General features: G+C 64.3%; 48 protein-coding genes and 2 tRNA genes (1 of these 50 cut by a window edge). 27 read left to right on the forward strand and 23 right to left on the reverse strand.

All coding sequences use genetic code 11. From position 1 onward, the window contains the following. A partial coding sequence (locus ACMZ6R_RS06885; protein WP_416110176.1) for a hypothetical protein occupies nucleotides 1-189 on the forward strand: 189 nt, incomplete at its 5' end. An 84-nt stretch (nucleotides 190-273) separates the two neighbouring features. On the opposite strand, the gene tkt is transcribed toward ACMZ6R_RS06885, so the two are convergent. From tkt to ACMZ6R_RS06910, 5 genes are all read right to left on the reverse strand, one after another. Beyond that, nucleotides 274-2271: a transketolase gene (gene tkt, locus ACMZ6R_RS06890; RefSeq protein WP_416110177.1), complete on the reverse strand. Its 1998-nt coding sequence runs from the start codon at nucleotides 2269-2271 to the stop codon at nucleotides 274-276. Between the two features lie 75 nt (nucleotides 2272-2346). After that, entirely contained in the window at nucleotides 2347-2802 is a 456-nt protein-coding gene (gene rpiB, locus ACMZ6R_RS06895) for a ribose 5-phosphate isomerase B (protein ID WP_416110178.1), read from the reverse strand. Between the two features lie 52 nt (nucleotides 2803-2854). After that, nucleotides 2855-3679, reverse strand: a complete 825-nt coding sequence (locus tag ACMZ6R_RS06900) for a hypothetical protein (RefSeq protein ID WP_416110179.1) — start codon at nucleotides 3677-3679, stop codon at nucleotides 2855-2857. Next, complete coding sequence (locus ACMZ6R_RS06905; protein WP_416110180.1) at nucleotides 3679-5382, reverse strand: tetratricopeptide repeat protein; 1704 nt, start codon at nucleotides 5380-5382, stop codon at nucleotides 3679-3681. Before ACMZ6R_RS06905 ends, ACMZ6R_RS06900 begins: the two co-directional genes overlap by 1 nt. A gap of 69 nt (nucleotides 5383-5451) precedes the next feature. After that, a complete protein-coding gene (locus ACMZ6R_RS06910; protein ID WP_416110181.1) occupies nucleotides 5452-6480 on the reverse strand; it encodes a sigma-70 family RNA polymerase sigma factor in 1029 nt (342 codons plus the stop codon). Between the two features lie 201 nt (nucleotides 6481-6681). On the opposite strand from ACMZ6R_RS06910, the gene ACMZ6R_RS06915 reads away from it, so the two are divergent. From ACMZ6R_RS06915 to treY, 9 genes are all read left to right on the forward strand, one after another. Further along, on the forward strand, nucleotides 6682-9087 hold the full coding sequence (locus tag ACMZ6R_RS06915) for a homocysteine S-methyltransferase family protein (protein WP_416110182.1): 2406 nt from the start codon (nucleotides 6682-6684) through the stop codon (nucleotides 9085-9087). A 265-nt stretch (nucleotides 9088-9352) separates the two neighbouring features. Next, a complete protein-coding gene (locus ACMZ6R_RS06920) occupies nucleotides 9353-9829 on the forward strand; it encodes a TlpA family protein disulfide reductase (protein ID WP_416110183.1) in 477 nt (158 codons plus the stop codon). Further along, nucleotides 9826-10293, forward strand: a complete 468-nt coding sequence (locus ACMZ6R_RS06925; RefSeq protein ID WP_416110184.1) for an N-acetyltransferase — start codon at nucleotides 9826-9828, stop codon at nucleotides 10291-10293. Before ACMZ6R_RS06920 ends, ACMZ6R_RS06925 begins: the two co-directional genes overlap by 4 nt. A 32-nt stretch (nucleotides 10294-10325) precedes the next feature. After that, entirely contained in the window at nucleotides 10326-10844 is a 519-nt protein-coding gene (gene hpt, locus ACMZ6R_RS06930; protein WP_416110185.1) for a hypoxanthine phosphoribosyltransferase, read from the forward strand. A gap of 60 nt (nucleotides 10845-10904) precedes the next feature. Beyond that, complete coding sequence (locus ACMZ6R_RS06935; RefSeq protein WP_416110186.1) at nucleotides 10905-11960, forward strand: DUF3426 domain-containing protein; 1056 nt, start codon at nucleotides 10905-10907, stop codon at nucleotides 11958-11960. A 14-nt stretch (nucleotides 11961-11974) separates the two neighbouring features. Next, a complete protein-coding gene (radA, locus tag ACMZ6R_RS06940; RefSeq protein WP_416110187.1) occupies nucleotides 11975-13315 on the forward strand; it encodes a DNA repair protein RadA in 1341 nt (446 codons plus the stop codon). A 67-nt stretch (nucleotides 13316-13382) separates the two neighbouring features. Next, nucleotides 13383-15245 carry a malto-oligosyltrehalose trehalohydrolase gene (gene treZ / locus ACMZ6R_RS06945; RefSeq protein ID WP_416110188.1) on the forward strand — a complete coding sequence of 621 codons (1863 nt, stop codon included), beginning with the start codon at nucleotides 13383-13385 and terminating at the stop codon, nucleotides 15243-15245. Continuing rightward, complete coding sequence (locus ACMZ6R_RS06950; RefSeq protein ID WP_416110189.1) at nucleotides 15242-17668, forward strand: DUF3536 domain-containing protein; 2427 nt, start codon at nucleotides 15242-15244, stop codon at nucleotides 17666-17668. The genes treZ and ACMZ6R_RS06950 overlap by 4 nt, the downstream gene beginning before the upstream one ends. Next, nucleotides 17665-20484 (forward strand): malto-oligosyltrehalose synthase, encoded by a 2820-nt coding sequence (treY, locus tag ACMZ6R_RS06955; protein ID WP_416110190.1) that lies wholly within the window; start codon nucleotides 17665-17667, stop codon nucleotides 20482-20484. Before ACMZ6R_RS06950 ends, treY begins: the two co-directional genes overlap by 4 nt. A 185-nt stretch (nucleotides 20485-20669) precedes the next feature. Here treY and ACMZ6R_RS06960 read toward each other — a convergent pair whose 3' ends face one another. From ACMZ6R_RS06960 to ACMZ6R_RS06970, 3 genes are all read right to left on the reverse strand, one after another. Next, entirely contained in the window at nucleotides 20670-21383 is a 714-nt protein-coding gene (locus ACMZ6R_RS06960) for an MBL fold metallo-hydrolase (protein ID WP_416110191.1), read from the reverse strand. Nucleotides 21384-21403: 20 nt separating this feature from the next. Continuing rightward, nucleotides 21404-22861: a cysteine--tRNA ligase gene (gene cysS, locus ACMZ6R_RS06965; protein ID WP_416110192.1), complete on the reverse strand. Its 1458-nt coding sequence runs from the start codon at nucleotides 22859-22861 to the stop codon at nucleotides 21404-21406. An 84-nt stretch (nucleotides 22862-22945) separates the two neighbouring features. Beyond that, a complete protein-coding gene (locus ACMZ6R_RS06970; RefSeq protein ID WP_416110193.1) occupies nucleotides 22946-23680 on the reverse strand; it encodes a Smr/MutS family protein in 735 nt (244 codons plus the stop codon). Between the two features lie 313 nt (nucleotides 23681-23993). Between ACMZ6R_RS06970 and ACMZ6R_RS06975 the strand changes: the two genes are divergently transcribed. The 5 genes from ACMZ6R_RS06975 (at nucleotide 23994) to thiE (ending at nucleotide 29951) form a co-directional block, all read left to right on the forward strand. Further along, on the forward strand, nucleotides 23994-25013 hold the full coding sequence (locus tag ACMZ6R_RS06975; protein WP_416110194.1) for a DnaJ C-terminal domain-containing protein: 1020 nt from the start codon (nucleotides 23994-23996) through the stop codon (nucleotides 25011-25013). 18 nt (nucleotides 25014-25031) lie between these two features. Then, nucleotides 25032-25346 (forward strand): chaperone modulator CbpM, encoded by a 315-nt coding sequence (locus ACMZ6R_RS06980; RefSeq protein ID WP_416110195.1) that lies wholly within the window; start codon nucleotides 25032-25034, stop codon nucleotides 25344-25346. Nucleotides 25347-25537: 191 nt separating this feature from the next. Continuing rightward, nucleotides 25538-28138 (forward strand): ATP-dependent chaperone ClpB, encoded by a 2601-nt coding sequence (gene clpB, locus ACMZ6R_RS06985; RefSeq protein ID WP_416110196.1) that lies wholly within the window; start codon nucleotides 25538-25540, stop codon nucleotides 28136-28138. A gap of 371 nt (nucleotides 28139-28509) precedes the next feature. Further along, entirely contained in the window at nucleotides 28510-29310 is an 801-nt protein-coding gene (gene thiM, locus ACMZ6R_RS06990; RefSeq protein ID WP_416110197.1) for a hydroxyethylthiazole kinase, read from the forward strand. Beyond that, nucleotides 29307-29951, forward strand: a complete 645-nt coding sequence (thiE, locus tag ACMZ6R_RS06995) for a thiamine phosphate synthase (protein ID WP_416110198.1) — start codon at nucleotides 29307-29309, stop codon at nucleotides 29949-29951. The genes thiM and thiE overlap by 4 nt, the downstream gene beginning before the upstream one ends. A gap of 462 nt (nucleotides 29952-30413) precedes the next feature. Here the strand turns inward: thiE and ACMZ6R_RS07000 are convergent, their stop codons facing one another. Then, nucleotides 30414-32183, reverse strand: a complete 1770-nt coding sequence (locus tag ACMZ6R_RS07000) for a motility associated factor glycosyltransferase family protein (RefSeq protein ID WP_416110199.1) — start codon at nucleotides 32181-32183, stop codon at nucleotides 30414-30416. A 122-nt stretch (nucleotides 32184-32305) separates the two neighbouring features. Between ACMZ6R_RS07000 and ACMZ6R_RS07005 the strand changes: the two genes are divergently transcribed. Continuing rightward, nucleotides 32306-34609, forward strand: a complete 2304-nt coding sequence (locus ACMZ6R_RS07005) for a cysteine synthase (RefSeq protein ID WP_416110200.1) — start codon at nucleotides 32306-32308, stop codon at nucleotides 34607-34609. Here the strand turns inward: ACMZ6R_RS07005 and ACMZ6R_RS07010 are convergent, their stop codons facing one another. Beyond that, nucleotides 34610-35332 (reverse strand): hypothetical protein, encoded by a 723-nt coding sequence (locus ACMZ6R_RS07010; protein WP_416110201.1) that lies wholly within the window; start codon nucleotides 35330-35332, stop codon nucleotides 34610-34612. A gap of 118 nt (nucleotides 35333-35450) precedes the next feature. Between ACMZ6R_RS07010 and ACMZ6R_RS07015 the strand changes: the two genes are divergently transcribed. Further along, nucleotides 35451-36008 (forward strand): hypothetical protein, encoded by a 558-nt coding sequence (locus ACMZ6R_RS07015; protein WP_416110202.1) that lies wholly within the window; start codon nucleotides 35451-35453, stop codon nucleotides 36006-36008. A 205-nt stretch (nucleotides 36009-36213) separates the two neighbouring features. Here ACMZ6R_RS07015 and ACMZ6R_RS07020 read toward each other — a convergent pair whose 3' ends face one another. Next, complete coding sequence (locus ACMZ6R_RS07020) at nucleotides 36214-36384, reverse strand: hypothetical protein (RefSeq protein ID WP_416110203.1); 171 nt, start codon at nucleotides 36382-36384, stop codon at nucleotides 36214-36216. Nucleotides 36385-36521: 137 nt separating this feature from the next. Beyond that, a complete protein-coding gene (locus ACMZ6R_RS07025; protein ID WP_416110204.1) occupies nucleotides 36522-37004 on the reverse strand; it encodes a PilZ domain-containing protein in 483 nt (160 codons plus the stop codon). A gap of 112 nt (nucleotides 37005-37116) precedes the next feature. On the opposite strand from ACMZ6R_RS07025, the gene ACMZ6R_RS07030 reads away from it, so the two are divergent. Next, complete coding sequence (locus ACMZ6R_RS07030; protein ID WP_416110205.1) at nucleotides 37117-37521, forward strand: ImmA/IrrE family metallo-endopeptidase; 405 nt, start codon at nucleotides 37117-37119, stop codon at nucleotides 37519-37521. On the opposite strand, the gene ACMZ6R_RS07035 is transcribed toward ACMZ6R_RS07030, so the two are convergent. Beyond that, on the reverse strand, nucleotides 37485-38156 hold the full coding sequence (locus tag ACMZ6R_RS07035; RefSeq protein ID WP_416110206.1) for an EcsC family protein: 672 nt from the start codon (nucleotides 38154-38156) through the stop codon (nucleotides 37485-37487). The genes ACMZ6R_RS07030 and ACMZ6R_RS07035 overlap by 37 nt on opposite strands. A gap of 144 nt (nucleotides 38157-38300) precedes the next feature. Here ACMZ6R_RS07035 and ACMZ6R_RS07040 point away from each other — a divergent pair, with 144 nt between their 5' ends. The 7 genes from ACMZ6R_RS07040 (at nucleotide 38301) to ACMZ6R_RS07070 (ending at nucleotide 44736) form a co-directional block, all read left to right on the forward strand. After that, nucleotides 38301-38969: an RlmE family RNA methyltransferase gene (locus ACMZ6R_RS07040; RefSeq protein WP_416110207.1), complete on the forward strand. Its 669-nt coding sequence runs from the start codon at nucleotides 38301-38303 to the stop codon at nucleotides 38967-38969. Nucleotides 38970-39029: 60 nt separating this feature from the next. After that, the gene (locus ACMZ6R_RS07045) at nucleotides 39030-39767 is read left to right on the forward strand and encodes a YebC/PmpR family DNA-binding transcriptional regulator (protein WP_416110208.1); all 738 of its coding nucleotides are present in this window, start codon (nucleotides 39030-39032) and stop codon (nucleotides 39765-39767) included. Between the two features lie 249 nt (nucleotides 39768-40016). Then, a complete protein-coding gene (gene ruvC / locus ACMZ6R_RS07050) occupies nucleotides 40017-40526 on the forward strand; it encodes a crossover junction endodeoxyribonuclease RuvC (RefSeq protein ID WP_416110209.1) in 510 nt (169 codons plus the stop codon). Then, complete coding sequence (gene ruvA, locus ACMZ6R_RS07055; protein WP_416110210.1) at nucleotides 40523-41128, forward strand: Holliday junction branch migration protein RuvA; 606 nt, start codon at nucleotides 40523-40525, stop codon at nucleotides 41126-41128. Before ruvC ends, ruvA begins: the two co-directional genes overlap by 4 nt. Next, the gene (ruvB, locus tag ACMZ6R_RS07060) at nucleotides 41125-42123 is read left to right on the forward strand and encodes a Holliday junction branch migration DNA helicase RuvB (protein ID WP_416110211.1); all 999 of its coding nucleotides are present in this window, start codon (nucleotides 41125-41127) and stop codon (nucleotides 42121-42123) included. The genes ruvA and ruvB overlap by 4 nt, the downstream gene beginning before the upstream one ends. A gap of 1 nt (nucleotide 42124) precedes the next feature. Beyond that, complete coding sequence (thyX, locus tag ACMZ6R_RS07065; RefSeq protein WP_416110212.1) at nucleotides 42125-42871, forward strand: FAD-dependent thymidylate synthase; 747 nt, start codon at nucleotides 42125-42127, stop codon at nucleotides 42869-42871. 503 nt (nucleotides 42872-43374) lie between these two features. Next, nucleotides 43375-44736, forward strand: a complete 1362-nt coding sequence (locus ACMZ6R_RS07070) for a chromosomal replication initiator protein DnaA (protein ID WP_416110213.1) — start codon at nucleotides 43375-43377, stop codon at nucleotides 44734-44736. A 332-nt stretch (nucleotides 44737-45068) separates the two neighbouring features. Here the strand turns inward: ACMZ6R_RS07070 and ACMZ6R_RS07075 are convergent, their stop codons facing one another. Beyond that, the gene (locus ACMZ6R_RS07075) at nucleotides 45069-45818 is read right to left on the reverse strand and encodes a UPF0280 family protein (protein WP_416110214.1); all 750 of its coding nucleotides are present in this window, start codon (nucleotides 45816-45818) and stop codon (nucleotides 45069-45071) included. Between the two features lie 93 nt (nucleotides 45819-45911). Here ACMZ6R_RS07075 and ACMZ6R_RS07080 point away from each other — a divergent pair, with 93 nt between their 5' ends. Continuing rightward, nucleotides 45912-46778: a glycosyltransferase family 2 protein gene (locus ACMZ6R_RS07080; RefSeq protein WP_416110215.1), complete on the forward strand. Its 867-nt coding sequence runs from the start codon at nucleotides 45912-45914 to the stop codon at nucleotides 46776-46778. Between the two features lie 156 nt (nucleotides 46779-46934). Here ACMZ6R_RS07080 and ACMZ6R_RS07085 read toward each other — a convergent pair whose 3' ends face one another. Further along, a complete protein-coding gene (locus ACMZ6R_RS07085; RefSeq protein WP_416110216.1) occupies nucleotides 46935-47294 on the reverse strand; it encodes a molybdenum cofactor biosynthesis protein MoaE in 360 nt (119 codons plus the stop codon). 28 nt (nucleotides 47295-47322) lie between these two features. On the opposite strand from ACMZ6R_RS07085, the gene ACMZ6R_RS07090 reads away from it, so the two are divergent. After that, nucleotides 47323-50034, forward strand: a complete 2712-nt coding sequence (locus tag ACMZ6R_RS07090; RefSeq protein WP_416110217.1) for a tetratricopeptide repeat protein — start codon at nucleotides 47323-47325, stop codon at nucleotides 50032-50034. Nucleotides 50035-50439: 405 nt separating this feature from the next. Here ACMZ6R_RS07090 and ACMZ6R_RS07095 read toward each other — a convergent pair whose 3' ends face one another. The 8 genes from ACMZ6R_RS07095 to ACMZ6R_RS07130 form a co-directional block, all read right to left on the reverse strand. Continuing rightward, on the reverse strand, nucleotides 50440-50757 hold the full coding sequence (locus ACMZ6R_RS07095; protein ID WP_416110218.1) for a TusE/DsrC/DsvC family sulfur relay protein: 318 nt from the start codon (nucleotides 50755-50757) through the stop codon (nucleotides 50440-50442). 272 nt (nucleotides 50758-51029) lie between these two features. Then, the gene (locus ACMZ6R_RS07100; RefSeq protein WP_416110219.1) at nucleotides 51030-52799 is read right to left on the reverse strand and encodes a YcaO-like family protein; all 1770 of its coding nucleotides are present in this window, start codon (nucleotides 52797-52799) and stop codon (nucleotides 51030-51032) included. 30 nt (nucleotides 52800-52829) lie between these two features. Next, on the reverse strand, nucleotides 52830-53561 hold the full coding sequence (locus tag ACMZ6R_RS07105; RefSeq protein WP_416110220.1) for a class I SAM-dependent methyltransferase: 732 nt from the start codon (nucleotides 53559-53561) through the stop codon (nucleotides 52830-52832). A 100-nt stretch (nucleotides 53562-53661) separates the two neighbouring features. Beyond that, nucleotides 53662-53736, reverse strand: a tRNA-Gly gene (locus ACMZ6R_RS07110). A gap of 13 nt (nucleotides 53737-53749) precedes the next feature. Next, nucleotides 53750-53824 (reverse strand) — tRNA-Cys (locus ACMZ6R_RS07115). 459 nt (nucleotides 53825-54283) lie between these two features. Then, the gene (locus tag ACMZ6R_RS07120) at nucleotides 54284-54739 is read right to left on the reverse strand and encodes an Hsp20/alpha crystallin family protein (protein WP_416110221.1); all 456 of its coding nucleotides are present in this window, start codon (nucleotides 54737-54739) and stop codon (nucleotides 54284-54286) included. A gap of 113 nt (nucleotides 54740-54852) precedes the next feature. Continuing rightward, nucleotides 54853-56466 carry a glycosyltransferase gene (locus tag ACMZ6R_RS07125; protein ID WP_416110222.1) on the reverse strand — a complete coding sequence of 538 codons (1614 nt, stop codon included), beginning with the start codon at nucleotides 56464-56466 and terminating at the stop codon, nucleotides 54853-54855. Nucleotides 56467-56581: 115 nt separating this feature from the next. Next, nucleotides 56582-57007 carry the final stretch of a serine hydrolase domain-containing protein gene (locus ACMZ6R_RS07130; RefSeq protein WP_416110223.1) on the reverse strand. Its footprint extends 681 nt past the window's final position, so the window shows 426 of its 1107 coding nt (coding positions 682-1107); its start codon lies beyond the right edge, outside the window — the gene reads right to left on this strand; its stop codon occupies nucleotides 56582-56584.

Below are 57007 nucleotides of genomic sequence, written 5' to 3' on the forward strand. Positions count from 1 at the left end.
GAAAAAAAGGGTCCCCTCCCCGCGCCCCTCCCCCCCCAAAAACTTTTCAAGGGGGATACTGGAAACGAGGTGGAAAGTCTAAACTTTCGAGATGGAGAAGATGAAGAGGGAAAAGAAATGGGAAGAAAAAAGGGCGTCTTCTTCAAAACGCCCTGTCGGGAAAGCCTATTGGGAAATTTTCCCCGTTAAGAAGTTTAGGAAAGGGAGAGCGCGAGAGGGGAGAACCCTTTTCAAAGGGTTTCCTCTCTCGCATCTTCCTGTCTTCTTCCCTTCTTACTTCGCCGCGTAGGCGGCTTTGATCTTGGCGGCGAGGTGTTCGGGGGTAAAGCCGTAGGCTTCGGCCAGCTTGCCGGCCGGGGACGAGGCGCCGAAGTGGGAGATGCCATGCACGCGGTCGAGGCGGCCGGTGTACTGGCACCACAGTTCGGGCCGTCCGGCCTCGGTGGCGTAGCGGAAGGGCACATCCGGCGGCAGCACTGCGTTCCTGTAGTCTTCGGGCTGCTCGTTGAAGAGTTCCATGCAGGGCATGCTGACGATGCGGATGGAGATTTCCGGCAGCAGCTTGGCCGCGGCCATGGCCAGCGAGACTTCCGAACCCGAGGCCATGAGGATCATGTCCGGCTTGGCCGAAGCCGCTTCGACCAGCACGTAACCGCCGCGTTTCACCCCTTCCTTCAGGGACGGGTACGCGGCCGAGTCGATGATGGGCAGGTTCTGGCGCGTCAGGAGCAGGCAGGTCGGCCGGCTGGTCTGGGACAGGGCCGTATCCAGGCAGGCCGCTGTTTCGTTGGCGTCGGCCGGACGCATGACCAGCATGTTGGGAATGAGCCGAAGCGAGCTGGTCTGCTCGATGGGTTCGTGGGTCGGGCCGTCCTCGCCCACGTAGAAGGAATCGTGGGTGTAGACGTGCAGGGCGGGCGTACGCTGGAGCGCCGCCATGCGCAGGGCATTTCGGGCGTAGTCGGAAAAGATGAGGAACGTGGCGCTAAAGGGGGTCAGGCCGCCGTGGAGGCTTATGCCGTTTATGATGGCGGTCATGGGAAACTCGCGCACGCCGAAGCAAAGCGCCCGACCCGCGCGGTTGGCCTTGCCGAAGATGCCGGTGATGTCGCGGAACTTCTCGGTCTGGTTGGAGGGGTCCAGGTCGGCCGAGCCGCCGACGAAAAGCGGCATCTGGTCGATGAGCCCGCCCAGGCAGGCGCCCCAGGCGGAACGGGTGGCCACGGCCTTGCTCGGCTCGAACACCGGCCAGGCCAGATCGCGGTTGCCCGGCGCGCGCTTGAGCTGCCGCCAGAGGTCCTCGAAGACGGGATCGCTGTTCAAGCGGTCTTCCAGGGCCTTGTTCCAGTCCTTGGCGGCTGTCTCCAGCTCGGGGAAGCGGACGCGGAAATGATCGGCCACGTCGGCCGGCATGTAAAACGTCTTGTCCAGGGGCAGTTCCAGGAGCTTTTTGGTCTCCTCGATCTCCTTGTCGGAAAACGGCGCGCCGTGGGCGGCGCTTTTGCCTTCCATGGAAAAGGAGCCCTTGGCGATGATGGTGTGCCCGATGATGATGCTCGGCTTTTGGGTCTCGGCCCGGGCCGCGTCCAGGGCCTGATGGATGGCGGCGTGGTCGTGGCCGTTTATTTCGACGACGTGCCAGCCCAGGGCCTCGAACAGCTTCTTGTGGTCGGTGTCGTCGCAGACGCTGGTGGGGCTGGCCAGCTGGACGCTGTTTTTGTCGAACAGCACGATGAGGCGTCCCAGGCCCCACAGGCCGGCCAACGCGGCGGCGCCCTGGAACACCGGGGCCTGCACGTCGCCGTCGGAGGACAGCACGTAGGTGTAGTGGGAGGCGATATCCTCGCCCAGGCGTTGGCGCAGCATTTCCTCGGCCACGGCCATGCCCACGGACATGGAAAAGCCCTGGCCGAGCGGCCCGGTGGTGCATTCCACGCCGGGGGTGTCGAAATTCTCCGGATGGCCCGGGGTCCTGCTGCCGAACTGCCGGAAATGCATGAGGTCGTCCAGGGTCAGAATGCCGCGCAGGTAGAGCAGGGCATATTGCAGCATGGATTCGTGTCCGGCCGAGAGCACGAACCGGTCGCGGTTGAACCATTTCGGATCGGTCGGGTCGAAGCGCAGGTAGTCCTTGAACAGCACATACGCCATGTCGGCCGAGGACATGGCCCCGCCCGGGTGGCCGGAGGAGGCCTTGCGGGTGGCGTCCATGATCAGGCCCTTGATGGCGCGCACGGCTTTGATGTCGATGGCGGATGCGTTGGCGGTCATGGCAGGATCCTCTGAGGGGCTTGTGGGTTGAAAAATCAAATCATGACTGAGTGATGATTTAAAATATCCGCGGCATTACAGGGAGGCGGCCAGACCGCAGGATTCGATGAGGTCCACGCGCCGCTGATGGCGTCCGCCCTCGAAGTCGGTGGCGAGAAAGACATCGGCGATGGAGGCGGCCAAGCCGGTCCCGATGACGCGCTCGCCCAGGCACAGGACGTTGGCGTCGTTGTGGAGCCGGGTCATGCGGGCCAGGTATTCGTTGACGCAAAGCGCGGCCCGGATGCCGGGCATGCGGTTGGCGGCCATGGACATGCCGATGCCCGTGCCGCAGACGAGGATGCCGGCGCAGCCCGGGGTCTCGAGGACCTTGGCGCAGACGGCCTTGGCGTAGTCGGGGTAGTCGACGCTTTTGGCGTCGGACGGGCCGAGGTCGGTCACGTCATGGCCGGCGGCGCGCAGATGCTCGACCAGGGCGGCCTTGAGGATCACGCCGGCATGATCGGAGCCGATGAAGACGGTTTTGGACATGGTTTCTCCGCGGTTGGCGGTTGGCGACAGGGCATTGTTGCGCGGGCGGCGCTCACAATTCCGGCAGGGGCGAATGGCCTGAGGCGTCGTCGAGCCCGCGCACTACGGCGCTTGGCGGAACGGGCAGTTCCAGGTCGGCGGCCGGATAGGGCGACTGGCGCGCCTGTAGGCTTTTGACGCGAAGGATCAAAGAAGTGCCGCCGGGCGTGGTCAGAACCAGCTTGCGGGCCACCGGCACGGCCATACCCGGCGCGGCTTCGTCATTGTCGAAGGCCACGCGCCAGGGTTCCACGCCTACCCCGGTGAGATGTCGCGGATTGCCCGCGAAGTCAAGGGTCAGCGAAGAAAGGCGCGGGTCTCCGGAAAAGTGGTATTCGTAGCCGTCGGCGGTCTTTTTGGCCGAAGCGTACCGGGCCGGGACCAGCTCCCCGAATCGGCCCGAAACCAGGGCGGCCATTTCGCGCAGGGTAAAGGGCAGCGGCATGCCGAGCCGGGTCGCGCCTTCCCGCGTCCCTTCGTGACGATAGAGGGTGTCGCGGCCGGGCACGAAGGCGGAAAATTCCGCGCCGTCCTCGCGCAGATGGGCGTAGGCCCCGCCGATGGGCGTGGTCAGGTCCAGGCGCACGGGGTCGACGTAGTTGCCGTAAAAGCGGAAGTTGAGGCGACCGGAACGGGAGCCCCTGGAAAAGCTCATGGACCCGGCCAGGGAAAAGGCCGGCGCCGGGGTGTTCTTCGCCTGGTTGGCCACAAAGGCCGCATACACGGCCTTGGCCTCGCCCGAACCCAGCTGGCCGGGACGTGGCGCGGCGCAGCCCGTGGCGAGCAGGGCCAGGGAAATCCATACAAGGATGCGTGGCGGCAGGGGGAAGCGTCGCATCACAGGGCTCCGAGCTTCTTCTTGACGTCTTTGGGGTTATCCGAGCCCAGTTCCAGGGCGGTGCGGTAGGCCTTTTGCGCCTCGGCCTTGTGTCCGGTCGCGGCGGCGATGTCGCCGTAATGCTCCCAGACGATGGCGTCCTTGACCCTGGGCACGGCGGCCGAGCGGATGGTGGCCAGGGCTTCGTCGGCGCGCCCGAGCTTGAATTGGGCCCAGGCCAGGGAATCCAGGAAGAAGGGGTTGTCCGGCTCCTTGGACAGGGCCAGCCGGATCATGTCGATGGCCTTGTCCAGGTCGCGTCCCTCCTCGGCCAGGGAATAGCCAAGGTAGTTGAGGGCATCGGGATTGACCGGGTCCTTGGCCACGATTTTTTCCATCACGGCCTTGGCCTCGTCGCGGCGCTTGAGTTTTTCCAGCGCCACGCCGTAGCGGTACAAGAGGTCCAGGTCGTCGGGGGAGGCGGCCAGGGCCTTTTCCAGCACCGTTGCCGCCTGGGCCGTGTCGCCGCGCTTGTCGAGCAGGGCGGCCTCCACGGCGATGAATTCCTTGCGGTCGGGATAGCGGGTCCTGGCCTCGCGCACGAGTCCCTCGGCCTTGGCGTAGTCGCCAAGCTCCGTGGCGATCTGGATGCGAAAGCTCAGGCTCTTGTCGTAATTGGGGGTGTCCGGCGCGACTTCGGCCAGGATTTCCAGGGCCTTCTTGGGATTCTTGTCCCCTTCGTAGGCCAGGATCGCCTTGTAAAACGGCAGGTCCGGGCTCCCCGGATCGGCGGCCACGAGCATGTCCAGGGCCTGCCGGGCCTGCTTCGGATAGCCGGCCTCGACAAAGGCCGACATGGCGTCCAGAAGATGCGGCTTGTCCGGCGTCTCGTCGCGCAAAAGCTTCATGGCCTGATCCGGCTTTTTGCGCTTGAGCAGTATCCGCAGGAGCCTGGCCTGGACTTCCGGGGAACCGGCGTCCTGGGACAGCATCTTGCGGTAGGCGTCCTCGGCTCCGGTCAGGTCGCCCTGGTTCTCGAGCAGGCCGCCGAGGTCGAGCCAGGCGGGCAGCAGCGTCTGATCCTTGTCCACGGCCTGGCGCAGCAGGGCGACGGCCTTGGCGTTTTGCCCGAGCCCGGCCATGGCCTTGGCCATGAGGTAGCAGGTCGCGGCGTCGCGATCAGCCTCGGGGATGCGCGAGAGGACTTGCAAGGCTTCCTTGTGCTTGCCCGCGTCTTCCAAAAGCGAGGCCAGTTCACGTCTGGCCGCGGCGTCGGCGGGGTGGGCCGCAAGGAATTTCCCGAGGGTGGCCACGGCCTTATCGCCCATGCGGCGCATCTGGTAGGCGTTGGCCAGGTAGAGCGTCAGCTGTCGGGAGGCGGGAAAAGCGGCTGCGGCCGCTTCCAGGGTGGCGGTGGCCTTTTCGCGCTGGTTTTGTCCCCACTGGAGATTGGCCAGTTCCACGGCCAGCTCCGGCGAGGGGTATTTCTTGACCAGCGCCTCCAGCTCCGCCATGGCCTCGTCCTTTTTCCCCTGGCGCATGAGGTCCTGGTAGACGAGGAAGCGGTAGGCACTGTCCGCGTTGGCCGAAAGGCTCTTGGCGGCATAGGCCGACCGGGCCGGCCGGCTGGAAGCGCAGGAGTTGGACAGCAGGCACGGCAACAGCACCAGCACCAGGAATACGGGCAGGCGCTTGGAAAAGCGGGGTTTCGTCTCGTCAGGCATATCCGGCATCCGATGCGGCGTTCACGGACCGTCCGCCATCGGCCTTGCGGCCGGCGGTGGTCCGCGCCGCTATTCTTCCCTGTGTATCCAATCCGAGGAAAAGTCCTCGATGCGTTTGGACAGGTGTTCCTTGAGTTTTTCCAGGAGACGGGCCTCGATTTGCCGCACGCGCTCCCGGGTGATGCCGTATTTGGCCCCGATCTCCCGTAAGGTCACCGGGGAGTCGGACAGGATGCGGTTATCGAGCAGATCGAGTTCCTTTTCATTGAGCGAGGGCCGGATGGTCTGGATGTGTTTCTCGAGCTGGTGCGATATTTCGTCGCCGGCAAGAATCTCCTCGATGCCGGGGGTGAGCGCCGGCAGAAAATCCAGGCGGGTGGACGTGGAGTCCTCGCCAAGCGACACGTCGAGGGACAGGTCGTTGCCGCTTAAGCGTTGGTCCATTTCCACGATGTCGGACTCGGTGACGTTTAGGGCCTCGGAGAGCTGGGAGTTGCTCGGGTCGAACCCCAGGTTCTGGAGCCGGTGGCGTTCCTTGTTGAGATTGTAGAACAACTTGCGTTGGGCCTGGGTGGTCCCGATTTTCACCATGCGCCAGTTGTCCATGATGTATTTGAGGATATAGGCCTTGATCCAGTAGGCGGCGTAATAGGAGAACTTGATGCCCTTGTCGGGGTCGAACTTGGTCACCGCGCGCATAAGGCCGACATTGCCTTCCTGGATGAGGTCGAGCACGTTTTGCATCCAGCGGCGCTGAAAGTCCATGGCGATTTTGACCACCAGTCGCAGATGGGAGGAGATGAGGCGGAAGGCCGCCTTCTCGTCGCCCGAGTCGCGCACGCGACGGGCCAGCTCCTGCTCCTCCTCGGGCTTGAGCATCGGGAATTTGCCGATCTCGCGCAAATAGAGCTGGAGCGGGTCGCGGGTGGAAAGCGAACCGGAAGAGCCGGCCCGGGGGGCAGGCAGCCGAAAATCGTCAACAGGTTCGGCGTCGAGGATCTTCTCTTCGGCGTCATCCGGGGCCTCTTGCTGCTCCGTGTCGTCGATGTCGATGTCGGCGTCGTCTGGCGAAATATCTTGATCGTCTCGATGTTCCATCGGATAAAGGCCGGGTTAGATGGTGCGGGCGGGCGCGCGGTCGGCCGCGGACAAGGCGTGGCGCTCCCGCCTGGAAGCGCCGTCTCGCATGCCTATCTTGTACTGTAAAGTTTTGATTTGTCCTTTTCAACGATTTTCAGTAGACCGGCCGCGTTTCCTGCCGCCGCGCGGCCGGTTGAACAAGACTTTCAAGGAGATGCCGTGGGTGATTTCAGAAAAGCGCTGACGGATGCAGGCCTCCTCGTTTTCGACGGGGCCATGGGCACGCTGCTGCAGGGACGGGGACTCGCTCCGGGGCAGTCGCCGGAACTTTTCGGACTGGCCCATCCCGAGGCCATCGTGGCCACCCACCGGGAATACATCGAAGCCGGGTCCCGTGTCATCACCGCCAACACCTTCGGCGGTTCCCGGTTCAAGCTGCCCGCCGGCACGGACGTGGTCGCGCTGAACCGGGAGATGGCGCGTCTGGCCCGGCAGGCGGCCGGAGACGCGGCCTTTGTCGCCGGATCGGTCGGCCCGACGGGCCAGTTTGTCGCGCCCTTGGGCAAGGTGACGCTGCGCGAGCTCGTGGCCGTCTTTGCCGAGCAGATTCGCGGTCTGGCTGCGGGCGGCTGCGACCTGATCGTCGGCGAGACCCATTTCGACGTGGCCGAGGCCAAGGCCTTGGTGCTGGCCTGCCGCGAGGTCTGCGACCTGCCCGTGGCCGTGTGCATGACCTACGAGGGCGCGGCCAGCCTCACCGGTTCCGCGCCGGAAGTCTTCGCCGACGCCATGGAGAATCTGGGCGTCGACCTCATCGGCGTCAACTGCGGCGCCGGCCCGGACGACATGCGCCTTGTGGGCGAAGTCTATTCCCGGCGCCTGTCCACGCCCTTTTTCGTCAAGCCCAACGCCGGCATGCCGCGTCTGGAAAACGGCAAGACCGTCTTTCCCATGGGCCCGGAGGAATTCGCCGAGAAAACGGCCCGCTTCGCCGATCTCGGGGCCAAGGCCCTCTCCGGCTGCTGCGGCACCACCCCGGCCCACATCGCGGCCCTGGCCAAGGCGCTTTCCGGGCGCTCCTGGACGCGGCCCGAGGCCCCGGACCGGCCGGTTCTGGCCGTCACCTCCCGGGCCCTGACTGTCACCCTCGGCGGCAAAAGCCCCTGCGCCGTCATCGGCGAGCGCATCAATCCCACCGGCAAGGCGGAGCTGGCCGCCGAACTCGTGGCCGGGGAATACGCCAAGGCCCTGGCCTTTGCCGAGGAGCAGGCGGTCGCCGGCGCGTCCATTCTCGACGTCAACGTGGGCGCGCCCATGGTCGACGAGACCAGGACGCTTCCCGGGCTGGCCCTGGAACTGACCAAGCGCCAGCGCCTGCCGCTGTGCCTCGATTCCAACAACGCCGAGGCGCTGACCAACGCGCTTTGGGCCTCGCCGGCCACGCCGCTCGTCAATTCCATCAGCGGCGAGCCCGGCCGCATGGAGCTTTTGGGACCCCTCTGCCGCGATCACGGCGCGCCGTTTATTCTGCTGCCGCTTAAAGGACGCAAGCTGCCGGTCACGGCCGCCGAGCGCCTCGCCATCATCGAGGAACTGCTTGCCCAGGCCGAGTCCCTGCGCATCCCCAGAAGGCTGATCCTGGTCGACGCCCTGGCGCTCACCGTTTCCTCCAAGGCCGAGGCGGCCCTCGCCTGCCTGGAGACCATCCGTCACTGCCGCGACGCCTGGGGCCTGCCCACGGTCCTTGGCCTGTCCAACATTTCCTTCGGCCTGCCGGCCCGGGAGCTGGTCAACGCCGCCTTTTTCGCCATGTGCCTGGGGGCCGGGCTTTCGGCCGCCATCGCCAACCCCAACGTGGCCCGGCTCATGGAGACCGGCGCGGCCTGCGAAGTGTTGCTGGCCCGCGATCCCCAGGCCGGCCGGTTCATCGAGCGTTACGCCGGCTGGAAATCGTCCCCCGGCGGCGGGTCCGCTCCGGCGGCCGCGACGAAAGACGAGGAGGGCGGCAGCCCCCTGCGCCAGGCCGTCATCAAGGGCCGCCGGGCCGAGCTCGACGGGCTCATCGATGCCGCCCTGGCCGAGGGCCGTGACCCGGCCGCCATTTTGAGCGAGGAACTCATCCCCGGGATCATGGAGGTGGGCGAGCGCTATGAGCGCAAGGAATTCTTCCTGCCCCAACTGCTCGTCGCCGCCGAGACCATGCGCGCCGGGTTCACCCGCCTCGAGCCGCTTTTGGCCGAAACGTCCGGAGCCGAGAAGGCCCGCATCGTCATGGCCACGGTCGAGGGCGACATTCACGACATCGGCAAGAACATCGTGTGCCTGATGCTTAAAAACCACGGCTTCGAGGTCATCGACCTGGGCAAGGACGTGCCCGCCGCGCGTATCGTGGACGAGGCCCAGGCCTGCAAGGCCGACATCATCGGTCTCTCGGCGCTTATGACCACCACCATGGTGCGCATGGAAGACACCGTGCGTCTGGTCAGGGAGCGGGGGCTTACGGCCAAGGTCATGGTCGGCGGGGCCGTGGTGACCGCCGCCTTCGCCAAGTCCATCGGCGCCGACGCCCACGCCGCGGACGCCGTGGACGCCGTGCGCCAGGCCAAGGCCCTCATCGGCGGGTAAGTGTGTGAGGAGAGGAAGAGAATGCGAGAGGGGAAACCCTTTCAAGAAAGGGTTCTCCCCTCTCGCGCTCTCCCCTTCCTCAAGTTTTCAAAGGGGCGCTTTTTTCACCAACACTCTAGTTTTATTAAAAGTCTTTGGAAAGGGGGCCTGGGGGGAGAACCTTTCTTCAAGAAAGGTTTCCCCCCAGGTGCATTTATCCTAAAAGCATCTGGCACGGGGCGGGCGCGCGCGTCCGAGCCGGAGTCGTTATTTCGGAGGATTATCCTTGCGCAAACGCATAGTTTTTTTCATGCTGGCCTTGCTGCTTGCGACGGTATCGCGCGGGCTGGCCCAGGATGCCGGCCCGATCAAGGGGCAGGGCGTGCTCGACGCCGTCGTTGCCGCCCAGGGCAAGGTCGTGGTGGTGGACTTTTTCGCCTCCTGGTGTCGTCCCTGCCTGATGGAGATTCCGGACTTCATCGAGGCCCGCAAGCACTATCCGGCCGACAAGGTCGTTTTTATCGGCATCTCTCTCGACCAGGACAAGGGGGAGTATTTCCGCTTCGTCAAGCAGACGCCGTTCAATTTCCCGGTGCATCTGGCCGACCCGGACGTGCTGTCCACCTTCGGGGTCAAGATGATCCCCAAGACGCTCATTTACGACGGCAAGGGGCAACAGGCGGTCAACCATGCCGGGTACATGCCCGGCGACATGCTGCGGCAGTCCATAGAGACCCTGCTTAAAAAAGACACCGGTTCATGAGCAATTTTTTTATCCGCAAGGCGAGAATCCAGGACGTCAAGCAGATCCACGCGCTGCTGATGCACTGCGCCAAGAAGGAATTCCTGCTGCCGCGCTCGTTCAATCAGCTTTACAGCCATCTGCGCGACTTCTTCGTCCTGGCCGGCCACGACATCCCGGGCATCCTCGGCTGTTGCGCCCTGTCCATCACCTGGGAGGATATCGCCGAGATACGCTCCCTGGCCGTGAACGAGGAAATCCAGAAGCATGGCTGGGGCGGCAAGCTGGTGGAGGCCTGCCTGTCCGACGCGGTCACGCTTGGCATTTACAGGGTTTTCACCCTGACCTATCGGCCGCATTTCTTCGAGCGCCTGGGGTTCGCCCCGGCGGAGAAGGAGCAGCTGCCCCAAAAGGTCTGGGCCGATTGCATCAACTGCCCGAAATTTCCCGAGTGCGACGAACACGCGCTGATCATGGAAATGTAGGCGCGAAACGGAAAAGGCGATTTCAAAGAGACATGGCGGAGACATTGCGCGAGGTGTTCGGCGAAGCGGCCATTGCGGCGCGGGTGGCCGAACTTGGTCGGGAGGTGTCGGCCCACTACGCCGGCAAGGACGTGGTCATGGTCGGCGTGCTCAAGGGCGCGCTGCCCTTCATGGCCGATCTGCTGCGGGCCCTGGATTTCTGCCCGGTGCTCGATTTCATCCGGGTGGCCAGCTACGGCGCGGACACCGCGCCCGGGCAGCTCCGGTTTCTCATGGACCTGCAAAGCGATATTGCCGGCCGACATGTCCTCCTGGTGGAGGATATCGTGGACACCGGCCGCAGCCTGTCCTATCTCTTGGACATCCTGTCGCAGCGCAATCCGGCCAGCATCAAGATATGCACCTTCTTGGACAAGGCCTATCGCCGCGAGGTGGACGTGACTGCGGATTTTGTGGGCTTTCCGGCGCCCCCTGTCTATCTTGTGGGCTACGGTATGGACATCGGGGAACGGTTGCGCCGACTGCGCGGTGTGTACGAGTTGATCGGGTAGCGTGCGGCCTTATAATTGCATAGCGTGACCCAAACCGTAACCGGCATGGGATAGACCGTCATGATAGTACAGTGCCCGAATTGCCAGTCCAAGTTCAATCTGCCCGATGACCGGCTTGGTCCGGACGGCGCCAAGCTGCGCTGCGGCAAATGCCGCCAGGTGTTCCATGTCGATCCTCCGGCCCCGGCCGCTTCGCCTGTTTCGGAGGACCTGTCGGATTTCGATTTTCCCGACGACATGGCCGAAACACCGGCCGCCGCTGCCGGGACGGAGAAGGCCGCCGCGCCCGGTGCCCGGGCCGACCAGGCCGCTTCCGACGACGCGCCGCCCGATCTCTTTCATTCCGAGTCCTACGAAGCCCCGGCCGAGGAAGAGGCAGCCGAGGAAGATCTCGACACCGGCCCGGTCAAGCCGGGATTCAGCCTCGACGACGTGGCCGATATCCCACTGCCCGGCAGCACGGTGTCAAAAGACCGACGCCGTCGCATCGGCATCATCCTTGGCGCCATCGTGCTGGTGCTCGCGGCCACGCTGACCGCCATCTATTTCCTGGACCTGATGCCGGGGGCGAAGTCCGTCAAGCCGGGCGCGACGCCGCCGGCGGCCGAGGCCCCGGCCACGCCGGAAAAAGGTGCGACGGCCGAAAAGGCCGAGAAGGCCGCGACGGAGAAGCCTGCTGCCGCCGAGGGCGAGGGTGCGAAAAAGCCCGAGGAGACGGCCAAGGTCAAGGACGTCATGCTGCAAAACGTCCGCCAGTACTATGTGTCCAACGAGAAGGCGGGGCAGCTTTTCGTGATCGAGGGCAAGGCGGTCAACAATTTCAAGACGCCCAAGGAAATGATCAAGCTCGAGGCCACGCTGTTCGACGAGAAGGGCGATTCGCTGGCCTCCCAGCAGGAGTTGGCCGGCAACACGGTGTCGCTTTTCCAGCTGCAGGTCATGACCCGCGACGAGCTTAAAAACGCCCTGGCTTCCCAGGTCGGCGTGCTCACCAACAACACCAACATCGCCCCGGGCGGCGAAGCGCCTTTTATGATCGTCTTTTTCGATCCGCCCGAAGCGGTCAAGGAATTCGGCGTCAAGGTCATCGACGCCAAGGACCCGCCCCGCCAGTAGCGGCGGCAACGCGCATGGCGGCCAAGGCCAAGAAGATCTTCACCTGTTCGGCCTGCGGCGGGGTGTCCCCCACCTGGCGGGGGCAGTGTCCCCGCTGCGGGGCCTGGAATACCCTCGTCGAAGGCGTGGCCGGTCCGGGTGGTTCCCGGGCTCTGGCCGCGCCGTCCGCCACGCCCGTGCCGCTTGACAGCCACCCGGGCGAGGATTTCACCCCCGCGTCGACCGGCATCGACGGCCTGGACCGGGTGCTCGGCGGCGGGCTGACCCCGGGCGGGGCCGTGCTGCTCGGCGGCGAGCCGGGCATCGGCAAATCCACTTTATTGCTGCAACTCGCGGGCCTTGCCGCTGCCGCCGGCCGGCGCGTGGTCTACGTTTCGGGCGAGGAATCCCTGCCGCAGCTGAAGGCCCGGGCCGAACGCCTGGGCGTGCTGCACGAGGGGCTCCTCGCCGCCGCCACCACCGATGCCGGCGCGGCCGTGGACATCCTCGGCGCGACGCCGGCTCCGGATCTTGTCATCGTCGATTCCGTCCAGACCATGCATGTTTCCGGCGTGGAGGGCTCACCCGGTTCCGTTTCCCAGGTGCGCGGCGTCGCGTCATCCTGCGTGGAGGCGGCCAAGCGCGGCCAGGCCTGCCTCATGCTCGTCGGCCACGTGACCAAGGACGGCCAGATCGCCGGGCCCAAGCTCCTGGAGCACATGGTCGACACGGTGCTCTACCTCGAAGGCGAGCGCCGCCATCTTTTCCGTATCCTGCGCGTGCTCAAAAACCGCTACGGCCCCACCGACGAGCTGCTGGTCATGGAGATGCGCGAGCGGGGGCTTTCGGAAGTTCCCGATCCGTCCACGTTTTTCCTGGGCGACCGCGATCCGGCCGTGTCCGGCTCGGCCGTGGTCATGGCTGTGGAAGGCCGCCGGCCCTTTGCCGTGGAAGTCCAGGCGCTCGCCGCCAAGTCCTTTTTGTCCATGCCCCGCCGGGCGGCGCTGGGGCTCGACGTCGGCCGGCTGCATCTGCTGCTGGCGGTTTTGGAGAAGCGCCTGCGCCTGAACCTCGGCCAGGTGGACCTGTACGCCAAGATCGGGGGCGGACTCAAAATTCCCGACCCGGGCCTGGATCTCGGCATCGCCGCCGCCGTGCTGTCCTCGTTTTACGACCGGCCGTTGCCGGCCGGGGCGGTTTTCTGGGGCGAGGTGGACCTGTCCGGCCGTATCCGGCCCGTGGCCGGTCATGACACGCGGCTTAAGCAGGCCGAGCGCCTGGGCTACGGTCCCATCCTGTGCCCGAACGCCGCCGGGCTTGGACACAAGGTCGAAACCCTGCCCGATCTGGCGCGCCTGCTTTTCGCCAAGGCGTAAGACGCTTGGCGCGTTTGGTTGTCGTACCGATTTGACCCTTCCTTGAGATTGGTGCATACAAATATGTATGCAGCGAATCTTCTCCGGGTCGTTGCCGGTCGGCCCGCAAAAAACCGGCTCCGCTTCCTGGCGCTTCACCGTCTGGGCGCCCAAACGCAAAAGACTTGCCCTGATCCTGCCCGATACGGCGCAATCCTTCCCCATGGAGCCGCTCCCCGGCGGCTACTTCACGGTCGAAACGGCCGGCCTCGTTTCGGGCACACGCTACCTTTTCGAGCTTGATGGAGAGGTCCGTCGGGCCGATCCCGCCTCGCCCCACCAGCCGGACGATGTCCACGGCCCCTCGGCCCTGGTCGATACCGGCGCTTTCGCCTGGACCGACGCCGGGTTCGCTGCGCCAGCGCCGCAGGCGCGCGTCACCTACGAAATCCATGTCGGCACCTTCACCCCGGAAGGGACGTTCGATGCGGTGATCACGCGCCTGCCGCACCTGCGCGAGCTTGGCGTCACCTGTCTGGAACTCATGCCCGTGGCCCAGTTTCCCGGCGGTCGCAACTGGGGTTACGACGGCGTCTATCCCTACGCCCCGGCCGCGGCCTACGGCGGCCCGGAAGGACTCGCCCGGCTCGTCGACGCCTGCCACGCCGCCGGGATCGCCGTTATTCTCGACGTCGTCTACAATCACCTTGGGCCCGAGGGGAATTACCTGCGCGATTTCGGACCCTATTTCACCGACCGCTACCACACGCCCTGGGGCGAGGCCGTCAACTTCGACGGCCCGGGCAGCGGCCCGGTGCGGGACTTTTTCATCGGCAACGCGCTCTACTGGCTGCGGGAGTATCATATCGACGGCCTGCGCCTCGACGCCGTGCACGCCATCTACGATCAGAGCCCGGTCCACGTGGCCGCCGAACTGGCCGACAGGGTGGCGGCCTGGGCGGCCGGAGCCGGCCGGCGCGTCTTCGTCGTGGCCGAGACGCACCTCAACGATCCGGCCGTCATTACCGAAAAGGCCGCCGGCGGCATGGGCCTCGACGGCGTCTGGAACGACGATTTCCACCACGCCGTCCATGCCATGCTTACCGGCGAAAAACGCGGCTACTACGCCGATTACGGCAGCCGCGACGACCTGATTGCGGCCGTGACCGAAGGTTTTGTCTACGCCGGCCGCCATTCCCCGTTTTTTAACCATCGGCGGGGGGGCGACGCCGCCCATCTGCCGGCCGACCGCTTCGTCGACTGCATCCAGAACCACGACCAGGTCGGCAACCGGGCCTTGGGCGAGCGGCTGATTTCACTCATCGGTCCCGAAGCGGCCAGGCTGGCCGCCGCGTTGCTCATTTTGTCCCCGGGTTCGCCGCTTTTGTTTATGGGCGAGGAGTGGGGCGAGGACCGGCCGTTTCTCTATTTTATCAGCCATCTGGACGCCGGACTCGTCGATGCGGTGCGCAAGGGGCGAAAGCGTGAGTTCGCCTCGTTTCGCTGGCGCGGCGAGCCGCCGGACCCCTTTACCCAGGCGACCTTCGAGGCCAGCCGTCCGGATTGGGACAAGCTCGATTCGCCCGACCACGCCGCCATGTTCGCCTGGTACCGGGAGCTGTTGCGCCTTCGCGCCGCAAGCCCGGCGCTGTCCGACACGCGCCGCCGCCTGACCCGGGTCTGGCCCCTGGACGCCTCCCGCGCCCTGGCCATGGAGCGTCGGGGGGCCGACGGCCGCTCCCTTTGCCTTTTCAACGCCGGCAAGCGCCCGGCCCGGGTCAAGGTCGGCACGGCCGGCCGGCCCGGCGACTACGTCCGGCTCCTGGACGCCGCCGAGACCCGTTTCGGCGGCTCGGGCGACACCTTGCCCGAGCGTCTGCCCACAGGCCTTTTTTCCCTGCCGGCGCATTGCGCCTGCGTCTACAGATTTTCGGAGAACATGCCCACATGAGCCGCTACATCTGCATTCACGGCCATTTTTACCAGCCGCCGCGGGAAAACCCCTGGCTGGAGGAAGTCGAAGTCCAGGACTCGGCCCATCCGTATCACGACTGGAACGAGCGCATCACGGCCGAGTGCTACGGACCCAACGCCGCCTCCCGCATCCTGGACGGGGAAGGGCGTATCATCGACATCATCAACAACTATTCCAAGATCAGCTTCAACTTCGGCCCCACCTTGCTCTCCTGGATGCACCGCCACCACCCCAAACTCCATCAGGCCATCGTGGACGCGGACAGGCTGTCCATGGAGCGCTTCGACGGGCATGGCTCGGCCATGGCCCAGGCATTTTCCCATATGATCATGCCCCTGGCCACCCGGCGCGACAAGATCACCCAGGTCCGCTGGGGAATCGCCGATTTCCGCTCCCGTTTCGGCCGCGAGCCCGAGGGCATGTGGCTGCCGGAAACGGCCGTGGACCTGGAAACCCTGACCATCCTGGCCGACGCCGGCATCCGCTTCACCCTCCTGGCCCCCAGGCAGGCGGCCAGGGTGCGGCCCCTTGGCGGCGGGACGTGGCAGGACGTTTCCGACAGCCGGGTGGACCCGACCACGCCGTATGTCGTGAAGCTCCCCCGGGGGAAATCCATCAGCGTCTTTTTCTACGACGGCCCCATCTCCCAGGATCTGGCCTTTGGCGACATGCTGGCCACGGGCGAGGCCTTCCACGCCCGGCTCATGGCCGCTTTTACCGACGCCGGCCGCGACTGGCCGCAGATCGTGCACATCGCCACCGACGGCGAGACCTACGGTCACCACCACAGCTCCGGCGAGATGGCGCTGACCTACTGCCTGTCGCTGATCGAATCCGATCCCTCGGTGGAGCTCATAAACTACGCCGCCTATCTCGACCGCCATCCGCCCCGGTTCGAGGCCGCGATTTTCGAGAATTCCTCCTGGAGCTGCATCCACGGCGTGGAGCGCTGGCGCGCCGACTGCGGCTGCAATTCCGGCATGCACGGCGGCTGGAACCAACAGTGGCGCGCGCCGCTTCGGGAGGCCATGGACTGGCTGCGCGACAAGTGCGTCGAGATCCACGAACGCCTGGCCCCGGCCTATTTCAAGGGCATCTGGAAGGCCCGCGACGCCTACATCGAGGTCATGCTCGACCGTTCCCCCGAGCGGGTGTCCGCCTTTCTCGCCGCCCACTCCAGAAAGCGTCTTTCGCCGCAAAATATGGTCACGGCGCTCAAGCTCATGGAACTACAGCGCTACGCCATGCTCATTTTCACGAGTTGCGGCTGGTTCTTCGACGAGGTGTCCGGCATCGAAACGGTGCAGATCCTGCAATACGCCGCCCGGGCCATCCAGCTCGCGTTGGAACTCGACGGCGTCTCCCTGGAAAGCGCCTTTGCCGAGAAGCTGCGACAGGCCCCGAGCAATGTGCTGCAAAGCGGGCTTACGGCCTACGAGAAATACGCCAAGCCGGCCGCCGTGACCCTGCCCCGGGTCGGCGCGCACTACGCCATCTCCTCGTTGTTCGAGGACTATCCCGAAGAGTATGCCTTCGGCTGCTATACGGTAAACGGCACCATCTCGCTTCGCGAGCGGGCCGGCCGGTCGCGGCTGGTGACGGGCCGGGCGTCGATCGCCTCGGTGGTCACCCTGGAGCACCTCGACGTGCAGTTCGCCGTCATCCATGCCGGCGACCATAACCTGACCTGCGGCATCGCCGCCCTTGGCGACCCCGAGGCCATGCGCGGCATGGAGAGCGCCTTGCGCCAAGCCTTCGAGCGCGGCGACCTGCCCGAGACCATCCGCACCCTCGACGCCCACTTCGGACAAAACATCTATTCCATCTGGCACCTGTTCCGCGACGAGCAGCGCAAGGTGGTGGCCGAGGTGCTTTCCCCGGCCTATCAGGAGGCCGAGTCCACCTATCGCCAGGTTTTCGAGAACAACTACCCCGTGCTGCGTTTCCTGCAATGGCTGTCCGTGCCGCCGCCGCGCCATTTCCTGGACGCCGCCGCCTTTGTCGTGGAAACCGACCTCAAGCAGATGCTCGGCGGCGAGGATATGGACCTCGATCGCCTGGACGACCGCATCAAGGATGCCAGGGAGTTCGGGCTGACCCTTGACTACGACGCCCTGGGGCTTCTGGCCGCCCAGTGGGTCAACCGGCGGCTGGCGGTCTTTGGCGAGACGCCCCGGGACATCCTGGCCCTCGACAACGTCAAGGAGGCCCTGGCGCGCCTGGGTGACCTGCCCATGGGACTGAACCTGTGGAAGGCTCAGAACATCATCTTTGAACTTTCGCGCAGCCACTACCCGGACAAGGCCGCCGCCGCCGCCAGGGGCGACAGCGCCGCCGATCGCTGGCGGGCCGCCTTCGAGGCCGTGGCCGACGCGTTGCATGTGAGGGTGCCGGCATGAGCGCGCCGCTTGCCACCTATCGGTTGCAGTTTTCCCCGACCTTCACCTTCGAGGACTGCCGGGCCGTCCTCGACTACCTGGTTGCCCTTGGCGTCTCCCATATCTACGCCTCGCCCATTTTCCGGGCCCGGCCGGGGTCGACCCACGGCTACGACGTGTGCGACCACAAGGAGATCAACCCTGAACTCGGCGGCGAGGAAGGCTTCCGCGCCCTGGCCGTCGAGGTCAAAAAACGCGGCCTCGGCTGGATTCAGGACATCGTGCCCAACCATATGGCCGTCTCCGGCGACAACCGCATGCTGGTCGACGTCCTGGAAAACGGCCCGTCGTCGCGCTACTACCACTATTTCGACATCGACTGGGACCATCCCTACGAAAGCATCAAGGGCCGGATGCTGGCCCCGTTTCTCGGCAATTTTTACGGCCGGACCCTGGAAAACGGCGAGATCGCCATCGGGTTCGACCATGACGGCTTTTTCGTGCGCTATTATGCCCTGCGCTTTCCGCTGCGCATCGATTCCTACATCCGCATCCTCACGCTGGGCCTCGATGCGTTGTGCCGCAAAATCGGCCGCGACGAGCCGGATTACATCAAGCTCCTCGGCATCCTCTACACCATCAAGTCCCTGCCGCCCGACGATCCCCAGACCGACCGCTACGACCAGATCTATTTCATCAAGCAGATGCTCTACGAACTGGTCGAGACGAGCCAGCCCGTGCGCGAACATGTCCAGGGCAATCTGGCCAAGGTCAACGGCACCGAGGAAATCGAGGGCCAGGGGGATCGCCGGGCGCTTCTCGAAAGCATCCTGTCCGAGCAGTATTTCCGGCTGTCCTATTGGAAGGTGGCCGGCGAGGAGATCAATTACCGTCGTTTCTTTTCCATAAACGACCTCATCTCGCTGCGGGTCGAAAACGAGGCGGTTTTTCGCAACTCCCACGGCAAGATTCTCGACATGGTGCGGGAAGGGTTTTTCTCCGGGCTTCGCGTGGACCACATCGACGGGCTCTACGATCCTTCGCGCTATCTGCGCCGGCTGCGCGAGGCTATCGGCGACGCCTATCTGGTCGTGGAAAAAATCTGCGTCGGCGACGAGCCGCTGCCCGCCTTTTGGCCCATTGCCGGCTCCACGGGCTACGATTTCATGAACGCCGTATGCCGCCTGTTCGTGGACGACGCCAAGGAACGGGCCTTCGAGAAAATTTACGCGGGCTATACCGGCCGACGGCAGCGGGCCGAGGATCTGGTGGTCTGGAAAAAACGCCGCATCATCGAGACCCACATGTACGGCGACGTGGAAAACATGGCCCGGCTCATCAACGCCGTTTCGAGTCTGGACCGGCAGGGCTTCGACATCACCCTGCGTTCGACCAAGCGGGCGTTGTCCGAGGTGCTGGCCCATTTTCCGGTCTACCGCACCTACATCTCCCCGGACGCCCTGCGGCCGGTGGACATCGGCTACATACGCACGGCGGTGCGCAGCGCCAAGCTCCACAACGACGACCTGGCCTATGAGCTGGATTTTCTGGAGCGGTTCCTGCTCCTGCAATATGACGAGAATTTCAGCGAGGAAAAGAAGATGCAGTGGGCCAGGATCGCCATGCGCTTCCAGCAGGTGACCGGGCCGCTTATGGCCAAGGGCGTGGAGGACACGGCCTTTTACGTGCTCAACAGGCTTCTTTGCTTGAATGAAGTTGGCGGTGAGCCGGGGACCTTCGGACTCTCGGCCGCGGCCTTCCACCACATAATGGAGGAGCGGGCCAGGCAATGGCCGACGGCCATGAGCGCCACTGCCACCCACGACACCAAACGCGGCGAGGACGCGCGGCTGCGTCTGGCCGCCCTGTCCGAACTCCCCGACGTCTGGCGGGCGGCGCTGATTCGTTTTTCGCGCATCAACCAGCGCCGCAAGACCCGGATCGGGGACAAGCTCGCGCCGGATAAAAACGACGAATACATGCTTTACCAGGCGTTTCTGGCCCATTACCCGGTCGATGCCGGGGATATGGCGCAATTCAAGGACCGGCTGGTCGCCTTTCTGATCAAGGCCGTGCGCGAGGGCAAGGAGCGCTCCAACTGGCTCAATCCGGATCTGGGATACGAAAAGGCGCTTACGGATTTTGCCGCCAGGATGTTGCGCGATTCGTCCAAAAACGCTTTTCTGACCGCTGTTGCCCCGCTTTGCCGCCGGCTGACGGAGCTGGGATTTTCCTATTCTCTGGCCCAGACGCTTCTCAAACTGTCTTGTCCCGGCACCCCGGATCTGTATCAGGGGACCGAGGGCTGGGACCTGTCTTTCGTCGACCCGGACAATCGCCGGCCCGTGAATTTTGCCGCCTGGGCGAAACGGCTTGCCGCGCTCGTCAAGGCCTTTGACGCCGATCCCGTGGCCCTTTGCCGGTCGCTTGCGGCCTCGCCCGAGAACGGTCGGATCAAGCTTTATACGCTGTGGCGGGGGCTTTGCGCCAGACGCGCCCAGCCGGCGCTTTTCACGTCCGGGGCCTATGTCCCGGCGCGGTTCGAGGGCCCTCAGGCCAAACGCCTCTTCGGCTTCTGGCGCACCTTCGAGGGCGAGGCCGCCCTGGTTATCGTGCCCCGGCGCATTGCCGCGCTTTCCCGGGGCGAGTCCGTATTCGCCCTGGGCGGCATTTGGGAGGATACGCGGCTTATGGAACCCGCCCCCGGCATCACCGAACTCACGGACGTCATGACCGGCCGGCGGTTCTCCTGCGGCGAATGCTACATCAAGGATGTGCTGCGGGACTTCCCGGTGGCGCTTCTCGTCAGCGGGAAGCGGGAAGTGGAGGAAGAATAGAGAATCCGGGGGGAACCCTTTCTTCAGAAAGGGTTCCCCCCGGACCCCCTTCCCAAAGACTTCTAATGGCTACAACTGATTGTCGTTATTGATCTGTAATCGTTAAAAGTTTTTGGGAGGGGAGAGCGCGAGAGGGGGACCCTTTTTTCAAAAAAGGGTCCCCCTCTCGCATCCTCTTTCCCTTTTCAAACTTCCAACATATCACCTGCGTTGGCGTAGTGGAAAAGAGTGACGCCGGGGTGGCTGAGTCTCGGGGCGAAGCGGTCGAGGTAGTGCGTCTTGCCATTGACGTGCATGGGCACGAAGACGCGGGGCCTGACCGTTTCCACGAATTGCGGCGCGCCGGAAAGGCTCGGGAGTCTCGGGTCCATGTTGGAGAAGGCGATGTCCACGGGCTGGGCGGCGATGCGTTTGAGCGCCAGCCGCCAGGACATGCCGACCGCCCGCCTGGCCGCCGGTGATTGCCCGGGCCAGTCCCAAAGCGCCAAATCCCCGCCGAAAGAGACCCGAAGCCCGGCAACGTCGAGGAGATAGGCCACGCCCATGTCGTTGCTTTCCAGGGCTTCGACGCGCATTCCGTCCACATCCTTGACCATATCCGGCTCCATGATCAGCGCGTCCGTCGGCAGGCGGTCGCCGTGGAGGTCGGCCACGTCGTCGGACACCACGAACCGGCGCGAGGCCGCCCGGCGCGTGGCGTTTACGATGTCCGGATCGAAATGGTCTTCGTGGGAGTGGGAGACGAAGACCGTGAGGTCCGCGCCCTCGATATGCGAAGCGGCGACCGTGGCCGCCGCTTCGGGGAGATAGCTTGGAGCGGGATAGTCGAAGAGCAGGGTTTTGCCTGCGGCTTCCAGGATGAAGCAGTCGTGGTGGATATAAACGATGCGCGCCGGCATGGCCCGATTTCGGCCTCGCCTCAGGCCACGTCCCACTGCGGCCCGGTGGGGGTGTCCATGACCGTGACGCCGAGGTTTGCCAGCTCGTCGCGGATGGCGTCGGAGCGGGCGAAGTCCTTGGCCTTGCGCGCGTCCTGGCGCTCGGCCACGAGGGCATCCACCCGGGCCGGGTCGATGCCGAGGCGCGCGGCGCGGCAGGTTTTGAGTTCGCCGAGGAACTCCTGGCTGTCCCGGCCGCACACGCCGAGAATGACTGACCACGTCTCGAAATCCGTGAGAATGCGCCGCACGATGTCGGCCGTTTCGGCGCTCTTGGCCAACGTCTTGTCTTCCATGAGCCGCCCGGCCAGCCGCACCGCGCCGAACACATGGCCCAGGGCCTGGGCCGTATTAAGATCGTCGTCCATGGCGGCGGTGAAACCCTGTTCGTGCTTGGCCAACTCCTCGGCGATTTCGGCCGGCAGCTTGGTCCCCGACCATTTGGCCCGGGTCAGCGCCTGCTCCATTTGCGCCTTGGCCGCGTAGAGGCGTTTGATGCCTTTTTCCGCTTCGTCCAGGGCCTGGTCGGAATAGTCCAGCGGGCTTCTGTAGTGGGAGGAGACAAGGAAAAAGCGCAGCACTTCCGGCAGATAGCGCTTGTAGATGTCGCGGATGGTGATGAAGTTGCCAAGGGACTTGGACATCTTCTCGGTATTGATGCGCACGAAGCCGTTGTGCACCCAGAAGCGGCAGAATTCCTTGCCTGTGGCCGCCTCGCTCTGGGCGATCTCGTTTTCGTGGTGCGGGAAGATGAGGTCCTGGCCGCCGCCGTGGATGTCGAAGGGAATCCCCAGGATCTTTTCGCTCATGACCGAGCATTCCAGGTGCCAGCCCGGCCGTCCCGGGCCAAACGGGCTTTCCCAGACCGGCTCGCCGGGTTTCGACGCCTTCCACAGGGCGAAATCGAGGGGGTCTTCCTTTTCGTCGCCCGGGGCGATCCGCGCGCCGGCGCGCATGTCGTCGATGTCGCGGCCGGACAACTTGCCGTAACCGTCAAAGGAGCGCACCCGGAAATAGACGTCCCCGGACGGGGTGCGGTAGGCGTGGCCCGTTTCGATCAGGCGTTCGGCCATGGCCGCCATGGCGGCCACGTACTCCGTGGCCCGGGGCTCGGCGTCGGCGCGCAGTATCCCCAGCTTGTCCATGTCCTCGTAAAAGGCGGCGATGTAGCGTTCGGCGATAGCCGCGCAGGTCGTGTTTTCGCTCCCGGCCTTCTTGATGATCTTGTCGTCCACGTCCGTGAAGTTGCGCACGAAGGTGACGTCGTAGCCCAGATGGCGCAGGTAGCGCACCAGCACGTCGAAAACCACCGACGAACGGGCGTGCCCGATGTGGCACAGGTCATAGGCGGTGATGCCGCAGACGTACATGGCCACCTTGCCCGGGTGAAGCGGGGTAAAGGGCTCCTTGGCCCGGGCCATGGTGTTGAAAAGCTGCATGAAGGCCTCCGATGAAAAGTGCCCACCTGTTGCAAAGCGATCCCGGAAAGTCAAGGGAGGCGGGCGGGTGGACGCGGCCGGGCGTCAACGGATGTCGGGCCAGTCCTTTTCGAAGCGGACTTTTCCCTTGGTCTTTTTGAACTTGCGCAAAAGCACGTAGAGCGCCCCCGTCCCGCCATGTCGCGGCAAGGCCGTGCTGAAGGCCAGCACCACGCGCTTCAAGGGATCGCGGGTGAGCCAGGTCTTGAGTTCTTCCTTGAGCACGGCCACGCCGCCGGGCGAGTTGGAGCCGCGCCCGGGGATGATGAGCAGGCAGCGCTTGCCGGCCAGGTAGTGCTCGCGCACGAAATGCAAAAGCGTCAAATTGGCCTGGTCGATGTTGAGCCCGTGCAGGTCGAGATGGGCCTCGGGCGAGTACTGGCCGGCGCGCAACTGGCGGTAGACCTTGGGGTCGAGGTCGGTCACAAAACCCTGCACGTACTCGTCGCTGTATTCCAGCGTGAAGTCCACCTTGCCGGAAACGAGGTCGTGCAGGACGGAAAGGGCCTTGGCCTCGTCGTCGGCCGGGGAGGGGGGCGGCGGGGGCGGTGCGGTCGGGCGCACGTCGCGGCCCTTGGTCTTCTCCCGGTCGAGCTTGTTCACGCCGGACATGGCTCGAAAAAAATCGGATTCGTCCGCTTCTTCCGGTGTCGCGGGCTTGGTGGCGGCCGCGACGACCTTGGCCACTTGTTCGGGCAGATGTTGTTTCTTGGCGACCTTCACACCCTTGAGCGCTGCGGCAAAGGGATGGTGGCCGTCCTTGGGATCTTTCGCTGACATGGCCGGGGAAGCTACCGGCAAGGCCCGGCCTTGGCAAGGGATGGCGCAAGGAGGGGGGAGGGATGCGTGCCCTGACCTCTTGCGCGTCCGATCGGGCCTCGGCTTGCTTTGGGCGTCGATGGGTGTAGCGGCCAGGCAGGGGCAGGACCGGCGTGGGGCAAGCCTGCTCTGGCTTTTGGGTGCGTCCTGGGATAATACTGGCAGTGCCGTTTCTTGCGCGGATAATCGGCCGGGATGGTTGACGGAATCGTATGCCGACTTATTATGTTAACTTGCCGGAAAACCAGCCGGACAAACGGGAGATGTTGCCCTTATGAGCGTGGAATACAAGGATTACTATAAACTCCTCGGCGTATCCAAGACGGCCAGCCAGGACGAGATCTCCAAGGCATTCAAAAAATTGGCGCGCAAGCACCATCCCGACCTCAATCCCAACGATCCCGAGGCCGAGAAAAAATTCAAGGAATTCAACGAGGCCTACGAGGTCCTCAAGGACCCCGAAAAACGCAAACTCTATGATTCCCTGGGCGCCGACTGGCAGCATGGCCAGAATTTCCAGCGTCCTCCGGGATTTGAAAACGCCCATTACAATTTTGGTGGGGCCGGTGGCCAGCAGTTCGACGCCGGGGCCTTTTCCGACTTTTTCGAGACGATTTTCGGCGGCGGCATGGGCGGCGGCATGGGTGGCGGCCGGGCTCGGTTTACCCAGGGCGGTCCCTTCGGCGGGGCCGGCGGCTTTGGCGGCGGGGGGGGCTACTCGCGCGGCCCGTCGCGCGGCGCGGACGCCAACGCCACCCTGGAACTGACCCTGGAGGAAGCCTACAAGGGCGGGGCCAAGGCCATCAGCTTGCAGGAGCAGACCATCGGCCCCGACGGTTCGCCGCGTCTGGGCACCAAGACGCTCAGCGTCAACATCCCGGCCGGGGTGCGCGAAGGCGGCAAGATCCGCCTGTCCGGCCAGGGCAATCCGGGCCGGGCCGGCGGCAAGCCCGGGGATTTGTACCTCAAGGTCAAAGTTTTGCCGCATTCGCTTTTCAAGCTCGAGGAAGGCAACGTGATCCTCGATTTGCCGCTGACGCCCTGGGAGGCGGCTCTTGGGGCCAAGGTCCGGGTGCCGACCCTGGACGGGGCGGTGGAGATGCAGATACCGGCCGGCTCCTCGTCGGGACGCAAGTTGCGGCTGGCGGGCAAGGGGCTTGGCGGCCGGGGCCAGCGCGGGGATCAGCTCGTGCGGTTGATGGTGCAGGTCCCGAGCCAGGTCACGGACGCGCAGCGAGAGCTTTGGGAAAAGCTCGCCGAGGCCAGCGCGGATTTTAGTCCCCGGACGTTTTAGCGCCCAAGCGAGGTCGTCATGGACATCAAGCAAGTCGTTGTCGCCACCGTGCCCGCCCGGTCCGAACGCATCAGCTTCGCCCAGCTCCAGGAACTGACCGGGCTGCACCCGACCGTTGTGGGAGAATTGATCGAACTGGGATGGATCACCCCGGAACGCACCACGGCTGATGCGTACCTCTTCAGAACGAGCGACCTCTACAGGTTGCGCAAGCTGGAACGCATCCGCCGCGATTTCGAACTTCCATTGCTTGGGGCGAGCATCGTGGTCGATCTTATCGAACGTATCGACTATCTGGAAAACAAGGTGCGTGAGCTCAATAGACTTCTCTAATATGTCTGCCTTAATAAAGGAATAATTTTGCCATACTTTTTAAGGAATGAAGTTTAGGAAGGGGAGAGCGCGAGAGGGGGAGAACCCATTTCAAAGGGTTTCCCCTCACGCAATATCTTTTTTCTCCTCTTTGTATTGCCAGGTTACGGAGGCGTTCTTATCTCTGATGCACGCATTCGGGAGGGTACACCATGGATCTCAACAAGTTTACGCAGAAATCCCAGCAGGCCATAAGCGAGGGGCAAGCCGCGGCCGTGCGCATGGGACAGCAGCAGGTCGACGCCGAACACCTGCTCTACGCCCTGCTCACCCAGGAACAGGGGCTTGTGCCGCGCATCCTCGAAAAGGCCGGCTACAATACCGATACCTACCTGGCCGAACTGGAAAAGGGGCTTTCCAGGCTGCCCAGGGTCAGCGGCCCCGGCTCCCAGCCGGGGCAGGTCTACGTGACCTCGCGCCTCAACGAAATTCTGGTCAAGGCCCAGGATCTGGCCAAGCACCTGAAGGACGAATACGTCAGCGTCGAGCACCTTTTTCTGGCCTTTGTCGATGAGCCGCCCTCGACCCTGGCCGGAAAGGTCAACAAGTCCCTGGGCGTGGATAAAAACCGCATCCTGGGGGCGCTGACCGAGATTCGCGGCGGCCAGCGCGTCACCTCGGCCGACCCCGAGGGCACCTACGAGGCGCTCACCAAATATGGCCGCGACCTCGTGGACGCCGCCCGCAAGGGCAAGATCGACCCGGTCATCGGCCGTGACGAGGAAATTCGTCGCGTCATCCGCATCCTGTCGCGGCGCACCAAAAACAATCCCGTCGTCATCGGCGAGGCCGGCGTGGGCAAGACGGCCATCGTCGAAGGCCTGGCCATGCGCATCGTCAACAAGGACGTGCCCGAGGGCCTCAAGGAAAAGACCATCTTCGCCCTGGACATGGGCGCGCTTATCGCCGGGGCCAAGTACCGGGGCGAATTCGAGGAACGGCTCAAGGCCGTGCTCAAGGAGGTGCAGACCTCCGAAGGGCGCGTCATCCTTTTTATAGACGAGCTGCACACCATCGTCGGCGCGGGCAAGACCGAGGGCTCCATGGACGCGGGCAACCTGCTCAAGCCCATGCTGGCCCGGGGCGAGTTGCACTGCATCGGCGCGACGACCCTCGACGAGTACCGCAAGTACATCGAAAAGGATCCGGCGCTTGAACGCCGCTTCCAGCCCGTTTTCGTGGACGAACCGAATGTGGAGGACACCATCTCCATCCTGCGCGGCCTTCGCGAGCGCTTCGAGGTGCACCACGGCGTGCGCATAAGCGACTCAGCCCTGGTCGAGGCGGCCGTTTTGTCCTCGCGCTACATCGCGGATCGCCAGCTTCCGGACAAGGCCATCGACCTCATCGACGAGGCCGCGGCCATGATCCGCACCGAGATCGACTCGCTGCCGGCCGAGCTGGACCAGATCAACCGCAAGGTCATGCAGCTGGAAATCGAACGCGAGGCGCTGAAGCGCGAAACCGACAAGGCCTCGCGCGAACGCCTGGAAAAGCTCGAGGAAGAGTTGGCCAACCTCAAGGAGGAGCAGTCCGGCTACTTGGCCCAGTGGGAAAAGGAAAAGGGCGCGGTCGAGGGCTTGCGGCGCATCAAGGGCGACATCGAAAAGACGAGGCTGGCCATCGAGGAGGCCGAACGGGCCTATGACCTCAACCGGGCCGCCGAGTTACGTTACGGCACGCTGGCCGCCCTGGAAAAGGAACTGTCCGGCCAGGAGGAGGCCATCGTCAAGGCCGCCGGTGGTACCCGGCTCATCCGCGAGGAGGTCGGCCCGGACGACGTGGCCATGGTCATCTCCCGCTGGACGGGCGTCCCGGTCACAAGACTTCTGGAGAGCGAGCGCGAAAAGCTCTTGCGCTTGGCCGACGTGCTCCATGGCCGGGTGATCGGGCAGGACGAGGCCGTCACCGCCGTGGCCGACGCCGTGCTGCGGGCCAGGGCGGGCCTGAAAGACCCAAGCCGGCCCATAGGCTCGTTTATATTTCTCGGCCCCACGGGCGTCGGCAAGACTGAACTTTGCAAGACGCTTGCCGCCGCGCTTTTCGACTCCGAGGAGAACATGGTGCGCCTGGACATGTCCGAGTACATGGAGCGGCACACCGTGGCGCGGCTCATCGGCGCGCCTCCGGGCTACATCGGCTACGACGAAGGCGGCCAGCTGACCGAGGCCGTGCGCAGAAAGCCCTATAGCGTGGTGCTCTTCGACGAGATCGAAAAAGCCCACAGCGACGTGTTCAACACGCTCTTGCAAATCCTCGACGACGGCCGGCTCACCGACAGCCATGGCCGTACCGTGGATTTCAAGAATACGATCATCATCATGACCTCGAACCTCGGGGCCCAGTATTTGCTTGAGGGCATCGACGCTTCCGGCGCATTCAAACCGGGCGTGTCCGAGCAGGTCATGAACACGCTGCGCGGCCAGTTCCGGCCGGAGTTTTTAAACCGCGTGGACGAGATCGTGCTCTTCAAGCCGCTCCTGCGCGAACAGATCGCGGCCATTGTGGAGCTGATGCTCGGCGGCCTGCGGTCGCGGCTGGCCGATCGCAAGATCAGCCTGGAGCTTTCCGACGGGGCCAAGGCGTTTATCGCCGAAACGGCCTATGATCCGGTTTTCGGCGCGCGGCCCCTGCGGCGCTACCTGCAAGCCCACGTGGAAACGCCCCTGGCCAAGGCCCTTATCGGCGGCCAGGTGTCCGACGGTCAGACCGTGACCGTCGACGCCCGCGACGGTGAACTGGTGTTTGTATAAATGTAAAGTGAAGAAGGGGAAGAGGATGCGAGAGGGGAAACCCTTTGAAAAGGGCAGTAGCCCCTCTCGCGCTCTCCCTTCCTTAACTTTTCAATAGGGATGTTTTTTTGTCCTCTATCCGTGTTGCCGAGGATGGAGGTTTTTCTTTTTGACAGGAACCGAAGGCAATGGATTTGTCGTCCCAGTCGGCCAAGGGGCTGGGAGGGCCCGGGCGAGAATGCTCCCAGTATGGATCGCGTGGCCAAGGCCGGGGGGCAGGATGCGGGGACGCGAAGGCGTATTCTTCAAATATGCGCCGCGCGTGGCCCCGCATCCTGCCCCCCGGCCAACCAATCAGGATTTTTGAACAGCCGCATGAGGATGTACCTTCTATGAACCTTGCTTCGGCCACCTTTGCCGATCTGACCCGCATCCGCGAAACCCAGCCGCTGGTCGTCAACATCACCAACAACGTCGTCACCAACACCACGGCCAATACGCTCCTCGCCCTTGGCGCGTCGCCGGCCATGACCCACCATCCGGCCGACGCCGCCCAGCTCGCCGCCGTGGCCGGGGCGCTGGTGTGCAACATGGGCACTCCCGGCGAGGAGAACGTGGCCGCCATGCTGGCCGCCTCCGATGCAGCCCGGCAGGCCGGCGCGCCCGTGGCCTTCGATCCCGTGGCCGCCGGGGCCACGCCCTGGCGGCGCGAGGTGGCCCGCCGCATGCTCGAGGCCGGGCCGGTGAGCGCCATCCGGGGCAATGCCTCGGAAATTTTGGCCTTGGCCGGTGGGTCGGCCGCCTCCCGGGGCGTGGACAGCATGTACGCCAGCCTGGACGCGGCCGAGGCCGCCGCCGTACTGGCCCGAAAATGCGGTTGCGTGGTCTGCGTCAGCGGGGAACTCGACGTGGTGACCGACGGCCAAAGCAGCGTCACCCTGGCCGGGGGCCATGCGCTCATGCCCCGGGTAACGGGGCTTGGCTGCACGGCCACGGCCTTTGTCGGGGCTTTTCTGGCCGTCAACCGGGACGCCCTTGCCGCAACCGTCCACGCCATGGCCGTGATGGCCGCCGCCGGGGGGCTCGCCGCCGCCGGAGCGGCCGGACCGGGCAGCTTTTTCGTCCGCTTCCTCGATATCCTCTACACCCTGACCGAGGCCGACCTCGCCGTTGGGGCGCGGGTGCTGCCGTGAGCCGGCGCACCTTCGATCTCGGGGTCTATCTGGTCACGGATCGGCCGGCGCTTATGGGCCGCGAACTGCTCGACGTGGTGGGGCGGGCCGTGGCCGGCGGCGCGACCATGGTGCAGTTGCGGGAAAAGACCGCCGCCACGCGGGAGTTCGTGGAGCTGGCCCGGGCCGTGCTTGGCCTTACCCGGCCGCGCGGCGTGCCGCTCATAATTAACGATCGGGTGGATGTGGCGCTGGCCGCAGGGGCCGATGGCGTGCATGTGGGGCAGGACGACATGCATCCGGCCGATGTCCGGGCGCTTTTGGGGGCAAAGGCCATCATCGGGCTGTCGGTGACGGGCGAGGCCGAGGCCCGCGCAGCCCGGGGCATGCCTATGGATTATCTCGGGGCTGGGCCGGTCTTCGCCACGGCCACCAAAAAGGATGCCGGCGCCCCGCAAGGGATTCCCGGGCTGGCCGCCATGCTCGCCCTGTCCGAAGTGCCGGTGGTGGCCATCGGCGCGATCAAGGAAGCCAATGCCCGGGAGGTCATGGAGACGGGCGTGGCGGGCGTGGCCGTGGTTTCCGCGATTTGTTCGGCTCCCGATCCGCATGACGCCGCCACGCAGCTGCGCCGCATCGTGGAAGCCGGGAGGACGCGCTGATTCTTTGTTTTATTTTTCGCTGTTGGATGCATTGGTCGGCCGGCGAGGGGCGGGGCAGCCGCGCGCGGCGCATATTTGAAGAATACGCCTTCGCGTCCGCCCCGCCCCTCGCCGGCCCTGGCCACACGGCCCATGTGCGGAAACATGCTGTGGCACAACGAGGAAAGTCGTGCCGCTGGACAGGGGGGCTCCCCATCGGTCCCAAAGAGTTCCGTCCCGCCGCTGGTCGCGAGCCCATCTCAGGGCTCATACGAATCGATCTGGAATCGATCCCGCTTTCCTGGTCCAAGCTCAGAGAAAAAAACACCGGGCCGCACGCGTCCGGCCCTGCTCGCTTCTCGATCCCCTTTCCTCGTTACTCTGTGCCCCGTTGAAAGTTTTTGAAGGGGGTCCAGGGGGAAACTTTTTTCAAAAAGTTTCCCCTTGGCCGCCGGAGGCCTCCCCCATCTTTTTCCCACGTCGCTACGCCGCCCAGGAATCGGACGGGCCGAGGCGTGCGTCGATTTCCCGGATTTTCGTCACCACGCGGCGGCGGATGGCCTTGAAGGCTGTCAATTCCTTGGCGCCATAGCTTTTGTGGGTCTGGATGAGCCCGGCCATGTCCATGATCTCGTTGTAGAGATACGGCATGTAAAGCGGATCGTGGCGCAGGAAGAACTGTATCTGGGAGAGCAGTTCCTTGATCTCCGCCTGATGCTTGTCCGCTTTGCGCATGAGCTTTTCCAGGCGGCGCGAGGCGTTTTTCAGGGACGTGGCCCAGGACTCGGCCTTGGGCGAAAAGACCGGCTTGGCCCGGGGCCGGGCCGCCCTGGCCAGGGCTCCCAGGAAGACTTCCCGGGCGGCGTTGGCGTTTGGCAGGATGTCGACCCGCTCCAGGTCCTCGGGGCCGATGTTGATCGCGCCCTTGATGACCACGCCGCCGCCGTAGATGTTGTAAAACGACGCGCCCGTGGCCGCGATGTCCTTTTCGATGTCCCGCTTGGCGGCCAGGAACCCGTGGTGGGTGTAGATGTCCCCGCCCTTGATGTCCTTGAGCCGGACGTCGTGCCGCGGGGAAAAGGTGTAGTTGCCGCCCGCGCTGTGGTGGCCCGGGGCATGGGTCGAGCCTCCCTTCCAGGCCAGGTCCTGTCCGACCAGGAAGAAGCGGTCGGCCCCGGCCCAGGTGAGGAAGCGTTCCAGGGTCACGCCCACGTTGCCGCCGGCGTCGAGCACCAGCTCCTGGTCCTTGAGCACGAAAGTGGCGATGCCGCCCTGGGTCCACAGCGGGATTTTCGGGCCGGGATAGCGGTCGAGTACGGCCGGTTGCATCTTGGTGGAATAGATGAGCGGGATGTCGGCGGCGAAATTGTTGTCCTGGAGGTTGTCCAGGCAGCGGTTCATGCTGTCGTTGAAATCGAGACCCAGGCACAGGTCCGGCGCAAGGCCCAGGCGTTCGAGGACGGGCAGGGTTTGCAGCGCCGCGACGAAAAGGGCCTTGTCGCGGTGGCGTAAAAGAGCCGGCACGAAGCGCGGCAGCGACGGTCCCGCGCCGAGCACCACCGTGGGCACGCCCCGGGCCATGCCGGCCATGCGCGAAAGGCTCCCGTCCTGCATGGCCCGCGAGTAGTTGCGCAGTTCGTTGCCGACCATGGTTTCCTGTTTGTGGCGCAGCGTGGTCAGTTCCACGGACAGGCTTTCGAGCTTGGCCCGCACCAGCGCCGAGGCCTGGGCGTACTCCGGGCCGATCTGGGCGCTCGGCAGGTCGCTTCGCAGGTTGATGCGGGCGAAAAGGAAACTGACGTCGAGGGCGGTGAGCGCCTTTTCCACCAGCTTCGGGTCCGGCGGCAGAAAGGCCAGCTTGCCGGCGGCCAGAAACGGCCGGTAGTCGGTCTGGCCCAGGCAGGCCACCAGCATTTCCGGCCGGGGTTCGACCACCAGCACCTTGTGGGAGCGGGGCGTGCCGGTCAGCACGTGGTTGAGCCCGTAGCCGAGCGCCGTGCCGATGATCACCGTGGCCCCGCCCTCGGCCTTGTCCTTGGGCCGCCAGTCCCGGTACAGCATGGCCGGATGCATGGCCGCAAACAGGCTGCGGTCTTCTCCGATGCGCCAGTCGACGATGCCGTGCTGGTTTGTGAAAATGCGCGGGATGATGGTTTCCGGGGCCGGGGCGTTTTGGGCCAGCCACTCGGCCACCGGGGCCTTGGCCTCGGCCAGGGCGGTGAGATTGTCGGCAAGAAAGATGTTGATGCGCATGACGTCGTCCTTGGATGGAATGCCGTAAGCGAAGCAATAATCCTGCCACTCTTGCCGGTTGGCCGTTTTTTGCCTACCACGTTGCCAGCCGGACAGGTCCGGTTCCAATCCATGAGGCAGCCATGATCCACGACAATGTTCTTTCCTTGGTGGGCAAGACTCCGCTTGTGCGCATGACGCGCCTTTGTTTAAACCCGGCTGTGACGCTTGCGGCCAAGGTGGAGATGCGTAATCCCGGCGGCTCGATCAAGGACCGGGTGGGCCTGGCCATGATCGAGGCGGCCGAACGTTCGGGGGACTTGAGACCCGGGCGCACGCTCATCGAGGCCACCTCGGGCAACACCGGCATCGGCCTGGCCATGGTCTGTGCTGTAAAAGGTTATAAACTCAAACTCCTCATGCCGGCTTCGGCCTCGGAGGAGCGCAAGCGCATCCTGCGCGCCTACGGCGCGGAAATCGTGCTCACCCCGGGCAATCTGGGGACGGACGGGGCCATCGAGGAAGCCTACAGGCTCGTCCGCGAGGAGCCGGAAACCTACGTCCTCATGGACCAGTTCAACAATCCGGCCAGCATCGAGGCGCATTACAATTCGACGGCAGTGGAGATTTTCGAGGAAACCGGGGGCGCGGTCACCCATGTCGTGGTGGCGCTCGGCACCTCGGGCACGGCCATGGGGCTGGTCAAAAAACTGAAGGAACTGAAGCCCTCCGTCAAAGTCGTGGCGGTCGAGCCCCATCCCGGCCACAAGATCCAAGGGCTCAAGAACATGCAGGAGTCCTACCCGCCGGGGATTTTCGACAAGCACGCCCTGGACGCCATCGTGCCGGTGGAGGATGAGGACGCCTTTGCCATGGCCCGGCGGCTGGCCCGGGACGAAGGCCTGCTTGTGGGCATGAGCGGCGGGGCGGCCATGGCCGTTGCCGTGGACCTGTCCGGCAGGCTCGACTCGGGACTGGTGGTTGCCATCCTGCCCGACGGCGGCGAGCGCTATCTTTCCACCACGCTTTTCGCCTCGCCCGAGAAAAAGGGGGTGGCGCTTTCCGGCGCGGGCGCGGCCGAGCCGGTCTATCTCGATCCGGCCGGGGCCACACCCGGGCTTTTCACGTTCGGTCCGCCCCTGGCCTCGCCCGGCGACCTGGACGCCTGGCGGCGGGTGGTGACGCTCGACGTTTTGCGCCGGACCCTGGCCCGGGGCGGCGGTCGGCCTGTCTTGGCTGTGGGCCTGGCCGACCTGGAGGACCGGTGCCTCGACGCGTCGCGCGCGGCCGGCGTCAAATGCCGTGAATTCGCGGTTAAGGCCCGGGAACAGGTGGCGGCCCGCGCCGCTGCCCTCGGCGTGGCCGACGCCCGTTTCCCCCTGGCCGGCGAGGCCCTCGACGAGGCCCTGGCCATGACGCGAAAGCTTTTGAGCAAGGGCCTTGCCTACGAGAAACTGCGCAGCGTCTATTTCGACGTGGCCCGCGACAAGGCCTACGGCGGACTGCTCGGCACGGACATGACCAAGCTGGCGCTTGGCAAGACCGTGGACCTGCTGGCCTATGCCAAGGACAATCCCCAGGATTTTACGCTGCTCAAACGCGTGAGTCTCAAGGACCTCAAGGCCGGCGACGCCTTGTCCACGCCTTGGGGCAATGTGCGGCCGAGTTGGTTTCTCCAGATGGCGGCGGCGGCGGTCAAGGCGCTTCCCGCCGTGACCGTTGTGCTGACCGACGAAGACAAGACCTTTCCGCATCTGGAAAATCTGCGGGCCATCTGGTCGGTCGGGGCGGGTTTTTCCCCGGCGGCCTGGCTGGTCGGCGGGCGGGTGGCCGGCCGGGAGGGCGAGGAAGCCGGTACGGCCGATCTGGCCGATTTGCTGGCCCTTGGCGTCCATCCCCTGGCCGTTCGGGCCTGGCTGCTTTCGGTCGGCTACCGCAAGCCGCTTTGCGCCGTGCCGGAATCGCTTCGGATGTGGGAGAAAAACCGCAACCGGGTGCAGGAGCTGGCCGCCAATCTCGGGCTGGTCGCGGGCAGCCAGGGCAAGGCCTCGGACGCGGTCGTGACCGAAGCCGAGAAACTGACCCAGTCCCTGGATGCGGCCGTGGCCGACGATCTGGCCGTATTCCAGTTCTGGCCCCAGCTGTTCGCTTTTTGCCGGTTCGCCAACGGGCTCATTGCCGCCGGGTCCCTGACCCCGGCCGATGCCGCGCGCCTGGGCGGTGCGTTGAGTGCGGCCGACGGCGTGCTGGGGCTGCTCGATCCCGCCTGCCTGCCCGTCGCCCCGCGCCAGTGGCCCGAACCGGTGGCGGGGCTGGTCGCGTCCCGGGAACAGGCGCGCCGGGACAAGGATTTCACCAGGGCCGACGCCATTCGGGCGGATATCGAGTGCCTCGGCTACCGGGTCGAGGACGCGCTTGGCGGCGTGCGGCTTTTCCCAAGGAGCTGATCAACGGGGCAGGGGCACGGCCACGAGCAGCACCTGCTTGTCGCCGAAGCGCTTTTCGGCGAATTCCCGGCCCAGGGCGGCCATGCCGGCCGGGGAGGACAGCTCGAGACGGTGGACGCCGTGGCCGGGAGTGGCGTGGTAGAGGAATTTGCGTCCCTGGCTGTCGGTTGCGATCAGGCCCACGTGGTAATAATAGAGCCGCCCCTTTACGGCTTTGCTCAAGGCCGCCAAGGCCATTTCGCCGGGGCGCAGGGAGGAAAGGGCCGTATTCCAGGCGGCGTTGTCGTGCAGGGGGAAGCCGCGAAATCGGGAGGCATCGAGCGCCGCCGGGTCGCTTGTCGGGGCGCTTGGGGCCAGCACGCGTCGGGGAAGTCCGTCGGTGATGTTGACGATCAGGTCGTAGCCGAAGTCCCAATCCTGGCCGCGCGGGCTGCCCGGGCCGGAATCGCCCTTGCGGTCGCGTTTGACCGCATCGAGGGGCAGGGGGCGGCCGAGGAGTCCCCGGGAGGCCGTGGTCACGAAGCCGCTGCAGTTGTAGCCGGCCGTGGGGAACGAGGCGGCCTGATCGGCGAACAGGGTGTGGCGGCCGGCCGGATCGTCCACGCCGTCGTCGCGGTAGGGCGCGCCGAGAAAGGGGGCCAGGGCGGCAGCCGGATCGGCGGCCCAGGCGGTTCCCCCCGGCGCGAGCAGGCAAAGGCCCAAAACGAGCGCCGCGACGCGCAAGGCAAATTGACCGGATCGCGGAAGCCGCGTAGGATCAGTACGATAGCCGGGCCGGAAGGACTGGGGCCGTTTCCCGGAAAGGGCCGGAACACCATGGAATGTGCCGAGGAGGCAGAGGATGAAGTTCAACATTGAGATCAAGGGTTTCGGTCAGCGCATTTTCTATTCCTACATCGAGAAGGAAATGGTCCGTGAGGCCAGGGAGGCCAACCGGGAACGCTATATCGATTATATCTTCCATGGGGCCGACAACAATCTGCATTCCTCCGGCGAGGACTTGCTGGAAAGCAACCGTCCCGTTGTCTATATCATTGTCAATGAAAGAGAAAAACTTCGGGTTAGTCTGAACAAGATCAACTGCGAAGTCAAGAGTCATCCGGCCAAGAAGATCTTTCAGCCGTTCGTGAAAAATAATTTATTATATTGTTTCGGTTATAACGAGGAATACATTCATACGTATTCCTTCAGTGATGTCGAGGAAATCGACATTGACAAGATCACGGCGCGGATCATTGAAACGGACATTCCAAAGACCATCGAGAACAACATCTGGATGCAAAAGGTCATTCACATCGAAAGCATGCTCTATGACGGCAAGGAGATCAAGCGCGAGGAATTCCTGTCCCGTCCCATGGGCAACGTTCTCGGCCCGGTCCTCATCGACCTGGAAGTCTGATTTTTTTCGCACGCCTCGCTTCGGCCGCTTCGCCCGAAGCGGCGATCGGAAACAAAGGCCCGGCGTGCAAGCGCCGGGCCTTTGTCGTGGCCCCGGGTCCGGGAAACGAGAGCCGGAGAGCGCGGTGTGTCTTGTATGCGCCTGCGACGGGATTGCCAGCAAAAGCGATGGCAACACATTTGAATGGTTATTTTTAGGGACGCAACTACGCGTTGGGCGGGGTCTTCTCGTAGCCTTGGGCCAGGGCGTTTTGCAGCAGCATGTCCGCCAGGTCCTTGACCGTGTTGCGTGCCGGGTCCAGGCCCAGGGAAGCCGCCAGTTCCATGATCTTGTCCCCGGTCTTTACCGCATGGCGTATTTTTTCATAGTCCTGCATGGGCTGGATCGGACCTTCCTTCGCGGCATGGGCTTATGGGAAAAATGCCGCGTCGCCAGCATACCCGTATGATGGCCCGTGCGCAACGCCGTTGGCCCTCGGGCGCTTGCCACGTCGCAGGTCTTGCGAAGGATGGGTCAGTTTTTGACGATGCGCGTGATGTCGCAGGTGGAAAGCGACAACGGGTGCTCGAAGCAGATGCCGAATTCCATGTCCCGAATCCAGCGCACGAGGCCCGGCTGATAGTGGGCCAGCTCGCCGCACGGCTGGAGTTGCGGATTAAAGAGCACCCGCTGGCCCATGTGCACCGTGATTGGCACATCCTCGTCGCTGCGTACCCGGGTGCCGCGCCGGCTGATGTCGATGATCAGCACGTCGGCGCACAGGTGTTCGGTCTGGATGCGGCCATGGTTTAAAAGCGCGCTGTCGCCCACGCGGATGCGCCGGGCGTCGCGACGGTCGCCGCAATCCCGGCAGCGCCAGTAGGATAGGGCGGGAGGGGCCTGGGGGATGAATTCCTGCCAGGTGGGTTTGCCGCAATGCGGACAGCGTTTGAATTCGATCAGCGCCATTGTAACGTCCAGGCCTGGATACTGCCCCAGCGCTTCCATGCCGTACATATGTTTACCATCCGCCGCCCCGGGCCGCAACCGCCGCGCCGTCTTGACGCTTTCCGCCAAGGCGTTATTGTTGAAAGTGCCGATCCGTCCCGGATGGGCGAAGGAGCACCCTATGGCCGGACTCTTGGCCAGGCTTGTGGACTTGGCGGAAAAACGCGAGGATCTCGTGGTCACCGAGGTCGACGATATCGATAGCTGGGGATTTTTGCTGTATCGTGACGACCGCTACCATATTTATGTGAACCGCTCGGTGCGGAACTTTCGCAAGATCATGGTGCTGGCCGATGAACTGGGGCATTACGCCCTGCGCCGTCGCGTCGCCAAGCGCGAGGGCGTGCCGCCGGATGCGGCGACCATTGTCGAACGCATTCGCCAGGACAGGGCCTGCGATGCCTGGGCCGCCAAATTCACCCGGCGATTGCTTTTTTTTATCCGCCGGGGACTGCACGGCAGTCTCTCCCGTCGGCCAAGGCAGGGCTATTACGACCCGTCCTGGCGGCTGCCGCAAAAAGGCTGACCGTCTGGCGCCGCAACGGTCGGCAGCAAGGTCATGGCCGCCTTGCCGATGCCGGCCGTGACCGAGGCGTCCCAGGCCGCGCCGACCAGGCCGCCAACCAGCGGGACGATGCGGCCTACCCCGGCCGTGCCCGCGTCCCCGAGCCGGGCCAGCAGCCGCAGCCCCACCAACGTGTTGATGCGGCCGGCCGTCTCGCCGCCAAGCTGGGCCAGCATGTCCGCCGTCAGCCTGCCGCCAAGGCGCGCTCCGGCGGCGCCCGCCACCTCGGCCGCCTTGGCCCCGCACAGGCACAGGCCGCAAAGCGCCCGCACCCGCGTGTCGGTCAGATCGTGGCCGCAGACGATGGCCATGGCCTGGACCATGCGCAGTTGCAGAAAAATCGTGCCGGCCAGATTGACGGGCAGCGTCGCCGGCAAAAGGGCCAGCCCGGCGGCATTGGTGACAAAGCCCGAAAGGGCCGCCTTGCGTTTGTGCCCGGCGATGATTTTTTGCAGCCGTGCCCCAAGCGGCACCTCCGGGTCCATGTGGCGCGCGGCCAGGGCGTGGGCCGATTCCTGGCCGGGAAGCCCCCGGGCGGCCCGGTCCCAGGCCCAGCTGAGGGCGCGCAAAATCGTCGGGTGGTCGATGACCGGCATGTCTCGGGTCCTTTTTACCGCAATATACTGGGAAATAAGGCTGTTTCGGTGAGGGGCAAGGGGGGCTTTCCCCTTCCGCCGCGCCCCGTCCGGGCGACTTTCCCTTGAAACCTGTTTCGGATAACGGTATCCGGGGCACCCGCCATGAAAACGTACCGCGACCATTATTTCAAGAAGGCCAAGCAGGATAACTATCCCGCGCGATCGGTCTACAAGCTTGAGGAGATCGAAAAGCAGTCGCGCCTGTTGTTTCCTGGCGCGTCGGTGCTCGACCTTGGGGCATGCCCCGGCTCCTGGACGCTTTTCGCCGCTTCCCGCGTGGGGGAAGAGGGCCGGGTGCTCGCCATCGACCTCAATGACGCCGCAACGGCCTTTCCCGGCAACGTCACCTACATGATCGGGGACATGCTCGATCCCGGGCCGGAGATCGTCGCGGCCTTCATGCGCCTTGGCCCTTTCGACGTGTTGCTATCCGACATGGCCCCCAAGACCACCGGGGTCAAGTTCGCGGATCAGGCCCGCTCCCTGGAGTTGTGCGAGGCGGCGCTTTCCGTGGCCTTTGAGCGGCTCAAGCCCGGCGGTGCCTTCGTGGTCAAGATTTTTCAGGGGCCGGACGCCCCGGCCTTTCAGAAGGGGCTTCGGGACTATTTCGACAAGGTCCGCGTGGCCAAGCCCAAGAGCTCCCGGGCCGAAAGCAAGGAAATATTTTACGTGGCCACGGGATTTCGCCCGCCTGTTCCGGAGCTTCCCGATCCCGACCCCCCGCCCTTGCCGCCGGATGACGCGGTGGCCGAGGGTGGATCGAAAACGTAAAGACAATGACAGAAGGGCGGCCGGGGCGACCCGGTGCGCCAGGGATATCGAGGAGGCATGATGTCCGGACATAGTAAATGGCATAATATCCAGGCCCACAAGTCGGTCCAGGATGCCAAGAAGAGCAAGTTTTTCACCAAGGTGACCAAGGAACTCATGCTTGCGGCCAAGGCCGGCGGCGCGGATACGGCGCTCAATAACCGCCTCAAATCGGCTATCGCCGCGGCCAAGGCCGTCAACCTGCCCAAGGACAAGATCGAACAGGCCATCAAGAAGGGCACGGGCGAGCTGGTCGGCGAGAGCCTCGAAGAGGTCCTCTACGAAGGCTACGGGCCCGGCGGCGTGGCCCTCCTCATCGAGGCCGCCACCGACAACCGCAACCGCACTGTGGCCGACGTGCGCCACCTGCTCTCCAAGGGCGGCGGGGCCATGGGCGAGGCCGGCTGCGTGGGCTGGATGTTCGCCAAGAAAGGCGTCTTCTCCTTCCCCAAGGAGTCCTTTACCGAGGAGCAGCTCATGGAAGTGGCCCTGGAGCACGGGGCCGAGGACATCGCCGACGAGGATGACGTCTGGGAGGTGCATTGCGCCCCCGAGGACTTCGATGCCCTAAGCGGCGCGTTCGAGGCGGCCGGCATGACCACCGATGACGCCGAAGTGTCCATGCTGCCGTCCAACACCGTGGCCCTGGACGAGGAAAACGGCCAGAAGCTTTTAAAGCTTATCGACATGCTCGAAGACAACGACGACGTGCAGAAAGTCCACACCAACGGCGACCTGCCCGACGAACTGCTGGTGTAAACGAAGCCCCGGGAGGGGCGTTGCCCCTCCCGGACCCTCCCTACCGGGGGGAATAATTCCCCCCGGCCCCCTTTGATGGGGGATGCGAGGGGTGCGATAATCCGAATTGCCGGGGGATTTCCTTCAAGGCGGGAATCCGGTGTGACGGCCCTTTGGCTGCCCGGGCGTTTCCTCGGGCATTTTCCGCTGGTTGTGATCGACGGGGAAGGGTAGGAAAACGGCAGGCGGGGCAGGGGGCGCAAAAGCGGTATGCAATCCGGGACGGAGCTTGTCGTGCTGGGAATCGATCCCGGCTCCAGGATCACGGGCTATGGTTTCGTGCGCGAACGTTCGGGCGTGCTGGAGCTTGTGGCCGCGGGCGTGGTGCGCACCGGCGCGGAAACGGATTTCTGCCGACGCCTGGGCATCATCTATACCTCTGTTGCCAAGCTGATCGGCCAGCATGCCCCGGTCGAGGCGGCGGTTGAAAACGTGTTCATGTCCAAAAACGCCGCAACGGCCCTCAAACTCGGCCAGGCGCGGGGCGCGGCCCTGGCCGCCTGTTCCGTGGCCGGGTTGCCGGTTTTTTCCTACGAACCGACCATCATTAAAAAAAGCCTTGTCGGCACCGGCCGGGCCGAAAAATCCCAGGTGGCCTTCATGGTGGGCAGGGTGTTGGCATGTCGGGAAACTTTCGCCGTGGACGCGACCGACGCCTTGGCCGCGGCCGTGTGTCACCTGAACCAGAGGCGGCTGACGCGCCTGTGCGAGGCGCGATGATCGGTTATATCGAAGGACGGGTGGTGGTGCGCCGGGACCGGTACGCCATCGTGCTGACCCCGGGCGGCGTCGGCTATGAATTGGAACTGCCGGACCCCGTGGCGGCTTCGCTGCCGGCCCCGGGCGGCCAGGCGTCCCTTTTCGTGCACACGGTGGTGCGCGAGGACGCCTTCGAACTCTTCGGCTTCGCCACCCTCGAAGACCGGGAAACCTTTCGCATCCTCATCGGCATCACCAAGCTCGGCCCCAAGACCGCCCTGGCCATCCTGTCGCGCTATACCGCCGACGATCTGTCCCGCATCGTGGCCACGGGCGACCTGGACGCCCTGACCCAGGTGTCCGGCATCGGCAAGAAAAGCGCCCAGCGCATCCTGATCGAGCTGACCTACAAGTTCGAGGGCCGGGCCGCCACGGCCGCCGCCCTGGCCCCCATCCCCGGCGGCGGGGTGCTGGCCGATGTGGTGGCGGGACTGACCAATCTCGGCTATCCTGAGGCCGACGCCAGACGCGTGGGTACGACCGTGCTTGACGACGAGCCCGATCTCGACGTGGCCGGCACCTTGCGCCAGGCCCTCAAACGCCTGGCTTCCGAAAAGACATGACAAACGATTGCGACACGTTGGGCCAGACCGCCGCACCGGCCGGCCCGGACGATTCCATCCGCCCCTCGAAACTGGCCGAATTTATCGGCCAAAACGACCTGCGGGCCAATCTGCGCGTATTTTTGCACGCCGCCATGGAGCAGGGCCGGGCGCTGGACCACTGCCTGCTCTACGGTCCGCCCGGGCTCGGCAAGACCACCCTGGCCCAGATCATGGCCTCGGAGCTCGGCGTCAATCTGGTGACCACCACCGGACCGGTGCTCGAACGTTGCGGCGACCTGGCCGCCATCGTCACCAATCTGCGGCGCGGTGACCTCCTTTTTATCGACGAAATCCACCGCATGCCCCCGGCGGTGGAGGAAATCCTCTATCCGGCCATGGAGGATTTCAAGCTCGACCTTATTATAGGCCAGGGCCCCGGGGCGCGCACCGTGCGCATCGACCTCGAGCCCTTCACTCTGGTCGGGGCCACCACGCGCCTGGGGCTTTTGACCTCGCCCCTGCGCGATCGGTTCGGCGTGATTTTTCGCCTGGAATTTTACAGCCCCGAGGAATTGGCCCGCATCGTGACCCGCTCGGCCGGCATCCTCGGCATCGGCGTGACGCCGGGCGGGGCGCTGGTCGTCGGCCAGCGATCCCGGGGCACGCCGCGCATCGCCAACCGGCTGTTGCGCCGGCTGCGCGATTTCGCGGTGGTGGCCGGCGCGTCCACCCTGGACGAGACGCTCGCCTGCGAGGCCCTGGCCCGCCTGGACGTGGACCCGCACGGCCTGGACCAGATGGACCGCAAGATTCTCACGACCATCATCCGCCACTACGAGGGCGGCCCGGTCGGGGTCAAGACCCTGGCCGTGGCCTTAAGCGAAGAGGTCCGCACCATCGAGGAGATCTACGAGCCCTACCTCATCCAGTGCGGACTCATAAAGCGCACGTCGCGCGGCCGGGTGGCCACCGCCAAGGCCTACGCCCACGTCAAACAAGGAATGCTCGACTGACATGCCCGCAACGAAGCTTGCCGTCACCCTGCTTGCCCATACCCCCGATGCCCTCTCGCTCATCTACGCGGCCTTTCGCCAGTGCTATCACGACGGGTATGTGGCGGACATGTGGCCGCGCCTTCTCGCCGGCGAGATCGCCCAGGAAAAGCAGGCCGATTTCGTCGCCCGCATCCTGGCCTCGGGCCATGAATCGCCCATTGAGCACGTCTCCTTCACCTTCGCTATCGCCGGCGTGTCCCGGGCGCTTTCCCACCAGCTCGTGCGCCATCGCCTCGCGAGCTATTCCCAGCAGTCCCAGCGTTACGTGGACGCGGCCGGTTTCGATTACGTGCTGCCGCCGCAAATTGCCGCCGTGCCCGAGGCCAGGGAGCGTTTCGAGGCGGCCATGGCTGCGGCCGGGGAAGCCTACGCCGATTTGCAGGCCATCCTGCAAGCCCACGGCCGGGGGGCCAAGGCCAACGAGGACTCCCGGTTCGTGTTGCCCAACGCCTGCGAAACCAAGGTCGTCGCCACCATGAATTGCCGGTCGCTCCTCCATTTCTTCGAGTTGCGCTGCTGCATGCGCGCCCAGTGGGAGATCCGGGCCATGGCCGGGCGGATGCTCGCGCTGTGCCGGGAAGCGCTGCCGGTGGTCTTCGCCACGGCCGGCGCGCGTTGTGAAAGGCTCGGCTATTGTCCGGAAGATGTGCGTTTCAGCTGCGGCCGCTATCCCGTACGGGACGTCAAGCCAAATATTCCAGTCTAACGTCTGATTTTCGACTCTTTTGCGCGTATTTCAAACCCGCCACTTCGGTGACGGGTTTTTTACTTTTTTTATGCGTAACACGTATACATTGCGGTATATATTTTTTTTACCAATGAATTTGCAATGTTGTTCGTGACATGTTCGTGACTGGTTCGGGGCGGCATGGCGCGTATCGGCAGGGGCCAAGCGGCTTTTCCCGTGGTCAACCCAAAAAACACCGGTTTGAGAACGAAAAAAATAAATGTTGATTGAGGAAAATGGAGATATTGTAAAATGGTGTTGTGGAAAACCCGTTCACAAATGTGCAAAATGACCGGCGGACTCCGAAAACCCTTGTCCGGCGGGGCCTCGCGGCCGGGGCCGAAAGTCCCCGTCGCTACTGGCTCTACGGAGACGTCCTATGATTCCGGTTGGTTGCGCTGTAGAGAATCCAGGGGGGCGGCCCCTGAAAGCGGCCTCTAATCAGCCTTTGCCCCCTGGTCCGCCGTCCGTAGGGTGCCCGCATGGATACGATCTGGCCCAAAACCAAAATGCTTCTCGAAAAGACTCTCAGTCCCGGACTCTACAACCTCTGGATCAAGCCGCTGGCGGCCCGGGCCCGCAACGGCGTTTTGGAATTGACCGCGCCCAACGCCTTCGTGGCGGCCTGGGTGCGGGAACGGCTGGCCGATGCCGTGGCCGAGGCCGCCGCCGTGGTGATGGGCTCCCGGCCCCGCGTCGTGGTGACCGAAGGAAAAATCGCCAAGAACGGCGCCGTAGCCGCGAGCGCCCCTCCGGGGCCCAGGCCCATGCGGGCCGCCAAGGCCCTGACATTGCCCATGACGCCCAAGGCGCCGGATCTGGGCGAAGACCGTTTCCGCTTCAGCTATGACGAGTTCGTGGTCGGTCCCTGCAACGAACTGGCCTACGTGGCCAGCCGGGGTATTTGCGATCTGACGCTTTCGGCCGAGCAGCTTTTCATCAGTTCCGCCCCGGGCCTGGGCAAAACCCACCTTATCCAGGCCATGGGCCGGCAGTTGAGCTTTGGCGGCGGCCAGGAGAAGAAAAAGCTCCGCGTGGCCTACCTTTCGGCCGAGGAGTTCGCCAACCGGCTGGTCATGGCGCTCAAGACCAAGCAGGTGGAGCGATTCAAGGCCGCGTTTCGGGAAAATGTCGACGTGCTGCTTTTGGAGGATATCCATTTCTTCCGCGACAAGCCGCGCATTCAGGACGAGCTGCTCAATACCCTCAAGGCGCTCCAGTCCCGGGGCTGCCGGCTGGTTTTCACCAGCTCGTTTTTACCCAAGGACCTGACCGGCCTCGATGCCCAGCTGCTTTCGCGCATCGGCTCCGGCTTCCTGGCTGTCATCGACAAGCCGGACCGGGAAATGCGCAAGCGTATCCTCGAGCGTAAGGCCGCCGTGCACCAGGTGCTTTTGCCCGACGACGTGTCCATGCTTCTGGCCGACCGGCTGAGCGCCGACGTGCGCCAGCTCGAAAGCTGCCTGCAAAACCTGGCGCTCAAGGCCAGGCTTCTCAACTGCGGCATTTCCGTGGACCTGGCCTGGGACGTGCTCAGGCACTACGATATCTCGGCCCGGCCGCTTAACCTCGACGACATCGTGTCCTATGTCTGCGACGTCTACCGGCTTTCGCCCGAACAGCTCGTTTCCAAGTCCCGCAAGCGCCAGTACGTTCTGGCCCGCAATACGGCTTTTCTGCTGGCCCGCCAGCACACGGACCTGTCCCTTGCCGACATCGGCAACCGGTTCAATCGCCGCCATTCGACCGTGGTCAAGGGCATTACCAACGTCGAACGCCATCTGTCCCTGCGCACGCCCCTTGGCCGGGAGTTGGAGCGCACCATCGAGAGCATCCATGCCTGATATCACCCCCTCGACATTACGGCGCGCCCTCCAGGCTGCCAGGCAGCCGGTCGCCATATCCGCTATAGCCAGCTAGGGGGAGGCCGCCATTGGCCGGGCGAACGCCGGACAGTCTCTGTCCGGCGTTCGTTTTTTGGGGAATGGAACCGGGGGGAAACCTTTCTAAGAAAGGTTTCCCCCCGGACCCCCTTTCCCAAGACTTCTCATGGTAACAGGATGCTAAAGTAACAAATTAAAATAGTTATAGAATTTAGGAAGGGGAGAGCGCGAGAGGGGAGAACCCTTTTTAAAGGGTTTCCCCTCTCGCATTCTTCCTCTCCCAATTTTCTTCCTCATGCCTCAATGGCGACGAGTTCGACGTTGCCGACGATGCCGACCATCTCCCCGCATTGGGCGAAGGCCCCGCGCACGCCGCGTCGTTTCAGGCTTTCCGCTGCGGCCAGCACCGCATCCAGATCGCCCTGGCCGGACAGGAGGTTGCCGAGCGCCGTAGCCGCCGCGTCGGCCACGGCACCCCGGTCGGCCACCACCGTCACCATGTCCGCCTGTCCCAGGCTGAGGGAATGCCCGACCTTGGCCGAGGAGGCGCATACCGCCGCCGGCAGGTCGCCTGGCGCGAAGCGCAGGGCCAGCCGCGCCCCTTCCACGGGTTTGGCCAAAAGCGCCACCGTGCGTTCTACCTTCGAGCGCAGATAAATATCCCCGCCGTTTTCGACCAGCAGGTTGGGCGAACGCTCCGCGAAGTGTTCGGATACGGCCTGCCCCAGGGCTCCGGCCACGGCGGCCATGGGCCCCACGCCGAACCGGGCGGCGGCTTCGGCCATGTCCCGGGCGAGCGGCGGGGCGTCGTCGCCCACCGGCACCGGGGTGAGGCTCTCGCGGAAATCCGGATGGAGGAGGATATAGGCCGTTAGCTCCCGGCGCAGCTCGGAGACGAAGGTGCCGATTTCCCGGGCCAGGGGGCGCTCGGCCACGATGAACAGGTCGGATTGGGCCACCACCACCTGGAAGGCGGTCTCTCCGGGGCGCACGGCGAGTTGCTGGCGGTAGGCCCGGAAGAAATCGGCATGCACGGGCGTCATGGCAGTGCCTCCTTGGGGGACAGTATGCCCGGGATGGGGGCAACCGGAAAGGGGCGGCTTGGCAGGGGGGAACGGGAAATGTAGAGTCCCGGCATGGACGGTGGACGCTCTTGCGAAGACGCGACGTTGGTGTCGGTGATCATCCCCACCCGGGACCGGGCGGACATGGTGGTTCGGGCCGTGGCCTCGGCCCTGGCCCAGACCCACGCCGTCCTTGAGGTGATCGTGGTCGACGACGGCTCCACCGACGACACGCCGGCGGCGCTGGCGGCCATCGACGACCCCAGGCTGCGGGTGCTGCGCCATGCCCCGGGGCGGGGGGTGTCGGCCGCGCGCAACCGGGGGCTGGCCACTGCCCGGGGCGAGTATCTGGCGCTGCTTGATTCCGACGACGAGTGGCTGCCCGAAAAAACCACGCGGCAACTGGCCTGTATGCGTCAGCGCAACCTGGCCATAAGCCAGACCCAGGAGGTCTGGATGCGCGGCGGCCGGCGGGTCAATCCGGGCAAGGCCCAAGGCAAGCCGGACGGCTTTTTTTTCGAGCAGGCGCTCGGCCGTTGCCTGGTCAGCCCCTCCACGGTCATGTTCACCCGGGAATTTTGGGAAGAGCTCGGCGGCTTCGACGAAAGCCTGCCGGCCTGCGAGGACTACGACCTGTGGCTGCGCACGCTCATCCGTCATCCGGTGGGGCTGTTGGACGAACTGCTCGCCGTGCGTCACGGCGGCCGGCCCGATCAACTCTCGGCGATCTACGTGGGCCAGGACCTTTTCCGCATCCGCTCCATGGCCGGACTCCTCGGCCGCAGCGACCTGACACCCTGGCACAGAGACTGCATAAAAAAGGAATTGCGACGCAAGGCCCTGTGCTACGCCCGGGGCTGCCTCAAGCGCGACAAGCCGGAAGAAGCGGTCCGGGTGCTGGCCGTGGCGGAGAAAGCCGCCGGGGGAAAACTTTTCTGAAGAAAAGTTTTCCCCCGGACCCCCTTTCAAAAGACTTTAAAAGGAAGGCTCGTTGTGAGGCACGACAAGGGAAAAGGTTTAGGAAAGGGAGAGCGCGAGAGGGGAGAACCCTTTGCAAAGGGTTTCCCCTCTCGCATTCTTCCCCCTTGCCTAAGCCTAAGGCGCGATTTCCGTCTTGGTGATGGCCTCGGCCTTGATGTGCGTCAGCGTGTAGGTCAGGCTGGCCAGCACGTGTTCCCGGATATCGCCGGCGGCCACGATGAAAAGCAGGTCGTCGCCCGGGGCGAAGGTGCCGGCTCTGGCTTCGACCAGCACCCGGAACATGCCGGGCATGGCCTCGCCTTCCTGGCGGAATTGTTCCACCATGTCCTGGTCCACCTTGACCTCGAGCGTGGCCACGGGGGCGCCTTTGCGCGACGTGGCCCGGACCACGCCGTTGTGCACGAGTACCATGCCGACCTTTTCGAGAAAGCCGGGCAGGGTCTTCAGTTCAGCGATGGTTTTTGAGATGTCCATGGCCGCCAAATAAGGGAGAAACGCGCCGTTGTCCACGCTTTACATTTCCGCCCTGCTGGAACATCTGCCCCATGTCGGCTCCACCCGCATGGTGCATACCGGCATCGGCGTCTGGGTGGCCTGGGACGGCCAGCTCGATCCGGGCTTCGACAGCATGCTGCTCGACCACGGTGGCTTCCGCATAGCCGGAGCCCCGGGGCAGGCATTGTGGTTTTTCCTCGGCGATGAGGGATTGCGGGCCTTGGGGCGCATCCATGTCTGGGGCCGGGTCAACGCCTTGCCGGTTTTCATGGAGGCGTTTCCGGCCACGCTGCTGATCAGCCCCAAGTTCGAGACCTCGCTGTCGCTGTCCGTGGAGCTTTCCCGGCAGCACGTGACACCGGCGGAGTCCCTGGACATTCTGCTGCATCCCAACCTCAAGAATCAACTCGCCACCAACCCCGGCCTTTCGAGTACGCCGACCAAGCCGGCTTCGGGCCTGGCCCGCATCCATTTCGAGTTGCTCGAGGCCGACACGGCCTTGTCCTACGAATCGGGGCTCGGCTGGCTGGGTGTCCTGAAACCCCTTGGCGATCCACTGAGCCGCGATACGGCCGACGGCTGGCGGAACATCGCCGGGGAACTGCTCGACATCGTCGAGCGGCTGGGGCTCAAATTCGTGCGCCACGAGGGGTTTCTCATCTTCGAGGTTCCGGGACTGCGCCGTTTCCGGAACTGGAACCGCGACACCCTTTCACGCATCATGCACCTCAAGGAGGAAGGCGAGCAAGGACATTACTGGCCGAGCGTCATGGCCCTCGTGCCGTCCAAGGGACGCACCATGGGCAAGGACCTGCCGCGCCGCCTGGGCCTAGACTGGGACCGGCTGACCCCGGATTTTCCCCACATGAGCTACCGCTCGGCTTTTCTCCTGGGGGAGGGGTTCGCCATCCACGAGGCCAGGGCACTGTCGCGCGGCGCGTCCATCGACGACTGGTGCAATGTCAGTCTTCTTGACGCCGACGCGGAGTCCGAGCCCCAGGGAGTCTTGGCTGTGCCCCTGCCGGCCAGCCTGTCCGGCGGCGACGCGGCGATTTGTTTCTACTGCGGCCTCAACAACCACAAGCCGGCGCAATGTCCCTCCAAGGCCCTTACCGCCCCACGCCCTGAGCTCTGGGAACGGTTTGGCGACGTCAACATGGACCGGCTGGAGGCGATTTCCCAGAAGCTGGATACGGCTCTCACCGCCGACCCCGTGGCCGAGATGCCCAAGCGGCTTGGCGGGAAAGAGGAACCGGACCTCATGTTGTCGGTCATCTTCGAGATCGACCTGCCGTTTCAATTGCGCATGCTGGAGATGCTCTGGCGCAGCCGGGGCAAGGAGATGCCGGCCGGGTTGACGCAGCTCGGCCCCAAGGACGGGGACTATTTCTGGGCGGCGTTGACCGCGCTCCGCGACGGGAGCTCCGAGAACTACGAAACCCAGATGGGCCAGGCCCTGACAAAATATCCCCGGGCCTACCAGCCCAAATCCTTGCAAGGCTTCCAGGCCATGGAGGCCGGGGATTGGACCAAGGCGGTCTATTATTGGCAGGAGTCCGGGCGGCTTTGCTACAACGCCATGCAGCGCGGCTATTTTTTATGCCTGCAAGCCCGCTGCTTCGAGGCGCAGGGCGACTGCCACAAGGCCATCGCCCTGTACCGGGACACGCTCAAGGAGTGCCCCAAATGGCTCGAACCCGTCTACCGCCAGGGGGTGTGCCTGGTGAAGATGGGTTTTATCGACCAGGGGATGCAGATTTTCAACAAGCTGCTTGCCGGCGATCCGGCGATGTTCAACCGCGTCATGGTGGACCCGGAACTGGAGCGCGGCCGGCCGCATATTTTGGCCGCGTTATGGCGCATCTGGAAGCAGGCACAGGACAGCGGCGCCGCGCTGCTTGGCGCACTTGGGGAACTGTCGCAATCGGTGCGGGACCGTTTTTTGGAGGACGAGCCCTATCTGGCCGAGGCCGCGACCCGCATCGAAGACCTGACCAAGCTCGGCAAGCAGGGAAACTACGTGGCCTTCAAGCGGATGGAAGGCGGCGTGGCCGAGACCCAGGAGACGGTGCGAAAAAAGATCGAGGCCGAGATCAAGGCCATGCTGCAAAGCCAGGCCCGGCAGTTCGAGGAACTTAAAACCGTGCAGCGCGAGGCCGCCTGGTTTCCGTTTCCAGCCCTTTTGCGCGAGTTTAATCGGGATTTCAACTACTGCGCCATCAAGCTCAACTGGATGCGCACCACGTCCATGGACGAAGCGGAAAATTTCCACAAAAGCCGGGAATACCTGCCCGAGGTCGACGAGCGCATCCGCACCCTGCGCACCCGGCTCATCACGCTTCGCATCGTGCGTGACGCGACTTTTTTCTGCATGCTGCTCGGCCGCAACTTCATGTGGATGGAAGTGGTGAGCCTCGGCCTGTCGCTGGTGCTGGTGCCGGTCTTCGTCTATCTGTTCCAGCGTTCCGGCCAGGGGTGGATGGCCAACATGATGGAGCAGCAGAAATGGCAACTGCAAAAGGGGCTGGTCATCATTTTGACCATCGCCGCCCTGGGCCTTGCCGCCATCAAGACGGCCCTGACCTTCGACTCCAAGAAACGCAAGCTCTTCAAGCTGGCCGAGGAAGGGAAGCTGCCGAAAAAAAAGCCCAAGCCGAAGAAAAAGCCCAAGGCCAAGGTGACGGCGAAGCCCAAGGCCACGACCAAGGCGAAGAAATAGAAGATGGTGCGAGAGGGGAAACCCTTTCAGGAAAGGGTTCTCCCCTCTCGCGCTCTCCCCTTCCTCAAGCTTTTAGCGTCTGAAGCGTTGTCTGGGAGAGTGTCCTCCCTCTTTTGGGGAACCGTTCGAAAGGCGGGGAACCAAGGGGGCGGCGCGGGAAGGACGCTCAATGACGCGCGCCCTGGGGGATCGCGTCATTGAGCGTCCTCATGCGCTTCGGGGAGATGTCCTTGGAAAGGGGGCCGGCCCTTTTGCCCCGTGGCGATGGCGATGTCGGGGGGGATGTCCTCAGCGGGAAATGTGATGTTTCGCGCCATGCGGACGGGGCGGGCCGGGGAGGATGCGCGCGGACGAAAAAAGGCGACGGGTCGCCCCGCCGCCTTTCTTCCTCGAGGAACCTGTGGCCTAGACGCAGCCGGTGGGCTTGGGCAGGCCAGCCATTTTGCAGGCTCCTTTACCCGGTCCGGACGGGAACAGCTCATAGATGTGCTTCAGCTTGAACCCGGTCACTTTGGACAGGATGCGGACCATGGGGGCGATGCCATTTTTCTTGTAGTAGTCCTGGAGAAATTCGATGACCTTGTTGTGCTCCGGGGTGAGTTCCTTGATGCCCTCGGAGTCCTTCACGTAGTCAACCCAATCAAGGGTCCAGTCCTCGAACTTCTGCAGGAAGCCGTCTTCGTCGACTTCGAAAGAGTGGCCTTTGTACTCGACAGTTGCCATGCGCATCCTCCTTACAGGTTGATAAAACAAGCGCCCGGGTCGTGAGCCATTGGCCGGGCGGATTCAAATGCCTCCCCGAGTGGCGGGGGGCCTCACCCATGAATCAGAGCACCCTTGATGCCCGATGGGTCGTGTTTGTCAGGGCGCCGTGTGACGATCCGGCTCCCGCGTTACTTTTTAAAAGTAAGCAGCAAAAGAGGTTCTTGTCAACGATTTTCCCAAAAACAGGGGTTTATTAATTACAAAATTGTGTAATAAGTCACAATGTTGCATCAATTGTTCGGCAAATCGCGTTCGGAACCGATACGATTGAGCGCTTCCCGGGCGAACGCGATGTCGCCGTCGAGGGCCAACGCCGCGCCCAGATGATGCGCGGCCAGATCCAGCCGGCCGAGCCGTTCCTGGCACAGCCCCAGGTTGGCCAGGTCCATGGCCGAGCCCGCGTCCAGGGCCAGGGCGGCCTCGAAATCCGCCGCCGCCGTCTCGTAGTCGCCGGCCTTGAAGCGACTGACGCCGCGCAGGTTGTAGTATTCCTTGACCGCCGGCGCGCGCGCGATGGCCCGGTCGAGGTGCGCGGCGAGCTCCGGGCCGAACCGTCCCAGAAGCGACAGGGCATGGGCCTGGTAAAAGGCGGCCAGGGCCCGGTCCTCGTCGTCGGGCTGGATTTCCTCGGCCCGGGCGAAGGCGGGCAGCGCCTGTTCGGGGTCGCCCAGGCGCAGGGCGAAAAGGCCTTCGAAAAAGGGGAGAAAAGACGCGCCGGGATAGATGTCGGCCAGATTGGCCAGCCCCGGCGCGGCAATGTGCGGCGGGGCCTGCTCGGCCAGAAGCCGACCCGTGAAAAGGCCGAGCGACGCGTTCGGCGTGCGCTCGCGAAAGGCGAAGCCAGGCACGATGTTGTAGTTGGCGGCAAGCTCCAGGACCGGGTGGGTGGTGTCCACGGTCAAAAGCGGATGCCCCAGGGCCGAGAGGTCGGAAGCCAGGACGGCCAGCTCCTCGGCGATGTCGCCGCGTTCGAGATGCGGCAGGCAGTCCAGGGAGGTTTGCGGCCCGGCAAAAAGCCAGCCGGCCTCCTCCAGGGTCACGAACTTGGGCAGGCCCGAGGCCTCGTAATTGCTGCCCGTCTCGAAGTCGCCGGCCAGCTGGGCCACCTCGGTTAAGGCCCGGATGGCGGCCTTGGCCGGCGAGGCGGCGGTGCCGGCGGTGAAAACGATTTCCGAGGCGTCGGGAAAGGTGGCCGGATCGTAGGCAATGGCGGCCACCGTCGGCACGGGCATGGAAAGGCTGAAATCCTTGAGCCACACCCGGATTCCCTCCCGGGCGAAGGCGGCCAGCAGGCCGGCCAGCACCGGGTCGGCGATCCTGGCCGTATCGATGGTGGGCAGGGTCGGGCGGTCGCGGTCGACGACCGCGCATACGTGGCGCTCCACCAACTCGCAGGCCCCCTGGAGCACGGATTCCTCGAAGCAGTTCCCGGCCGAGGACCCGTTGAATTCGTTGAGCATTTTGAACCAGTCCAAGGGCAGGACCACATCGCGTCCGGCGGTGATGTCCCGGGCCGGGGCGAAGCGCCAGGGGTAGAGATCGAGCACCCGGCGGGCCGTCGCGTCGTCGATGTCCTCGCCGACGCTGTGGCGGAGAAGCGCCACCGGCGCCAAGGCCTTGCCGAACCTGGCTTCGGCTTCGGACCAGGTCGCCTCGGTGAAGCGGCTCGGATCGGCCCAGAAGGAGAAGAAGCTGAACCGCTCGGCCAGTTCCATGAGCGCCGAGGCTTCGGCCTGCTCGGGGGAAGCGCCCTTGCCCATCTGTTTGCGGGTGGGCATGACGGCCCGGGCCGTTTCGCCGCAAAGACTCATGAAGACCGGGATGCCGAGGCGTCCGGTGTCGATGCGCCGGGTTTCGGCCAGAACCCCGGTCCCAAGGCGCGAAAAGGCGGCCTTGGCCCGGGCCACGGTTTCGCTGGGGGGGCAGATCTTGTCCTGGTCGCGGACGTAGCCCTTGGGCCTTGCTGTCAGGCCGGTGCGGGCGAGAAGGCTTTTATCCATATGCGTTGCGTCCCGGGAAAATGCGCGGCGTCAGATCCGTTTGCGCGGGCGCATGCGGTAGACCTGGCACAGCTTGCGTTCGGGCTGGCCGTTTTCGGGATCTTCTTCCTTGTAGCCGATCACGCGTTCGGCCACCTCGAATTCCTTTTCGGCCGGCCCCAGGAACTTGCTGGCCCGGCGGGTGAAATCCTTGGCCAGGACGACTTCCGCGTCCGGGGCCGTGCCGATGTGGGCAAGCAGGAATTTGAGCAGCCCCCGGGAGGTGTTTTCCAGGTAGAGCACTTCCGAGCCCAGGATGACGTCGAAGCGCCGTCCCAGCCGGTCGGCGGAAAAATCGGCCCGGGCCACGTCCGCCCGGTCACCCAGTCCGTTGTGGAGGATGTTGATCCTGGAAAAAAGCAGGGCGTCGGGGTGGATATCGGTAATGAGGGCGTGAAACCCCTTAGCGGCGGCGAAAAGACCGCAGATGCCGACCCCCGCGCCGAGTTCGATCAGGGTGCGGCCCTGCCCCGGGTCCAGATGGGTGAGGAAATGTCCGAGCAGCATGGAGGCCGGCCAGATCTTGGCCCAGTACGGGAGTTCGATGGGACCGACGCCGGCACGTTTCGCCAGTCGGTCGATCAGGGCCTCAAGGTCGGCGATCTGGAGAATTTGCAAGGTGACGCCGCCGATGGTCACGGGTTCGAAGCGGACGTCGTAGCGGGCTTTGGCCGCGTCGAGCAACTCGTCGAGGGGTGCGGAAAGGGGGACTTCTTGGCTCACGATGGCTCCCGTTTGGTCTGGAAGGCCGCCAATAGCGCAAAAGCCGAAGGCTGGCAAAGAAAAAGGGCCGGCTTTGGGGCCGGCCCTCGGGATTACGAAGTGGAGCGGGAAACGGGATTTGAACCCGCGACTTCAACCTTGGCAAGGTTGCACTCTACCACTGAGTTATTCCCGCTCATGATCGGCTGTGGAGGCGGCATCCGGATTTGAACCGGAGAATGGAGGTTTTGCAGACCTCTGCCTTACCACTTGGCTATGCCGCCTCGTTTCAAAGACCCGTATTTCTACTTGCATCCGGCCCGGTTGTCAAACTTTTTCTCAATCTTTTTGTCCGGTCCGGAGCGGCGGGGCGGCCGCCGTTGCCGAGGAAGGATTTCTGCCAAATGCGGGGCCCGACGTCAACCGGAAATCCGCGACGAACGCTATTTAATTTGTAACATACCGATAAAACTAAATTTATAAAGAAAGAAAAGGCCGGTGTCTCCCGCTCCGACCGCTTCCGGCTTGCGGCCAGTCCCCGAGTCGCCTGGGAAGGGTGCCCCATGAAGCCCGGCTGACGGCACGGTGGGGACCACGCAAGGCGGCGGGGAGCCCGGGAAAAAGAGCGACGGGGCGCGTGCCCATCGAAAACGGCAACGCGGGGACGTGCCGGCGATAGGCAGGTTCTTACCGCGAAAACGCCGGGACCTTTCGGTCCCGGCGTTTGGCTGGGGGAAAAAGGCCTAGCCTTCGATAGTGATCTTCTTGGCGGTCTCGGCCGTATCCAGGGGCAACGTGATGGTCAGCACGCCCTTGTCGAAGCGGGCCTTGGCCGCGGCTTCCTTCACCTTGCCCGGCAGGGGCACGCAACGGGAAAACGAGCCGTAGGCGCGTTCGATGCGGTGGTAGTCGTCCTTCTTTTCTTCGTCCTCGAACTTCTTTTCACCGCGAAGCACGAGCGTTTCGTTTTCAATGGTGATTTCCACGTCCTTCGGCTCGATGCCGGGCAACTCCGCCTTGACCGTCACCACGCCGTCGGCTTCGCTGACGTCCACGGCCGGGTAGCCCACGTCCTTGAAGAGATTGGGCAATGCGCCAAAAGGTTCGCTCCAGAAATCCTCCATCAAGTCGGCCATGCTCATGGGCCGCTTGGTGGCCAGGGATTTTTCCCGAAGACGCGGCAAAAGACTCTTGAACATAATCCTACCTCCCATCACTATAGGATAGTGTGATTACATCCAAAAATATTGGCACGCGAAGCGGTTTTGTCAAGAGATGGTCGCCACGACGGCCAACTGCTCAACCTTGTCCTTTAACTGTGTAAATTCAGCGAATCGAGGGCGGCCAGGGCGTCTTTGTGTTCGTACCATTTGTAATGGAACTTGATGTCGTTGCCCATGATGCTGCCCTGGCTGGCCAGATTGAGCTTGCTGCGGATGGAGGTGCCGGATTCCTGACGATGCACGCAGGTCACCGTGCCGCAGTAAAAGACCTTCCAGCCGGCCAGACACAGTTGCAGGTCGTGGTCCGTGTCGTCGATCTGCGAGGGCGAGTAGCGGATGTCGAAGGCCGGCGCGTCGGCGAGCGAGGCCACCCGCAGCAGGTGCTGGCAGCCCATGACCACGCGGGTTTCCCGGATCACGTCGTAAAGGCCGATGTCGTACTGCTGGTAGGGTGTCGGCAGGCTTACCCGGATGGCGTCCTCGTGGGTCAGGGACACATGGCGGTAGAGGTATTGCAGCAGCCGGTACTGTCCGGGGAAGACGACCTTGCAGCCGACGTTGCCGATGCGGGGATCGGACTCGGCCACGGTCAGCAGGTGGGCCAGCCAGTCGGGTTGCAGGTAGACGTCGTCGTCGAGGAAGGCCACGTAGTCGCTTTCCCGGGTCGCCGGCTGGGCCAGCAGCCAGTTGCGGGCCGCCGGCGCGCCGATGTTGACCGGGAGGGTGATGATCTCCACCTCGTTGTCCGGGAAAAGGTCCCTGGCTTTTTGGGCGACGGCCAGGCTGTCATCGGTGCAACCGTTCAGCAGCACCTTGATGCGGGCCGGGCCTATGGCGCAGTGCGACAGGCTCTCCAGGGTTTCGCCAAGGGTTTTGGCCTTGTTGAAGCTGTAGAGATAGATGCACACGCGCTTGGTGTGCACGAGGTCGTGGTTAGGTTGGAAGGGGTGGCGCAAGGCGTCCAGGCGCAGGGCGTAGGGGCGTTGCCGCGGATCGAGGGCAAAGGCCCGTTCGTAAAGGGCCATGGCCCCGTCGATGTCCCCGGCCCGGCGCAGCATTTCCGCCGCCCGGCTCACGGTGAAGGGGTCGTCCGCCTGTCCTTTGACCTGTTCCCACAGGGGCAGGGCGGCCGCGTCGTTGCCGAGTCCCGCATAATGGTTGAAGAGTTTTTTTTGCCACAGCGGCAGGAGCACCTTTGGGCACCGGAATCCGGCCAGGGCCTTGCATGGTGGTTGCCCGTCGAAGAAATCCATATGCAGCAGCATGTTGGCGTACTGGACGGCCATGGGATGGCGGGCGAGGACGTTTGTGCAGATGGAGCGGATCTCCCGGCCCTGAAACTTGAAGGATGCCCGGCGTATTTGATTGTACAGCCCCGGTTCGACATGGGTGCCCTCGAGGACTTTCTGCAGCGTTTCCGCGCCGGGCGTGAGGCCGGACGTGATGCCGATGCCGAGGATGTTGGGGTCGAAATGCTCGAGCTGCACGGCCGAGCGGATGGCCTCTTCGAGGAGTTGCCGCGCCTCGTCGGAAAGGTCCTTCTGGGATTCGGCCAACAGCCGATTGATGAAGGACACGGCCATGGGGACGTCGACCTGGAACGTATCAAGGTAATTCTTATAGTAACGACAGGCCTGTTCTAGGTTCAGAACGGCCAGTTCGCCGCCGATGCCGACGAGGTTTTCCGTTGCGCCCTGCGCCATGGTGCCTCCAATGATTTCGTTGCAGCGGGTTTGCGGCCGGGACTGGGGCCCTCTGGTTGTGGCGCGGTGCCCGGCCTCGGGGAGTAATGCAAATAAAATGCCGGGGACGCTGCGCCTAGGGCTGCTGCTTGCCTGTGAGCAGGGAAAGGAGTTTCCAGCCATAATCCGACAAGTCCCCTTCGGTATCGGCCAGAAGCACCACCGCCGCCTGATCCTCGGGCGACATGAGCACCAAGGCGAAATAGCCGCCCGAGCGCCCGGCGTGAAGCACGTATTCCTTACCGCCGAAATTCATCACGTTCCAGAAAAGCCCGATATAGAGCGTGGGAATCGAATTGACGTGCTTGCGCGGCAGCTGGGCCAGTTTCATGGACGGCAGAAGCGGCGTGGGCGTGATCCCGGTTTCGGCTGCAGCATAGGCGAGCAGATCGTTGGCCGTGGAGCGAAACGCCCCGGCTCCCTCGAGCCCCGTCACCTGCCAGTTGGGCAGGATATTGCCCGCGGTGTCGTGGCCGTGGGTCATGCGGGCCGCCTGATCCTT

Origin of the sequence: Solidesulfovibrio sp. C21, from assembly GCF_047785625.1 — a bacterium.
GTDB lineage: Bacteria > Desulfobacterota > Desulfovibrionia > Desulfovibrionales > Desulfovibrionaceae > Solidesulfovibrio.

Excerpts from the sequence above, each read along its gene's own strand:
- ruvA (WP_416110210.1), top strand. The coding sequence starts at position 40,523 with ATGATCGGTTATATCGAAGGACGGGTGGTGGTGCGCCGGGACCGGTAC.
- clpB (WP_416110196.1), top strand. The coding sequence starts at position 25,538 with ATGGATCTCAACAAGTTTACGCAGAAATCCCAGCAGGCCATAAGCGAG.
- ACMZ6R_RS07040 (WP_416110207.1), top strand. The coding sequence starts at position 38,301 with ATGAAAACGTACCGCGACCATTATTTCAAGAAGGCCAAGCAGGATAAC.
- ACMZ6R_RS07080 (WP_416110215.1), top strand. The coding sequence starts at position 45,912 with ATGGACGGTGGACGCTCTTGCGAAGACGCGACGTTGGTGTCGGTGATC.
- ACMZ6R_RS06925 (WP_416110184.1), top strand. The coding sequence starts at position 9,826 with ATGAGCAATTTTTTTATCCGCAAGGCGAGAATCCAGGACGTCAAGCAG.
- ACMZ6R_RS07120 (WP_416110221.1), bottom strand. The coding sequence starts at position 54,739 with ATGTTCAAGAGTCTTTTGCCGCGTCTTCGGGAAAAATCCCTGGCCACC.
- thyX (WP_416110212.1), top strand. The coding sequence starts at position 42,125 with ATGCCCGCAACGAAGCTTGCCGTCACCCTGCTTGCCCATACCCCCGAT.
- ACMZ6R_RS06960 (WP_416110191.1), bottom strand. The coding sequence starts at position 21,383 with ATGCCGGCGCGCATCGTTTATATCCACCACGACTGCTTCATCCTGGAA.
- ACMZ6R_RS07005 (WP_416110200.1), top strand. The coding sequence starts at position 32,306 with ATGATCCACGACAATGTTCTTTCCTTGGTGGGCAAGACTCCGCTTGTG.
- ACMZ6R_RS07030 (WP_416110205.1), top strand. The coding sequence starts at position 37,117 with ATGGCCGGACTCTTGGCCAGGCTTGTGGACTTGGCGGAAAAACGCGAG.
- ACMZ6R_RS07070 (WP_416110213.1), top strand. The coding sequence starts at position 43,375 with ATGGATACGATCTGGCCCAAAACCAAAATGCTTCTCGAAAAGACTCTC.
- ACMZ6R_RS06935 (WP_416110186.1), top strand. The coding sequence starts at position 10,905 with ATGATAGTACAGTGCCCGAATTGCCAGTCCAAGTTCAATCTGCCCGAT.
- ACMZ6R_RS07035 (WP_416110206.1), bottom strand. The coding sequence starts at position 38,156 with ATGCCGGTCATCGACCACCCGACGATTTTGCGCGCCCTCAGCTGGGCC.
- ACMZ6R_RS06975 (WP_416110194.1), top strand. The coding sequence starts at position 23,994 with ATGAGCGTGGAATACAAGGATTACTATAAACTCCTCGGCGTATCCAAG.
- ruvC (WP_416110209.1), top strand. The coding sequence starts at position 40,017 with ATGCAATCCGGGACGGAGCTTGTCGTGCTGGGAATCGATCCCGGCTCC.
- ACMZ6R_RS07085 (WP_416110216.1), bottom strand. The coding sequence starts at position 47,294 with ATGGACATCTCAAAAACCATCGCTGAACTGAAGACCCTGCCCGGCTTT.
- ACMZ6R_RS07000 (WP_416110199.1), bottom strand. The coding sequence starts at position 32,183 with ATGCGCATCAACATCTTTCTTGCCGACAATCTCACCGCCCTGGCCGAG.
- ACMZ6R_RS07015 (WP_416110202.1), top strand. The coding sequence starts at position 35,451 with ATGAAGTTCAACATTGAGATCAAGGGTTTCGGTCAGCGCATTTTCTAT.
- ACMZ6R_RS06950 (WP_416110189.1), top strand. The coding sequence starts at position 15,242 with ATGAGCCGCTACATCTGCATTCACGGCCATTTTTACCAGCCGCCGCGG.
- ACMZ6R_RS06980 (WP_416110195.1), top strand. The coding sequence starts at position 25,032 with ATGGACATCAAGCAAGTCGTTGTCGCCACCGTGCCCGCCCGGTCCGAA.
- treY (WP_416110190.1), top strand. The coding sequence starts at position 17,665 with ATGAGCGCGCCGCTTGCCACCTATCGGTTGCAGTTTTCCCCGACCTTC.
- ruvB (WP_416110211.1), top strand. The coding sequence starts at position 41,125 with ATGACAAACGATTGCGACACGTTGGGCCAGACCGCCGCACCGGCCGGC.
- thiM (WP_416110197.1), top strand. The coding sequence starts at position 28,510 with ATGAACCTTGCTTCGGCCACCTTTGCCGATCTGACCCGCATCCGCGAA.
- cysS (WP_416110192.1), bottom strand. The coding sequence starts at position 22,861 with ATGCAGCTTTTCAACACCATGGCCCGGGCCAAGGAGCCCTTTACCCCG.
- ACMZ6R_RS07125 (WP_416110222.1), bottom strand. The coding sequence starts at position 56,466 with ATGGCGCAGGGCGCAACGGAAAACCTCGTCGGCATCGGCGGCGAACTG.
- treZ (WP_416110188.1), top strand. The coding sequence starts at position 13,383 with ATGCAGCGAATCTTCTCCGGGTCGTTGCCGGTCGGCCCGCAAAAAACC.
- hpt (WP_416110185.1), top strand. The coding sequence starts at position 10,326 with ATGGCGGAGACATTGCGCGAGGTGTTCGGCGAAGCGGCCATTGCGGCG.
- radA (WP_416110187.1), top strand. The coding sequence starts at position 11,975 with ATGGCGGCCAAGGCCAAGAAGATCTTCACCTGTTCGGCCTGCGGCGGG.
- ACMZ6R_RS06970 (WP_416110193.1), bottom strand. The coding sequence starts at position 23,680 with ATGTCAGCGAAAGATCCCAAGGACGGCCACCATCCCTTTGCCGCAGCG.
- ACMZ6R_RS07100 (WP_416110219.1), bottom strand. The coding sequence starts at position 52,799 with ATGGATAAAAGCCTTCTCGCCCGCACCGGCCTGACAGCAAGGCCCAAG.
- ACMZ6R_RS06910 (WP_416110181.1), bottom strand. The coding sequence starts at position 6,480 with ATGGAACATCGAGACGATCAAGATATTTCGCCAGACGACGCCGACATC.
- rpiB (WP_416110178.1), bottom strand. The coding sequence starts at position 2,802 with ATGTCCAAAACCGTCTTCATCGGCTCCGATCATGCCGGCGTGATCCTC.
- tkt (WP_416110177.1), bottom strand. The coding sequence starts at position 2,271 with ATGACCGCCAACGCATCCGCCATCGACATCAAAGCCGTGCGCGCCATC.
- ACMZ6R_RS07045 (WP_416110208.1), top strand. The coding sequence starts at position 39,030 with ATGTCCGGACATAGTAAATGGCATAATATCCAGGCCCACAAGTCGGTC.
- ACMZ6R_RS07075 (WP_416110214.1), bottom strand. The coding sequence starts at position 45,818 with ATGACGCCCGTGCATGCCGATTTCTTCCGGGCCTACCGCCAGCAACTC.
- ACMZ6R_RS07025 (WP_416110204.1), bottom strand. The coding sequence starts at position 37,004 with ATGTACGGCATGGAAGCGCTGGGGCAGTATCCAGGCCTGGACGTTACA.
- ACMZ6R_RS06900 (WP_416110179.1), bottom strand. The coding sequence starts at position 3,679 with ATGCGACGCTTCCCCCTGCCGCCACGCATCCTTGTATGGATTTCCCTG.
- ACMZ6R_RS07020 (WP_416110203.1), bottom strand. The coding sequence starts at position 36,384 with ATGCAGGACTATGAAAAAATACGCCATGCGGTAAAGACCGGGGACAAG.
- ACMZ6R_RS06905 (WP_416110180.1), bottom strand. The coding sequence starts at position 5,382 with ATGCCTGACGAGACGAAACCCCGCTTTTCCAAGCGCCTGCCCGTATTC.
- ACMZ6R_RS07095 (WP_416110218.1), bottom strand. The coding sequence starts at position 50,757 with ATGGCAACTGTCGAGTACAAAGGCCACTCTTTCGAAGTCGACGAAGAC.